Here is a 57,671-nt window from a genome sequence, read left to right as displayed (position 1 = left end):
GTGCCCAACTTCGGCATCCAGGAAGGCCGCATCTTCTCGCAGGCCGAGCAGGACGTCTTCCCCGGCTGTCCCGAACTGATCGACGGCTCCTTCCGGCCGATCGATCGCCCCGGCCTCGGCGTCGACCTCGACGAATCCCTCGCCGCCCGCTTCCCCATTGGCGACGATCCCCCCTTCGACATGCACTGGGGCAACCTCCGCCTCGATGACGGCACCGTCATCCGCCCCTGACCTCGCTTCCCCCGCGCCGCCCGGCTCGACGCCTCGATCGCCTCCAGGTTAGAATCGAGCCGGCGGCTGATCCGCCGGGAGATCCCCTCATGAGCACCGCGTCCCCCAGCCTGTCCCCGTCTGCCCGTGGCGGCCGTCCCTTGCCGATCACGGCCGAGACCTACTTCCGCATGATCGAGATCGGAGCGATCCCCGACGCCCGCCACGTCGAACTCTGGGAGGGGCAACTCGTCGAGAAGATGGGGAAGAACCAGCCACACATTGTCGCCCAGGGGTTATGCATGGATGCGCTAACCGCCACCAGAATGATCGGTTGGCATATCGTGGTCGAAGGCTCCCTGAGACTCTCGCTCCTCCACGTGCCTGAGCCAGACCTGATGGTGATCCGGGGGGCTCGCAACGATTATACAAATCGCCCCCCGACCCCCGCCGACGTCGGCCTCGTCGTAGAGGTCGCCGATTCGAGCGTTCCGAAGGACCTCGGCCGCATGCGATCCGCCTATGCCGCCGGCGGCGTGTGGAACTACTGGGTCCTCAACCTCCGCACCCGCCGCGTCGAGACCCACGCCGAGCCGCTCGGCGGAGACTCCCCGGCCTACCTCCAGATCCGCTCCTACGGCCCGGGCGAATCCGTCCCCCTCGACCTCGACGGCCAGCCCATCGCCGAGCTGCCCGTCTCCTCGTTGCTGCCTGCGGCTCCGGCGGGGTGAGGCGACCTCCACGGTCATCCCAGTTGAACGGCATCAGAGTTCGTATGAGAACGTCTCAATGTGATTTCCGGTAACGTGGCCGTCGTGATCATAGAAAAGCATGATTTTAATCTCAGAGTTCCAGCATGAGCCGATGTCGGCGTCGGGGATTGTGCCGAACAGCATGCCGCTAAGTTGGTCCTCGTCAAGGCCTGCCAGGTCGGCGGCGTTTCGGACGCGGTCGGGATACCTCCGGGCATACCCATCGACCCCGGTGAAGAACGCACGGATCTCGTGCCGATCGAACCAGGCCTCGCCTTGCTCGCGGGTCCAGCCGACGCGGACCTCCTCGTCGATCAACCGCTCGACCCGCTCAAGGGTCCAGTCGGAGGTTGGCTGATGGCAGATGAGAAACGCCAGGAAACGCTCCAGGGCGAACCCGCCAAGCACGATCCAGACGCTGACGATCGCGACGCGACGCACAGTTAGGGGGTTCATGAAATTGGCCTTGTCAGGTGGAAGGGCTGACCCTGGTTGGGGGCTGCTCTGATGCTGACTGGGCCAGGATCGCCCGCTGGCCGAGGAAGATGACGCGGGACATGGCCTCGTCGGGGATGAACTGGCAACGCCCTTCGAGGTCAAGGCACGCCAGGGCCGAGCGGTAGAAGGATCGCAGGGGCTCGGGGGCGGCGACGACGATCGGGAGGTCCGCGACGGAGTCCGAGGCGAGCCCCCCCAGCTCGGTGCCGATCAAGAGGCCGCTGAGCCGCGCGGCGTTCTCCTCGGGAGGGGTGCCGTGGAGGACGGAACCGGCCCGCAGGGCGAACAGCTCACCGAGGAGGTTGGCGGAGGAGGCGTCGCGGACGCCTCGCTCGAACGCCTCGCCGGGCGTCGGGCTGGGGGCGAGCGAGGGGCGGAGGACGCTATGGTCGCGGACAAGGGCAAACAGTTCGCCAGTCAAATAGGTGTGAAAGTGTTCGAGAATTCCGTTTCGGACAACGGCGTGCTTGGAGTGGGTGCCGGGCAGGATCACGAGGGCGTCGGTCAGGCCGTCGGCGGCGAGGCCGAGGAGGATGGTCTCCTCGCCTCGCATGATGTCTTCGTCGGTCCGAACGCCGGTGACGAGCAGGGTTTCGCAGGGGAGGATGCCCGGCGCGATCCGCGCCGTCGGCAATCCTTCGCCCGAGAGCGGGAGCGGAGCAGGGGCGTAAGGAAGCTCCCGCATCCCGATCGTGGCCGAGGCCATCCCCGAGAGGACGAGAGTCAGGCTCGTCAAATCAACATCCGAACTTTCGCGGAATCGATCGACGAGCGGGGCGAGCACGCGGAGGTAGAACCCTTCGCGATCGCCCGGCGAGCCCGCCTCCTGCCAGGCGCGGAAGGTCGGGCCGATGCCGTCGTCGGAGTCGGCTTCGGTGATCGTGGTCAGGGTTTCCGACTCCACAAGCCGCACGCGGAGGCGCGAGGTGCCCCAGTCGCCGCTCAGGAATCGGGTCGGTCGGTCAGACATCGTCGTCCCTTCACATCACCAATCGACAACAGATCCGTCGAAGACGTCGTAGGATTCGGGGTTCGTCCACTCGTGCCCGATCTTGTCGGCCATCGCATCCTCGTCCAGCTCGATGCCAAGTCCGGGCCCTTTCGGCAGGTCGACGTAGCCGTCGACAACGCGGAAGGGTTCCGTAATATAACCATCCCCCAGGCTCACCTGCTCCTGGCAGAGGAAGTTGGGGATCGAAGCGGCCAGTTGCAGCCCTGCGGCCAGCGAGATCGGCCCAAGCGGGTTGTGTGGGGCAATGCCGGCGTAGTACGCCTCGGCCATTCCGGCAATCAGGCGGGTCTCGGTGATGCCGCCGGCGTGGCAGAGGTCGGGCTGGAGGATCGAGGCGGCCTGTTTCTCCAGGATTTCCCGGAAGCCCCACTTGGTGAAGATGCGCTCGCCGGTGGCGATGGGCAGGTGGGTGCTGCGGGCGATGTCGGCCATTGCATCAACGTTCTGGCAGGCGACGGGCTCCTCAATGAACATGGGCTGATAAGGCTCAAGTGCCTTGATGAGCAATTTCGCGGTCTGCGGAGGGACGGCGCCGTGGAAGTCGATGCCGATGTCGCACTCGTCCCCCACAACCTCGCGGAGTGAGGCGAAACCGTCGGCCACCTTGCGGACGAAGGCCAGATTCTCGACGATCCGAGGGGGGCGGCTCTTGCTCGGGCCGGTCTTGAAGGCGGTGAAACCCTCCTCTCGGGCCCGCCGGATGGCCTCGGGGGATCGTGCGTGGGCGTAGACCCGGATCCGGGTCCGGGTCGGCCCGCCGAGCAGCTCGTACACGGGAACGCCGAGGGCCTTCCCTTTGATATCCCAGAGGGCCATGTCGATGCCGCTGATCGCGCTGGTTAGGACCGGGCCGCCTCGGTAGAAGGCATGCCGATACATGGCCTGCCAGTGGTGGGCGACCGGCCTCGGGTCCTTGCCGATCAGGTACGCTTCCAGCTCCTTGACGGCGGCGATGCAGGTCTCGGCCCGGCCCTCGACGATCGGCTCGCCCAGGCCGACGATCCCGGCGTCGGTGTGGATCTTCAGGAACAGCCAGCGGGGTTTGACGAGGATCGTCTCCAATCGGGTAATCGTCAGTTTTTCACCCGAGCCGACGATCTGAGCGGCCCGTTGCTTGCCCCGGACGACCCCCCTCGGGTCATCGACCTCGCGTTGGGGATCGTACGGATCTTGCGCGGTGATCGCCCCCAGGGCCGCGGCCCCTCCGGCAGCACTGAGCATCGCGAGCAAGGCAGAGCGACGGTGAGGAAAGTTCGGGCCGATCGGTTTCATCAGGATCACCGGGATTCAGGGTCGAGCGGGGAGAGGTTCGTGCGATTGATTGGCTCGGTTGGTTCAGGAGTCTCGGTTGGGCCTGCTTGCGGGCTGCCCTGGTCAGGGAAGATTCGTCATTCAAATCAGTGAATGTGATTTTGAGTGTTCTTTGTGCTCGGGAAGGCGAGAACGCCAGACGATCGCAATGATCACGAGACCTCCGACGAATCCCGAGGCATAGCTTGCCAGGTGGGCCCAGAGGACGGCGAGGTATCGGTCGTGCCGTTCCGAGGGGACCTTCTTGGCGATCGGTTCGACGAGCGAGATGACATCGAGTCGGGCAAGCACGAAGCCGATCCCCCCGCTTATCACGGCCACGACTGCCATCGCGCCGAGCAATCGGCCGATCGGCCGGGCCAGAGATCGGACCGACCGTTTCGGCCGATTGCCCAGCCGAGCAGCCACCGCCATCGGAACGCCGAGGATCAGGCCGACCCACCAGGTGGCGATGATTCCCCAGATCAAGCCTTGCCAGGTCGGAGAGTCAAAGAGCTCGGGAGGGAGGATCGCCGGGTGGCCGACCGTGAAGTATTCCAAGCACACACGCGCAGTGATCTGATCATGAACGATTCCGTAGGCGATCGCAGCCAGGATGCAAAGCAGAACGATCGCCAGGAATCGCATCATCATTCTCTTGTGCTGCTCACATTACTTGCTCGCCCTGAGGAACTTGACCAGGTCGGCCAGTTCCTGAGGGGAGAGCTGTTCGTCGAGGCCGGCGGGCATGATGGAGGTGGTGCCGGGCTGCATCTCCTCGATCGCGTCGCGGGCGATCTGAATGGATTCGTCGGCGTTGAGGACGAGGGTGATGGAGTCGGGGCCCTCGTTGGCGATCAGGCCGCTGAAGACCTGGCCGTCGACCGTGGCGACGACGATCGTTTCGTAGCTGCGGACGAAGCTGGCACTCGGGTAGGCGATGGCCTCAAGCAGGTCGCGCTCGGTGCGGATGCCGCCGATCCGGCTGAGGTCGGGGCCGATCTTGCCGCCGACGTATCCCATCGCGTGGCAGGTCCGGCAGGCGGCCTTTTCGCTGTTGAAGACGGCCTGGCCGCGGTAGACATCCCCTTGCTCGACCAGGGGGAGCAGGCCCTCGATCCGAGCGAGCTTCTCAGCGGCGTCGGCGTCGAGGGCGGCCAGCAGGGTCGAGGCTTTCGCGGCCACGGTCGGGCCGAAGCGGTCGAGCAGGGTGCGGACGTCGCCCGGGGCGAGGCTCCCTCGGCTCGGCGAGGCGTCGATCGCGGTCACAAGCCGGAGGCCGAGCGCCTCGTCGTCCTGGCTGTCGAAGGCGGGGAGCAGGCGGGGGACGGAGAGCGGGCCGGCCTCGGCGATCTGGTCCGCAAGGATGAGCAAGCGATCATCACTCAGGGTCGAGGCCACCAGCAGGTCGGCCGCTCGGGTCTGCTCGGCGGCAGGGGAGTCGGGGTCGAGGCGATTGATCAAGAAGGTGAACAGGTCCTCATCCAGGCGTCCGACACCTCCAGGCAGGGCCGACAGGGCGTCGAGCCGGGCGGTGGGTTCGGCGTCGGCATCCCGGGCGATGCGGAGCAAGGGGTCGCGAAGCGTGTCGGCCTCAGCCCCCGTCACCCTGAGCGCCCGAGCCGCCGAGACGGCGAGCGGGCGGAGGGTGTCGGAGTCGATCGCCTTGGCCACGGCGGCCACCCAGGACGAGGGAGCCGGGTCGAGAGTGGCTCGGGCCATCGCGGCCAGGGCGGCCTGTCGGGAGGATGCGGGGGCCTTCGGATCGTCCAGGGTCTCGGCGATCACCCGCTGGATCTCGGGAGACGAGGCGAGCCCAGCAAGCTGATCGACGATCGCGTCCCGGTCATCCTCCGTCGCGTCGCGGAGCTGCCGCTCGAAGTGCTGGGCGAGGTCGGCCCCCCACTCGGGCTTCCGGCCGGCGATCCAGGCGGCGGCCTCGCGCAGCTCAGGATCGTCGGAGGAGAGCAGGGGGGCCACGTCGGCCGGTTCCAGGTGGTCGCCGGGCATCTGGTCCAGCGCGATGAGGGCGGCCCGGATCACGGTGTCGTGCGGGGCGCTGAGGCCGAATCGGGTGGCCTCAGGGGCGTTCAGCTCGATCAAGGCGGCGATGATCGAGTGCTGCACGGCCCAGTGCGGGGCGTCGGGCACGTCGGCCATCGCCTGGAGCAGGAAAGAGACAATTGAGGAATCGCCGATGCGTCCGGTCGCCTCGGCGGCAGCCCGGCGGTTCTGGGGGGAGCCGGTGTGCAGGAGGTTCACCACGCGGTCGAGCGCCTCGGTGTCCCGATGCACGCTGATGACGTGCAGGGCGGCCTGAACAACGGTTTCGTCGTCATCCTTCAGGGCGATCCGGGCGACCTCGCGGGCTTCGGGAACGTCGATCCGGCTGCTCGCCCAAACGGCATTGAGGCGGGCCTCGGGGGTGTCGGACTGCTGGACGATCGCGGTGAGGGCGGGCACGGCCTCGGCCCCGAGATGACCGAGAGTGGCCACGGCCCGTTCGCGGACCATCGGGCGAGAGTCGGAGAGCAGGGGGGTGAGGTCGTCGGCCTTGGCATTATCCCAGGAAATGGTCATGCCTCGTGGATCATCATGTGATTGTGTGCCAGCTTTTCGGATGCGATAGATCGCCCCGAGGACGTCGGGCTTGTGCAGTTGCGAGGTGGGGCAGCAGAGCTTGTACCAGCCGCCGGTATCGACCACCAGGACGGAGCCATCGGCATCTTCGAGGACGTCGGTCGGGTGGAAGTCGGAGTTGTCCGACTGGATGAGGATGCCATCGGTCGTGGTGAAGGAGCCGCCTTCGGGTTCAAGCTGGTGTCGGCTGACGGCGCGGAGGTTGAACTGGCAGGCGAGCAGGTTGTTCTGGAAGTCGTCGCCCAGGCCGGTACCTCGGAGTCGTTCCAGTCCGGCCGGGGCGGCGGGGCCGAGGTGCGTGAGGACAGGCAAGACTCCGGGACGGGTGCGGGGGTGGCCTTCGATGACGTTGTGGACCTTGCCGTAAACGCCGCCGTAGAGGGCGTGAATCAGACCGTCGCGGAAGCCGCCGGCGGGGTACTGGAAGAAGGTGGTGGTGAAGATGCGCTCGCCGCCGGGGGTGAAGACGACATCGACCGGGTTATCCATGCCGCCGGTCATCACCGATTCGATCGGCCCCTGGCGATCGGCCCGCCATCGAAAGAGGTGAGCGGCCCGGGTGACGAAGGGGGGGGCGTTGTCGCGTTCGTAGGTCTGCTCGGCGAAGGCCCCTTTGGCCCAGTAGACCCAGCCGTCGGGGCCAAGATAAGGGCCGTGCAGGTCGTTGGCGCAGCCGGTGAGGGTCTTGGCGTCGAGCCAGATCTCGCGATCGTCGGCCACACCGTCGCCGGTCGTATCCGTCAGCTTCCAGATGTGGGGCGGGGCGGAGACGTAGAGGGAGCCGTCGAGCAACATCGTGCCTTCGGGGAACATCATGCGGTCGGCGAAGACGGTGCGATGGTCGAAGGTGCCGTCGCCGTCGGTGTCTTCCAGGCGGAGGATGCGGTGCGGCTTCTGTTCGAGCTGGACCTGGACCGGATCGTTCGAGCCGGACGACTCGGCCACGTAGAGCCGCCCCTGTTCGTCAAAGGCGGCGGTGATCGGCCGATCGACCAGGGGAGGCCCCGCAGCGACCTCGACAGTGAAGCCGTCGGGGATCGTGAAGCGGTGGTCTCCCAGTTCGACGGCCTCATCGGCCCGGAGCGAAAGGGGAGCAACCGTCAGGGCGAGGAGCAGGAGCAGGGACAGGGGCAGGAACGGAGCCGGGGCGGTTCTCGCGAGCGATCGCATCATGGCGGGGGTCCCTGGGTCGGAGTCCGTCGGGCAACGCAACGGGCGGGGCCAGTCTCCCCGGTCGAGCGGGGAGGCCGAGCGCCGGGAATCCTGATGGCCCCATTCTGCCCGACCCGGCCAGCCCAGACAACGACCGGCCGCGATGGGGCCTCGGTGCGCGGCCCCGGTGCGCCTCGGTGCGCCGGGGGGTGGCGATGCAACTCCTTTTCGAGAAAGAGGATCGGCCCGATGCGGTCATTCGTTTCGGCAACTCGGCCGTGCACTGGACGGGCGAGCCGTCTGCCGTCGAAGGTGCGTACTTCGGTGCGCGGCCCGGGGGCTCACGGTGCGCTTCGGGTAATCGCGATAACTCATTCTCTCGAAATTGGTTGCGGCGATGAAATCGGTTCGTTTCGGTGAATCAACCGCGCAACGAACGGGCGGAGAGCCGCCGACGGGGGGATGCTCCTCGGAGACAGATGAGACGGATCGGCCGAGGAGGCTCAGGTCCAGGGCGTGCGCCGGGAGGTGCGCGGCTGGTGCGCCAAGGAGGAGCTGCGCAACTGATTCAATTGAAAGGGAATGTGTCGAACCGTGTTGTTCGTTTCGGGAAAAAGACGCGCAGCCGGAGGGGGCAGGGATCGTCGGAATTCGGATTGAGAAGGAGCGAGGGGCAACGGGCACCCAGCGGAGGCGGGCCACCCCTCGATAAGATCGGGAATTGGGGCGTCGGCAGTCACATCGGGCGGGAAAAAAACGGGGGCAAGCCTCCAGGAGGCGCGCGGTTGTCCTCGTCGTGGAGGGGCCGGGAATGCATCGGGACCGCGGTGCGGGTGGCTCCCCGGTGCCCGAGGTCCGCTCCCCGGTGGGGGCATCGTTCACCAAGGGGCGACCCGGGGGATGACCACGTCGCGGAACGACCTCTCCTGGCAGACTGAGGACGCGGTACCCGGCTTGGGGGCCATCCATTTCGTTCCGGTCCGCGCGCGTGAGGGTCGACCTCCGCCTTGCGATCGAACGGCGGGAGGGGCAGGGGTGTCATCGGATCGGATCGGATCGGATCGGATCGGATCGGAGCCGATGACACCCGATCGGATCAGAACTGATCGGCGCTGATGACCTCGCCGCCCTTTCGGGTCGAGAGGCTCTGGTAGACGCCGACGAAGGCGCCGGGCTGCAGCTGCCAGCTCTGGATGGAACCGATCCAGGCGGTCCCGACGGGGTCGCCGGAGTTGTTCAGGTCATTCTGCCACGACTGGACGGTTTCCTTGATGAAGCGGACCGAGCCGTCGGCGAAGGCGAAGTTGCAGCCGCCGGGATGGAAGCTGGAGGCGGCCTGCACGGGGATGAACCAGAGCCCGTCCTCGATTCCCTCGCGGAGCCGTCGGTGGGCGTTCATCGGGAACATGGTGTCGAAGGTGCCGTCGCCCCAGTAGCCGGAGTTCCACCAGCCGTAGCCGGCAGCCTCGGCGGGGTCGAGGATGCCGTGGGCCTTCTCGCCGAAGAGTAGGGTGTTGCTCGTACCGTCGCGGATGCCGGCGAGGCTCATGGCGCTGTGGTGATAGACGAGGCCGGTCGCATTGCCGATGTGACTCCGGAAGCGCGAGTCGGTTGAGCTGAGGAAGATTGGCCAGGTGCCGGAGTTGCCGGCGTAGCTCAGGTGGTGCTGAGTTGAGGGGTTGCCGGGGGTCGGGGTGCCGTAGAATCCGGTCTGCAGGGGAGTGGGTTCTACCGTGTCGCTCGGGCACCAAAGGGTGTTCAGGCCGATCGCGGCGACGGTCCAGTGCACCGGGCCCCCGCCGGCCCCGACGCCGAAGGCCGGCAAATTGTAGTTGACCGCGTTGGCGATGGTGCCCTGTTCCAGGAAGGGCAGCATCGAGGAGAAGACGCTGTGGCCGTAGTAAACAGCGGCCGGGTTGCTGGCGTTGCGCTGCCAGAAGCCGTGCGAGGGGAGCACGCCGTTGGAATCGACGTAGTTCTGCGCGGCCAGGGCGAGCTGCTTGAGGTTATTGGTGCACTGGGCGCGTCGGGCGGCCTCGCGGGCGGATTGGACCGCGGGCAAGAGCAGTGCGATCAGGACGCCGATGATGGCGATGACGACGAGTAATTCGATCAAGGTGAAGCCGAGACGGGCCGGACGGGTCGCAAAGGGAGGTTTCATGGAGTCAGATCCTCATCATTAAAAAAAACGAATAGGCGCCGCCTCCGAGGAGACCGCGTCTGGGGTGATTCGGTCATTCGGACTCTGCGAGCGATGCCGTCGATCGAGGGCACCTAGGGTTCTTTGGGGCCTCAACGGCCTCAACGGCCTCCTCGGCCTCCGGCGGCCTCGCGGCCTCCGGCGACCTCGCCACCTCCGGCGACCTCACCGCCTCCGCCGTCCCGTTCTCCGGGACCGGCGATGCCGTTTTCGGCGGCGGCCTGCTTCGACCTGGAGATGCTGATGGAGCCGACATCGCGCTGCGGGTTGTCGCAGCCGGAAGTGGCCAGGACCACGCAGACCGACGACAGGCCGACGGCGAAGGCCGTGCCGAGTCGGATGGAGAGCAGAGTGATCTTCATGAAGGAACGTCCGGTCGAAAGGAAGAAAAAAAGGAACGAAGGGCCTTGGCGGATCATTGGCGAGAGGGGGCCGAACGGGGCGCGGCACACTGAGAAATGAAGGCTACGCAATGGTTCGGGAGCCGCGACTCGGTGTGTCGTTCGCTTGCGATGAGGCGAATCTAAGGGGAACCCGTCGGCTGGGACGAAGGCGACGCCACGAGACTGAGGGAGAGGAAGGGAAGGGTTCAGTCTTCGAGCGTGGATTCAATATATCTCCGAAAAAATTAGGTCGTCAACTCTCATACCAAGCATGTTGGCCCATTTTTCTCATGACGGAGGATGGTGATGCAAGTTGAAGGATGACTGGCTGATGGGGCGAGCCTCGTGTCCGTGGAGATGCCCTGGGACGAACCGGAGGTGAGGAAAAAGGGATGGGAGAGAGACACCCACCGGCCGTGGGTGAATTGCCGCAAAATGATGAGGGAACGGTGCTGTGATTGCATGAGGGGGCGGTATGGTCGAGTTGTCCGCCGGGGGCGTCGGATTGTGAGGGAAGCGGATGTGACTTAAGATGTGTGACGAACGGCGGTACCTCGGCAGAGTCGGCTCGCGGTCAGACGACCAGGCGAGCCGGTCGCGGGCCGCGCCGGGCCTTCGGGGGTGCCCAAACGGTGATCGGTACGACGTTAAAGCGACGGTTTTCGATCGATCGCGAACTGGGACGCGGGGGCATGGGAGCGGTCTTTCGCGCCCTCGACCTGACGCTTCAACGCCCCGTCGCCATCAAGATCCTTCGGGAACTGGGCGGGCCGGAGGTCAACGATCGGCTCGGCCTCGAAGCCCGCATCCTTGCCCGCTTACAGCACGACGGGATCGTCCGCCTGTATGACTTCGACCAGGAAGACGGCATCACCTACTTCATCATGGAGGAGGTGGACGGGCCGAGCTATCACCTGCGCTGGAAGGAGCTGAGCATCCCCGAACGCCTGACCATCCTGGCCTCGGTGGCCGATGCGCTCGACTACGCTCATCATCAGGGGATCATCCACCGTGACTTGAAGCCCGGCAACGTGTTGCTGACCCGAGACGACCGGCCGAAGCTGTCGGATTTCGGCCTCTCGGTGTTGATGGAGCAGGAGCAGGAGACGGGCGTTGCGCGCGGCACGCCGGTCTACATGAGCCCCGAACAGGCGAGGGGCCGGAAGCTCGACCCGCGATCGGACCTGTACTCGCTCGGGGTCTTGCTTTACGAGGCGGCGACGGGTGAGCCCCCCTTTCGGGGGAACCCGATGGCGATCATGGCGCAGCACGTGAACTCCGAGCCGCCAGCTCCCCGGTCGATCAACCCCGAGATTTCCGAGGCACTCAACGCCTTGATCCTCCGATTGATGGCCAAGGCCCCGGCCGATCGCCTGGCCACCGGGGCCGAGGCCGCCGCAGCGATCCGGCACCTGATCGAAGGGGACCGCTGGCGAGCCGGGGCCGCACCGGAGGCGGCCGAGGCCGTGGCGGAAACGGTCGAGGTTGCCGCCGCACCGGCTCCGCCATCGGAGGCCGCCGCGACCTCGGTCCGCCGATCGGTCAAACGTCGGCAAGAGGCCGAGCAGATGATCGCCGAGGTGGAGCGGGTGCCCATCGCCCTTTCGGCCGAGGAGCGGTATCTCAGCGGGCATTACCTGGCGTACCTGCTTGGCGGTTCGCGGCGTCGCGGGATTTTCCTGATGCGGCCGCTTGACCCGAGGAACGCCGACCGGGCCCGCTTGATGCTGGCGATGACCTGGCTGATGACCCTGCGCAAGGTGACCGAGGAGGACATCGCCCGAGCCGCCCGGTTGCTCGACGAGCAGGTCGACATCCGCCCGATGCTCAGCCCGATCGTCGTGATCAAATACCTGCGGGGCCGCTCCGACGCCGCCCGACGCAAGCGGTTCCGCAAGATTCGCCAGGCATTGCAACAGGCCAGCAAGCGGGCCCAGTCGCACCTGACCGACGAGAACGGGCTGCTCAATCCCGGCCTGATGCCCCAGAATCTCGACGACCTGAAGAAGATCGCCCCGCAACGGACCGAGGTGGATGACCACCTGGTCGATCGCTGGAACCGCCTCACCGACGCCTGGCGGTCGCGTCCCGACTTCCGTCGCGCGATTCTGCGCTACGCCACCCTGCGAGCCGCCGACGATCCGGCCAGCGAGCGGCTCTGGCCGGAGGTGGTGCACCCGCTGATTGAACGGGCCCTCTGGCAGCGCCGGTTGCGATCGAAGGCCGAAGGGTTCTGGGACGCCGCCAGCCGGGTCGTACCGGCCTCGGCAGCTCCCGGCCGGATGATGGATCGGGCAATTGAAACGTCGGTTCCTGTGGATGATGTGGACGATCTGGATGAGTCGCTGGAGCAGTTCGAGCCTGATCCCGAATATCTTGAGGCCGTGCTCGACGACGAGGAATTCGTCAACGAACCGGAGCCGGTGTCGAGCCTGACCGTCAGCCGGGCGTCGCTCCGGGCGATCACGGCCGAAGACGGCCCCTCGTCACGCGACTTCATCACGCTGGTCGATCCTGATCCCGAGCGTTTCACGCTGGGAGAGCTGCGCGCGCTTCGCCTTGAGGCGCTGAACGCCCTGAAAAACCGATCGGCGACGCAAGGGCACCGGATCGTCCCCGTCGGCCCCTATCGGCTGGCCGTGGTGCCCTCGGTCCGTGCGAACAAGGCTGGTACGGTGGCGATTCAGGGGATGCCGAACAAACAGATTGAGATGCTTGTGCCTTCGTTCGCCGGGGGAGGGTCGAACGCGAAGCCGATTCTGGCGGTCTGGCATTACACGAATAAGAGCATGGTGATTGGGTATCTCGACCAGCGCAGCTCCCCTCGCTTCATTCTGTGGAACGCCGCGGTCAACCAGCAATCGAACCACCCCGACCCCGCCGACCTGAACAGCGAGCTGTTGAAGCTCAACATGGAAGCGCCCGATCGACCGGATAAGGCATTGGTCAAGAGCTTCTGGTCGTCGGGGAGCCAGTGATCGACCGATCGCAGCGAAACGCTCCAGGGAACAGAGGGGATGGAAAGCCACGGATGAAACACGGATCAATTCAGAAAGCGGAAATCGGAAAGAGAAAGAGAACAAATCGAATCGACAGAGCAAAGAACGAACGTCTTAGAAATCTTCTCTCTGTGTTCCGTCTGTTGCTTAGAATCACTTCGTTCCTTCCCCGTGTCCGGGAATCGCTCCGAGGACTGTTCGACCACGAATCCCGACCGCTTCCCCCCTCTGAACGAGACGAATCATCATGGCTGCACCTTCGCTCCGCATCGCCGGGGGGACGATTTACGACCCGATTCACGACGTGGACGGCGAGAGGGGGGACCTCTGGATTGCCGACGGCCGTATCGTGCCCCCGCCAGACGATCCAGGCGCGTTTCGAGGACGAACGATCGACGCGACGGGATATGTCGTGATGCCCGGCGGGATCGACATGCACTGCCATGTGGCCGGACCGAAGGTCAACGCGGGGCGGTTGATGACCCCCGACGCCTTTCGAGAAGGACGGGCGCTGCCTCGGACGGAGCGAACCCGGTCGGGCCTCGTTGGGCGGGTGCCGACGACCGCGGCGACCGGGCACTTGTTCGCCGGAATCGGCTACACGACGGCGATGGACGCGGCCATTCCTCCCTTGCACGCCAGGGCCGCCCACGACGAGCTGCGCGATACGCCGATCCTGGATAACGGGTTTTATACCTTGCTGGGCAATGCTCATCGCGTGCTCGACTGCGCGGCCTCGGGCGACATGGAGGCGCTTGACGCGTATTGCGCCTGGGCGCTTGATGCGAGCAAGGGGTATGCGATCAAGGTCGTCAACCCGGGGGACGTGGAAGATTACAAGCATGTCAGTCGCAAAGGCATGCGAGAACTGGATGAGGATGTGACCGGCTTCGGCGCGTCGCCGAGGCAGGTCGTGCAGGCACTGGCCGGGGCGGCCGATCGCCTGGGGTTGCCGCATCCGGTGCATGTGCACTGCAACAACCTGGGGGTGCCCGGCAACTGGCGGACGACGCGGGCGACGATGGAGGCGATCGACGGCTTCCGGGGGCATTTTGCTCATATTCAGTTTCATAGTTACGATGGTGATCCGAGCGACCCGCGCAGCTTTGCCTCGGCCGTGCCGAAGTTGCTGGAATACGTTCGCCGGCACAAGGAGATCACCGTAGATGTCGGCCACGTCAGCCCCGGCCCGGCGATGATCTTGACCGGTGACCCCCGCGCCGGCGATCGCCTGCACCGGCAACTGGGCGGCAAGTGGTTCAACGCCGATCTGGAGCAGGAAAGCAGTTGCGGCGTGATTCCGATTGAGTACTTGCCTGAGAAAAACCTGATCACGGCGGTGCAGTGGGCCATCGCGCTGGAGTGGTATCTGTTGATGGAAGACCCCTGGCGGATTGCCCTGACCAGCGACCACCCGAACGGCGGGGCCTTCTATCGTTATCCGGAAATGATTTATCTCTTGATGGATCGTGCCTTCCGGACCGAGGCGTTGGCCTCGATGCCGAAAGGGCTTCGTGAGCGATCAGTCATCCACGAACTTGATCGTGAGTACTCGTTGTTCGAGATCGCGATTCTCACCCGAGCCGCTCCGGCGCGGATGCTGGGTCTCAACGCGCGCAAGGGGCACCTCGGCCCCGGGGCCGATGCCGACATCGCCATCTATTCGCCCAATTCGGACCGTCGCGCCATGTTCGAGCGGCCCCGCTGGGTATTCAAAGGGGGGGAGCTGGTCGTGGACGACGGCATGGTGGTCGCCGAGACGAATGGCCGGACCTTTGTCCTCTCTCCTGAGTTCGACCCCGACCGTTTGCCCGGCATCCGCGACTGGTTCGAGCGTTCCTACTCGGTCCAGTTCGCCAACTACGCCCTCGCTCCCGAGGAGCTTCCGACGGCCGAGGTGGTACCAAGCGGTTCAGCGTGAACGTTGGTCCGTCAGGCTTCTGCGAGATTCCCGAATACTTCGGTGATCTCGGCTTTCTCAATCTTCCCCGATGCGACCCCGTCGGTCAGGTCATACAGCGCCATCGTGGGCTGGTCGATCGGATGTCCGTTGAGATCGAGAACGACCAGGGCCGCGGCCAGCCCGGCTCGCTTATTCCCATCAACGAAGGGATGATTTTTGACAATGTGGAAGTGGTAGGCCGCAGCCATCTGGAAGAGGTCTTCGTGCAGATAGGCTTCGCCAAAGGTGGCTCGCGGCTGAGAAACTGCCGAGTCGAGTAGTTTCGGCTCACGAACTCCGTCAGAACCACCGAATCGGTCAAGTCCTCGTCGATGGATGGCCAGCACGTCTCCAACGTCAAGGAAGACCGGATCGAGGATCATTGGGCGAGTTTCCGAAATACCTCTTCGTGGGTGTCCATGACCCGATCGGCCGATTCGAGGACTCGGCGCCCGTGATCCGCATCGCGAACGGGACGAATTTCGATCCCCTGGCCGTCGGGAGAGAGCTTGAGCTCCAGCAATGTTTCACGATCGATTTGCAGCGCACTCAGAATCGAGTCATCGATGACGAGCCCGAGCCCACCGTCGATCGGTGTGAGTGTCCTGGCTATTGCAGACCTCCTCGTCCTCTAAGCGGTCCGGATCGGGCGGTGTGTTGAATTTCGATGTGACCTCGCGATGCTTTGATGCTAGATCGCGACCCTCTCCCTTGACAAGAGACCGATTCGGCCCAGAGGGTTCGCGAACAATCAGCGCGAGAGCTTGGTAGGAGGCGTGGCGACCCCGGCCTGTTCCCTGGACACGGCCGCGCGATCGGGGGAAAATGGGCTGCGGGAGCGGCGATTGGCCGCATACCGCAAGGGGTCCATCGAGGCCGACGCCGACCTAACCCGATCCGCCCGTTCCGGGTCGGCGCAAGCCCAGACGAGTCGAGCATCGCCAGGAGTCGCTGATGTCGCACGAGCGCCTTGGATCGTACCGCCTCGGGATGGCCGCCGCGGCGGCCGTGATTGCGGGAGGACTCGCCCTCCCGATCGCTCCGAAGGCAAGGGCCCAGGTCGGGCCGGAGGAATCCGCCGCCCAGGTGAAGTTGGCCGACGGCCTGCAAGCCACGCTCTGGGCCGCCGAGCCGATGGTCGTGAACCCGACGACGATCGACGTCGATTCCCGAGGACGTGTCTGGGTGACCGAAGGGCTGAACTATCGGCCGACCCGCAACCCGAAATTTGAGCGGATCGACAGCGCCGATGCCATCAAGATCCTGGAAGACACCGATGGGGACGGCAAGGCTGATAAGATGACGGTCTTCGCCGATTCGATCTTCCCGGTACCGATGGGGATTGCTGTTGAGGAGAAGTACGACGAGGCCGGAAATTACACAGGATGTCGTGTGTATGTCGGCAACAGTCCGAACCTGCTCGTGCTGGAAGATACCGATGGCGACGACAAGGCCGACGTGCGCTATCCGCTGCTGACGGGCTTCGGCGGTATCGACAGCGACCACGGCGTGCATGGGATGGTGCTCGGGCTCGATGGTAAGCTCTACTTTACCCACGGTGACGGCTGCTGCTCGGTTCAGCCCGATGGCCAGGCGAAGACTGAGAACTTCGACGTGACCGACGCATCCGGGCGGCGCGTCTCGACCGATCAACTGGCGACCACCCTCCGCGTTAACCGAGACGGATCGCAGTTCGAGGTGATTGCCGATCGTCAGCGGAACAATTACGAAACCAGCTTGAACTCGTTTGGAAATATCTTTACCTCTGATAACGATGACGACGGCCAACGCGGCTCCCGCGTGTTGTGGATCATGGACGGCGGTACCTACGGCTACCGGACCCCCGGCAGCCCTCGGCACTGGGGCGAGGAAGTGCCCGGCAACGTACCGAAGCTTGTCGGCACGGGGAACGGCAGCCCGTGCGGGATCACGGTGTACGAAGGGCGGCTCCTGGGCGAACCGTACTTCGGCGCGATCTTCGAGGCGGATGCCGGCACCCGGCAAATCAACCACTTTCCCCTGACCCGCGAGGGGGCCGCTTTCCGGACCGAATATGAAGTGCTCATGTCGTCGGATGACCCCTGGTTCCGTCCTGTGGACATGACCGCCGCGCCCGACGGCTCGCTGTTCGTGGCCGACTGGTACGATGCCGGGGTCGGCGGGCACGCCTTCAGCGATCAGACGACCGGCCGCATCTACCGGGTCGTGCCGAACGGGGCCAAGCCCGAACGGCCGGTGTATAATTTCGGGTCGGTCGAAGGGCTGATCGAGGCCCTGAAATCGCCCGTCGTCGCCACCCAGGACGCTGCCCGTCGCGGCTTGATCGCGCGGGGGGATGAGGCGGTCGAAGCCCTGAACACCCTGTTCCAGTCGGACGAGCTGATCCACCGTGCCCGTGCCCTCTGGACCTTGTATGCGATCGAGGGGGACGAGGCCGCCGTGCGAGCGCTCAAGGACGCGGAGCCGCGCATCCGCGAGCAAGCCGTCCGCATCCTCGGACGGGATGTGAGTCGAGGAGGCACCATTGAATATGTGGGGGATGCCACGCCATCGACCCCTGCGGCGATGGCCCATCTCGACGCCCTGCTACCCCTGGCGATCGACCCCGATGCTGGCGTCCGACGCGAGCTGATCCTCGCTCTGCGTTTGCTGCCGACCGATCAGGTGGGGGAGGCACTCCGCGAGCTGGCGGCGTCGTGGGACGGCCGCGACCGGTGGTATCTGGAAGCGTTGGGCGTGGCTCTCTGGGATCGGGAATCGGACTACCTGGCATCACTCTTTGATGGGTCGCTCTATGGCGATCTGAACCTCGATCAGACCGGCGCGACCACGGCCGCGGCCTTGCCGCCGTACTTCCCGGTCGACCGGAACGAGGCGTTTCTCGCCGCGAGCGACACAATGCCGCCGGCCAACGCCCTGAGCAAGACGCTCGGCCTGATGTGGCAGGTCCACTCGCCCGAGGTCTTGCCGCTGCTCTCCCGGCTGATGCCGAGGCTGGCCTCGCCCGACTTGCAGCAGGCGGCCGATGATGTGCTCGCCCAGTTGAAGGACCCGAGCGGCGCGGTGGCGCTGGCGAACCTGGTGTTCGACCTCGACGACCCGGTCCGCGAACGTCAGATCCTCGCCACGCTGGCCCGTCGCCTGGCCGGCGACTGGCGATCGGCGGCCAACGAGCCCCGGGTGCGCGAGGCCATCCGCGCCGCCCTCGAACTGCCCGAGTCCCGCGCCGAGGGAATCGCCGCCGCGGCCTCGACCGGCGATTCCTCGTATGCGGAAGCGATCATGAACTTCGTCAAGCAGGACGACGCCTCGCCCCCGGTCCGGATCGCGGCGGTTGAGGCGCTCGGCCGGCTCAAGGCGTCGGGAGCGCGGCCGATGCTGGAGGCGATGATCGAGCGATCACGGCAAGCCGGCTCGTCCGACCCGGTGGCCGAGGCGGCCTTGCGGACCCTGCCCGAGTTGGGGATGGAGCGCGAGCAACTGGTCACGATCGTGGCGAACACGAATTATCCGCTTGGTCTGCGACGCGAGGCCCTGCGGGCCGCGACGATGCAGTCGGAGAGCGCTCGGAGCTTGCTTGGCCTCGCCGAGCAAGGGCAGCTGCCCGACGACCTGAAGTCGGAAGCCACGATGTTGCTCAACGCTCACCCCGACTATTACGGCGTTCGCCGTCGGGCCGCCGAGGTCTTGCCGCTGGCCGGGATCGGCGGGGGGCGGGAACTGCCGCCGCTGGAGGAATTGCTCTCCCGATCGGGCGACCCCGAGCGAGGGCGCGAGGTGTTTGCCTCGGCCGGTCAGACCCAGTGTTCCAGTTGCCACCGCGTACAGGGGCGCGGGCAGTGGGTCGGCCCCGATCTGTCGACGATCGGCACGAAGTACGGGAAGGACGCGTTGTTGACCTCGATTCTCAGCCCTAGCGCCGCCATCGGCTACAACTATCGCAGTTATGTGCTGGGGTTGGTGGATGGCCGGATCGTCACCGGCTTGCCCGTGGAAGAAACCGCGGATCGCTTGGTCTTGAAAACGGCCGAGGGGCAACGGCTCGAACTCGACCCGGCCGACATCGACGAGAAGCTCGTCAGCGATGTCTCCCTCATGCCCGAAGGGCTGGCGCAGCAGATGACCGACGAGCAGATCGTCGACCTGCTCGCCTTCCTCGAAACGCTTCGGCAGCCGGTGAGTATCGTCGGCGAGTTCCAGGCGGTCGGCCCGCTGGCCGAGGTCGATGCCGAGCCGGCGGTCGATCCGGAGCAAGCAATTGACACGTCCTTGCCCGTCCGAGGAGCCGATGGCCGCTCGCAATCGTGGCGGCGCCTGCGGGCGGATGCCGAGGGGCGAATTGATCTGTCGGCACTGGCCACCGCCGACCCGAACCAGGCGATTTATCTGCATGTTCCCGTGGTTTCGCCGGCCGACCTGTCGGCCACGCTCGTCATCGAATCGCCCGAGGCCGGGCTCCGCGCCTGGCTCAACGGCCGGCCGCTCGACTTGCCGGACCCCTCCGGCGACGACCCGACCCGCTCCGTCTCGGTCGATCTGACCCGAGGCGCGCACGACCTGATCCTCCGGCTCCCTGGCGGCTCGGCCGATCCGGGCATTATCGCCACCTTCGTGGCCGATGCGGCCTTGGAGTTCCGCGCGGTCGAGGGGCGCAAGGTGTCCAGCCGCTAGCGCGGTTTCCGCGTGTGCGTCGCTCATCACCGGGAAATGGGGACAGGCACCTCGCGGACTCGGAGCCAGTCCCCATTTCCCTGACCCTCCACAGGTAATCGGAAACGGACCTCGTCCAGGATCACGCAGAAGCGGTCGGGCGTTCGCAAGCGTTGGGACCGAGCGGCAAGCCCGGTTGCCACGCCTGCGACGCCTCGACCGCTTCTTCATGCGCGAGCGAGCATCGTGGACGGGCTCATTCGCGCGTTCATTCTTGCAGCATTTGCTGGTACGTTTGTCGAGCGCGATCGTAGGCCGCGCGCGCCTCATCGCGCTCAGCCGGGGCAATCCATTGACCGCGACGACGCCAGAGTTGTTCGAGCGCTTCGAGGCACCATTGCGCACTCTGCCGTGAAGCCCGGATCGGCTGCCCGCTGACGATCACCTCAACGGGATTGGTGTGTAGCTGAGGGAATTGCCTGAGGGCGACCCAGCTACTGCGGTCGATCGGAACGTCGAACTCCAGCGCGTGGATTTCCCCATCGGCCGGGACCTCTCGGGACGCAACGACCTGGCCGTTGACCACTAATTCGACGATCCGGGGCTCGCCCGGCTCGGTGAACTGGTCGTCGAGGCGGGGGCCATGAAGGTCAACCGTGTCTCCCACGAGCCGGGGGCCGCCGGCAGGGACCAGACTCCCGTACGCCACCGCCCGGGGGAGCTCGGGGGCGAAGGCGACCTTGGCGTGAATGGCCAGGGTCGAGGCCCCGTCCCGCTCAACCTGAGCGCCCGGCGAGGCACCTCCCACGGTGAACTCCAGGGCGTGGGCGTATCCGTCGGAGACGTAGGAACGGCCGCAGGCCAGCCCCTCGCACCAGGCGTCGAAGTCGATCGCCTCGACGGCGCCGAGTTGCACGTACACGCGCCCCTGGCCGACTCGCATGCCGCTCATGCAGGGGAAATCGGTTTCGCCGCTCACCTTCATCGGGAACCCGCAGTTGAGCAGGTGGTACCACATGTTCCATTCGGCGATTCGGGGGGTGTCCATCGCGCTGATGAAGTCGCAGAGTTCCAGCGGCGCCGCGACCACAATTTCCATCGCGCCGACGCCATCCATCTCGGGGACGGCAAGGTTGGGCAGCGTGTCGGCGACCCGGTCGTGGCTGACCCGCAGCTCGGCGGGAATGAGCACTCCATCACGGTCGGCATCGACCGTCTCGAAGTCCTCCGGCAAGAGGCCTGCCCGGGCCTCCGCCGGGGAGAGCACCCCGTCGGCATCGGCGTCGAGCGTTTCCATCAGGTGGCCGGAGGCGCGCTCGGGGTCGATCTGGAGGCCGGAGGCGGAGTGGGCGTAGCCGGTGATCGCTCCCTGGTTCTTCGCCCAGCGGAGCACGGGGATCGTCCAGCTTGGCCATCCGGTCGTCGCGGTGTTTTCGGAGCCGGGGTAGGTCTGATCGCGGAGATTCAAGAGGCAGACGTGCCCCAGAGCCTGCGAGCCGAACCCGCTGACCTCGACATCGTACTTGAGCAGCGTGAACGGCTCGCTCAGCCCGTGGACGGTTGGCTCGAAGAACCCGCGCTGATAGTCGTAACAGGGCCCCCAGGTGAGCACGCATCCCACGTTCAAGCCCTCGCCTTGAACCTGGAGAAAGACGTCCTCCGGCACGATTCCCTGGGTCGGGTCGGTGTAATGGGCGCAGCCGGCGGCGTGGATGTGGTGGTCGCCGCTGAAGAAGCCGAATCGGGCGGGGTCGATCCATCGTTCGAGCGGCACCTCAAGGGTCACGTCACCTTGCTCGGGAAGGATCACCTCCCGAGACAGCTCGCGGTATTCCGGCCCCCGGGTGGAGATCATCGTCAGGCGTCCCGGAGGGAGGAGGACCACGTCGCCGTCCTTGCGATAAATCTGACGCTGGAAGAACAGATCGGGGGCCACGCGCTTCGCCTGAGGTGGGTAGACCTGGCCCGAGCGATCGAGGAAGGTCAGCCGGGCGGTGGTGGGAGAACCGTCGACATCTCGGATGCGCAGGGTGACCGGGATGGCCGGGCGGACCTGGAAGAGGATGGGGACCTCGCCCCGGAACCCCAGGTCCTGGGTGCCCGGGCCGATTGCGAAGCCGAGGGTCGCCTCGCGGACGCCGGCCTCGGCGCTGTAAATCAAGGCCACCGCGTATTCGACCCCCAGGCCGCTGAGGTTCGGCGTCATGGGAGGGTCGTCGAACAGCTCGACCTGAAGGAATCGGCCGGGGGCCCCACCGGGGACTTCCCCCTCTTTCAGGTGGAGCTGGTCTTGCCGGGTCATGCTGAGCATGGCCGCCCCGGCCGTTACCGGACCCGATTGCGGGCTCGAAATCGTCATCCTGCGGCTGGCCGTGCTCTCGTTGAGGACCTTGACCAGGACCGGCGTGAAACCGCCTTGCTGCAGGAGGGCCGGGGCCGGTCCGCGAGCAACCTTGACCCGCTCCTCCGGGTTGATGGAGACTACTGCCAGGACGTGAGCATCAAGCAATTCCTGGATCGATAGCGCGTCGCGGGTCTCAAGGGCGAGCCCCAGAGGCTCGGCGGTCGACGCAGGGAGCGGAGCGCCGAGCAGCTCCAGGGCCTGGAGCACCCGGCCGACGTTCGCCGCCAGGGGCTGGCCCTCCACCGCAGTTGGCCTCAGTTCCTGGGCGACTGCGGGAGAGGCGACCGCGACGCTTGCGAGTAAGATGAGCCAGGAGATCCCTCGGCGAAGGATCTTGCAATCACAGTGCCTCGGAACGATCATCGGGACTCACTCCTTCGGAACGCGGCGTGACGACGACCCATCCTCGGGAGCACGCTCCGGGGCGAGCCATTTCCTTTACTATCCCGGCAGACGGCCGGCGCCGCAACGCCCCGCACGTTCGGGCCTCCGATCGACCTCCAGATCCACCCCAGGGAGCAAGTCATGTCGGGCACCCTGCACCTGTTTGTGTCTCGCGGCTTGCTGGGCCTGAGCCTGCTGTGCGTGACGGTTCTGACGCGGGCCGAGGCGCCTGGGGCCGAGGTCGGATCGGTGCGGCTCCAGATCGTCGGGCCGGGCGAGTCGGGAGCGGCCGAACCCATGCCCGCCAGGGTGTCGCTCAGCGGCCCCGACGGCGAGCCGGTGCTCCCTCCCGGCCTGCCGAACTGGCGCGACCACTTCAACTGCGACGGAACGGTCGAGCTCGACCTGGACCCCGGCTCGTATGCGTACGTCGTCGAGCGGGGGCCGGAATTCACCCGATCGGCAGGGAAATTCATGATAGAGGCCGGGAAACGCGTGGACCTGACCGTGCCGCTGGAACGGCTGGTTGACCTGCCGGCGCTCGGCTGGTATTCGGGCGAAACCCATGTCCATCGTCCGCCAAGCGACCTGCCGCTGTTGCTCCGGTCGGAGGATCTGCATCTGGCCCCGGTCCTCACCGTCTGGAATCGAACGAGTTACTGGCGCGATCGTCCCTTGCCGGATCAACGGCTCCTTGAGCTCGAACCGGGGCGGGCGTACCACCTGATGGCCTGCGAGGACGAACGCCGGGGCGGGGCGTTGCTGTACTTCAACCTGGAGCGGCCCCTCGACCTGGATGCGGACGGTCCCGAGGCCCCCTCTCCGGTCGTCCACCTCCGCGAGGCCGTGGCGGAGCAGGGGGCGTGGGTCGACGTGGAGAAGCCGTTCTGGTGGGACATGCCGACCTGGGTGGCGACCGGCCACGTCCGGTCGATCGGGATCGCTCACAATCACATGTGGCGTCTCGGCGTTCTGGACAACGAGGCGTGGGGGCGACCGAGGGACCGCGACCAGTATCCCCCGCCTCGCGGCAACGGCCTCTACACTCAGGACATCTACTACCGGCTGCTCAACTGCGGCCTCCGGATTCCCCCGTCGGCCGGTTCCGCCTCGGGTGTCTTGCCCAACCCGGTCGGATACAACCGGGTGTTCGTCCACCTCGATGCTCCGTTCTCGTACGAGGCCTGGTGGCAGGGGCTCGCCGAGGGCAGGTCGTTCGTGACCAACGGCCCGCTCCTGGTCGTCAGCGCCAACGGCGAGCATCCCGGCAGCGTCTTGCAATCGCCCGAGGGTGAGCCGGTCCAGCTCGAGTTCGACGTGCAACTCTGGTCGAATGACCCGATCGAGGCCATTGAGGTCGTCCGAGACGGCCAGGTCGTTCATCGGATTGACGATCCGGACCTCGGCGAGCCGATCCGGCTCGATGCGCTCCACTTCGATCAGAGCGGTTGGTGTCTCGTTCGGGCGATCGCCGACGTGCCGGAGACGTTTCGATTCGCCAGCACCGCCCCGTTCTCCATCGAGGTTGGGGAGCCACGTCGGCCCGTCCACAGGCCGGACGTGGAGTATTTTCTCCGCTGGATCGACGCTCGGATCGAGGCGATCGAGGCGGACCCCGAAGGCCTCCTGACCGATCCGTCGGTCAGGCAAAGCGTTCTGGAACCGCATCGGGAGGCTCGGCAGTTCTTTGAGCGGCTTCTGGGCCAGGCGGAGTGACGGTTGGGCGATCCCGCGGGCCTTCCACACCACAGCGCCGCCAATCAAAAAACCCGCCCGGCTCGTCGATGGACGAAGCCGGACGGGATTATTTGCGTTTGCTTCCCCGCCGATCCGTGGCCGAGTTGCAATGCGGGGAGGTTCCGTCCCTCCCGACCGATGGCCGCCTTACTCTGCGGCCCAGTTTCTGTGTGATTGGGTTTCGGTCGTGACGGGGATGACTTCAAACGTGCCGTCGCTGGGCACGATGGGAACCTCGGCCGTGAACCAGCCGGGGGGCAGGTCGGCCTCGGTCCAGTCGCCCGGAATCAGGCGGATGTTCGGGGGCATGCCCCAGGTCAGGCGGATCAGGCCCATCGGCTCGACCCCCTCGGCCACGGTAAAGGTGTCATCCCGGAAGACGGGTTTGGGATTGGTTCCCATGGTTTCGGGAGGTACGAGGACCGCGCCGGTGCTCGTCTCCTGCACGAGCAAACCGATGACCGGCTGCGAGCAGGCCGACACCATCACCGAGGCCCTTGGGGCCACGATTTGCCAGCCTTCGCCATCGATGCGGCCCATCATTTCGGGTTCAAACACCGCGACCCGCAAGATGCTGTCGGTCTGGTTGACGATGCGGTAGTCGGCCCGAGCGGTTCCGGCAAACAGGGCGACAATGCCCAGCGCCAGCAAGACGGAAATCAGGTATTCATCCAGGCGTCGTGTGGTAAAGAGAAACATGGCAGCCTCCTCCCCGCGTTGAAACGGGAAATGGGGTCATCCGACCCGGAGGCAGCCGATCCTCGGCTGTCTTCGGCCATCACTGAATCCTACGTCAAGCACCCGAGCCGTTGCAACGAAAATCCCGGAGATTTTGATCTATCGATGCAGCCGATACTTTGACGTGCCATGATCGATCCAGCCAATGGTGATTTCGCAGAGCGAGGAGGCAGTAGGCAGTAGGTAGGAGGCAGTAGGGAGAAGACTCACTTTTGCTTGCGAGCGTGGGGGAAGGATCAAGCTGTCTCCCTCTCCCCGCTGAGCGGGCGGGGGGAGGGCTGGGGAGAGGGGTGCTCATCCGGCTCGCCAGGTATCGCGATCGAGTCGCGCAGTCCCCTCACCCGGCCTTGCGGCCACCCTCTCCCCCGCAAGCGAGGGCGAGGGTTCAGGGCCGGCTTTCTCGCCCTGCATGCGGGGCGAGAGTTGAGAGGATAACGATGCGTCTCGAAAGGCGATGCCGAGGCCTCACGAGCTGCCCCGAGACGTATCGGGGTCGATCCGGGGCAGGGGAAGGAAGGGAACGGACGTGCCGGCGTCGTAGTCGCGGTCGCCGGCCTCGAAGGCAGCGAAGCCATCGGCCAGGGCCACGGTGCGGAGGTCGGCCGAGCCGGCCCAGTTCAAGGGCTCGACAACCGCTCCCTCGCTCAGGCGGGCGGGGAAGAAGGTAGGCCGATCCCCCCGGTGGGCGAACGGTTTGGCCAGTCGGGCGGTGAGGGTCGCGGCCGGGCCTCCTTCAAGCCCGCGAAGGACTCGCAAGGCCGGGGCGACGAACAGGAGGAAGCCCACGACGCCGCTCACCGGGTTCCCCGGCAAGCCGAAGACGAGGGTTCCGGGCAATCCACCGGGGCGTTCCGGCCCGATTCCGAACAGCAAAGGCTTGCCCGGCTTGAGCCGGATCTTGTGGAAGACGGCGGTCATGCCGAGCCCTTCCAGCGTGCCCGGCACCAGGTCGAGCTTCCCGGCCGAAACGCCTCCGGTGATGAGCATGACGTCTCGGGTCAGGCCCTCGGCCAGGATTGCTCGCAACCGTGTCGGTTCGTCCGGCGCGATGGGAGCCACGGCACTCTCTGCGGCCGAGGCCCGCACCAGGGCATCGAGCATCGTGGCGTTGCTGTTGCGAATCTGCCCCGGCCCCGGGGTCTGATCGGGCGGCACGATCTCGTCGCCGGTTGAGACGATGGAGACGACCGGCCGGGGCACGACCATCGGCGAGGCCCAGCCGACCGACGCCAGCAGACCGAGCGTCACCGGGTCGAGCCGATCGCCGGGGCCAAGCAGGGTTTCCCCCTCCCGCATCTCGCGGCCTTTCGTCAGGCGGCCGGCGTCTCGGGTGACCGGTTTGCGGGGAGTGAGGGTGACACGGTCGCCGGTTCGTGTGCTGTCCTCGACCATCACGACGGCGTCGGCTCCGTCGGGCATCGGGGCGCCGGTCATGATCGCCGAGCACTGGCCGGGGCCAATTGCCTTGGTCGGCACCCGGCCGGCGGTGATCTCCTCGATCACGTCCAGGTCGAACGGGCCATCCCCCTGAAGGTCGGCCGATCGCACGGCGAAGCCGTCGAGCAGGGCCTTGTCGAACGGTGGGAGATCCCGATCGGCCGTCACCGATTCGGCCAGAACGGTCCCAAGGGCATCGGCCAGGGGCACCTGGCGAGGGGGAAGGGCCTGGGCATGATCGAGCACGGCGCGGAGGGCTTCGGCGACGGAGAGCATCGGCCAGGATCTCGCTGCGAGTCGAGGGGAGGGATGGGACATTGCGCCGATGAGTCACTTGCCGATGAAGTTCCGCAGCAAGTCGGTGCCGGCGTCGGTCAGGAAGCTCTCGGGGTGGTACTGCACGCCTTCCAGCGGCCAGACGTGATGGCGGATGCCCATGATCTCCTGTTGATCGGTCCAGGCGACGACCTCGAAGTCGGGCGGGACGGTGTCGGGCTTGAGAATCAGGCTGTGGTAGCGGGTGGCCTCGAACGGGTTCGGCAGGCCGCGGTAGACCCCTTTGCCGTCGTGGAAGATCAGCGACGTCTTGCCGTGCATGATCCGATCGGCGCGGACGATCGAGCCGCCGAAGACCTGCCCGATGCACTGGTGCCCGAGGCAAACCCCCAGCAAGGGGACCTTGCCCGCGAACTGCTCGACCACGGCCATCGAGATGCCCGCCTCGTTCGGCGAGCAGGGGCCGGGGGAGATGATCACGTGCGTCGGCGCTTTCGAGGCGATTTCCTCGGGAGTCGTCTGATCGTTCCGGACGACCCAGAGATCGAGCGTCGGGTCAATTTCGCCGAGGCGCTGAACAAGGTTGTACGTGAACGAGTCGTAGTTGTCGATCAGAGCGATCATGCCGATTCTGCCGGAGGGCTGACGGTCGGAGGCAACGGGGTTCTGTTGCATCATATCCGGCAACCGGCACAACCGGAAGCGATCGCGGGACAGTCGGGGGGATCGGGAGGGTCGGACCGGGTCGAGGTGTCGATGAGAGAGGATGAACGGGAAAGAGGCGTCGTCGGAGTCCGGAGGACGATCCACCGACCGCCTTTGAGAACCATCTCACAGAGGAGGGAGTCCCGATGCTCGCCGGCCTGACGATTGCTCTGGGTCTGACCGTGTTCGGTGGTCACCCGATTGTGGGGCAAACCCTGAGCCCGCCGCCGATTCCCGCCCATCCGGTCCACGGCATGCGCGTGCCGGCTCATGGACCAGGCGCCCCGGCGGTTCCGCACGAGGGGGACGGCCACGGACACGGGCTCGGTCATCATCACGCGCATGGCGGCTCGGGAGGATTCATCCTGCCGAACCCCGGACCCGGAGACGGCTGGGGCTTCCCGAACGATTCGCCCGACGGCTACGGCTGGTACGATCCGGGCATCACCTTGCCGATCCGGGAAGACCGGACCACCGCCTACTACTTCCGCCGCTACATGGCCGTCCCTCCTGAAACCATGTTCCTGCCGAACTATTACAACCCGTTCGTCACCCGAGGCCAGCGGTATCTGCCTTATTCCGGGCTCGGCGGCATGCACGCTGCCGGAGGAGCCCCGAGCGGATCGGCCGCCACCCCGGTCACTCCCTACAGCGACCTGACCCGAGAGGTCCCCTCGGCCGACATCCCCACCTTCTCCGGAGAAGTGCAGGCCCCGCCGATCAACTCCAGCCGGATTGATAGCATGATTGATAATTGACCTCGGCGCCGATCCCGACGGCTCCCTCGCCCGGCCCGATGCTCCCTCTCGTTCCCTCCTGGTGTGAGGGGAGCGGGCTTGAAGGCCGGGGCTGCTCCTTTGAGCGAGCGTTGCGGGGGGAATCGACGTCAGCGGGTGTGATCCTCAGACGTGCCTCAGGTCGTGTTTCGAACGAAAAAAAAGAGGGCCCTCGCTCGGGTGAATCTGTTCTTCCTCCGATCCGCAATCGTCCCCGGGCGCAGGGCCCTTCTCCGATCGAGCTTTGGCGCCAATGGTTCCCGACCCTGAACGACTGCCCCGAGCATCGTCGCCTCGTTACACTGTCGGCGACACCGTTCAGGAACGAGCGTTCCTTGCGACTTACACCCTTGGATTGAGGCTGCCATGCGTCCGCGCGTTTCGCTCCCGACATTCCTCGCCAGGATGATGCGAGCTGTTCCTGCCTGGATTGCCGCCGTCGCCGTGTCGGCCGGGCTGACTCCCCCGGCCGGGGCTGATGAGCCGGTGCGCCTCCGCGTGCTGAGCTACAACATCCACCACGCCCGAGGGCTTGACGACGAGGTGGACCTGGAGCGGATCGCCCGCGCCATCAACGCGGTCGAGCCTGATGTCGTCGCCCTGCAAGAAGTCGATCGCAACGTGGCACGCTCCGGTTCCGTCGACCAGCCCGCCGAGCTGGCTCGCCTGACCGGCACCGAGGCCGTCTTCGACCGCAACATCCCCCTGCAAGGGGGCGAGTACGGCAATGCCCTGCTGACGCGATTGCCGATCCTCGATCGCCGTAACGTCCACCTGCCCAGCTTTTATGAAGGCGAACAGCGCGGCTGCCTGGTCGTCGATGTGCAAGGCCCCGGCAACGTGGGACCGATCCGGGTGCTCGCCACCCACCTCGACTACCGAGGCCCGAACGACGAGCGCCTCGCCTCGGCCGACCTCATCGCCGAGATCGCCAGCGAGCATCCCGACCGCCCGACGATCCTCATGGGAGACCTCAACGCCCTGCCCGACAGCCCGACCCTTCAGCGCTTCGATGCCAACTGGACCCGAACCAACACCGAACCCCTGCCGACCTACCCCTCCGAAGGCCCAACCCGGCAGATCGACTACATCCTCGTCCGTCCGGAAGGCCACTGGCGCGTGGTCGAGATCCGCGTGCTCGAAGAGCCGGTCGCCTCGGACCACAGCCCGATCTTCGCCGTCCTCGAATGGGTTGGCAACGCCGACTGATCCTCGACCTTCGCGAGCAAGCCTTGAGCGTGAGCCATGACGGTGATCGGACCTTCCCTCACCCTCTCCCCGCCCGTGGGGAGAGGACCGAGGTGTTGGGTCATCGTTCGGATCGCCTCGCCTCGCTTGGCGTTCTTTTGCTCGGCCCCCTCACCTTGCCTGGCGGCCACCCACTCCCCCGCTCGGAGAGGCAGGGGTGGAGAATCGAGCGACGTGGCTCGACTGCTCGGAAAATCGGCTCAGTGCGCTCAGTGATGGCGTGGTTGGGGGCTTCTCAGTGAATCGCCTGGCACGCGGCGTGCCTGTTGTGGATGCTCTCCCTCGGGGCCTCCCCCGGACATCGGGCCGGAACGGGTCGAGCACAAATGCGATAACCTGTGGTGTGACAGGTGGTTATTGCTGCCATTCGATCGTCTGCAACGGTTCCAATCGCCCGATGCCTCCCCCCCACCTTTGCCTCCTTCGACCCCCAAAATGCCCATGATTCGCGCACGATCGCTTCCGTTTTTGGCACTCACGGTTCTGGCACTGGTCGCGCTTTTTGCGACGGGATGGTCGTCGGGCGTGCCCGTCGGCGAGGAGATCAGCCCCGGCGACACGGCCTGGATGCTCACGGCGGCGGCGCTGGTGTTGTTGATGACGCCGGGCCTGTCGTTCTTCTATGGCGGCATGGTCGGCTTCAAGAATGTCGTGTCGACGATGCTGCAAAGCGTCATCGCGCTGGGGGTGATCAGCCTGCTCTGGGTGGCCGTCGGCTTCAGCCTGGCCTTTGGCGACAGCATCGGCGGGATCATCGGCAACCCCTTGACGTTCCTGATGTTCGACGGCGTCGGCGGTGAGACGAGCGAGGCGCTTTCGCCGACGATCCCGCTGGTGCTGTTCGCGATGTTCCAGCTCAAGTTTGCGATCATCGCTCCGGCCCTGATCACCGGATCGTTCGCCGAGCGGGTGAAGTTCTCGGCCTACCTGCTGTTCATGGTCCTGTTCAGCCTGGTGATCTACTCCCCTCTGGCGCACATGACCTGGCATCCGGACGGCCTCTTGCGCAACTGGGGGGTGCTCGACTTCGCCGGCGGCACGGTGGTGCACATGTCGGCCGGTTTTGCGGCCCTGGCCGGGGCCTTGCTGCTCGGCCAGCGGCACAGCCACAAGAACCGCGAGAGCCACGTACCGGCCAATATTCCCTTCGTCTTGCTGGGCACGGGAATGCTCTGGTTCGGCTGGTTCGGCTTCAACGCCGGATCGGCGCTGGGGGCCAATGGGGACGCGGCCCTGGCCTTTGCCACCACGAATACGGCGTCGGCCGCGGCCATGCTCGCCTGGATCTTCTGGGACTGGATGCTCGGCAAGAAGCCGTCGGCCCTGGGGGCCTGCATCGGGGCGGTGGTCGGCCTGGTGGCGATCACCCCGGCGGCCGGGTTTGTCACGATCCGGGAGAGCATCGTCATCGGCCTGGTGGCGAGCGTCGTGAGCAACATCGCCGTCCACCTCAAGACGAAATCCACGCTCGACGACACGCTCGACGTCTTCCCCTGCCACGGCATCGGCGGCATCGTGGGGATGATCCTCACCGCGGTTTTTGCCGACGGCGGCCTGGCCGAAGGGGAGTTCAGCCTGTTCGGCTATCACATGCTGGCGTTGGTGATCGTCTCGGCCTTCACCTTCTTCGGGGCCCTGGCTCTGTACAAGGTGGTCGATTTCATCATCCCGCTCCGCGTGACCGAGGAGCAGGAACGGATCGGGCTCGACCTCAGCCAGCATGGCGAGTCGGCCGTCGGCTATCTGCTCGCCGCCACCGTCTCCAGCAACGGCAATGGCAACGGCCACACCAACGGCCACTCCGAGACGCCGAAGCCCGAGTCTCAAGCAGTCGGCAGTCGGTAGTCCCTCGCGAGGATCACGCTCGATCACGCGGCGAGGGTTGACGATCTTCCTCCCTCTCCCCGCTGGGCGGGGAGAGGGGTCCTCATCCGGCTCGCCAGGGGAGGCGTTCTTCCGCTCGGCCCCCTCTCCCGGCCTTGCGGCCACCCGCTGCCCCGCGAGCGGGGGCGAGGGTGGACGATTTTCCTGCCTTACCCGATGGGAAGGGAGGACCGGACCCACGCGGAGAGGCTCACGCTCGCACCCTGTCGAGCCGAGACGCGAGGGCTTCCATCACCCGTCGGTCCGGGCTTCGCTCAGGGTTCCTCCCGAGGCGTCCGCCACCGTCCGACCCTTGCCGAGACCCGGCAGGTGCGGCCCCTTTCCGGCCCGACCGGCGCGGATGGTGGCAATCAGTTCGAAGTAGCGGTCGAGGTGGGCGGCCTCGGACCATTCGTTGATCCGCCTCGAAAATCCGGCGTGCGACAGTTCCTCGCGCAGCTCGTCGTCATGCACGAGCCGCCGGATCGACCAGAGCAATTCGGCATCGGTCCGGTAGCCGAGTCCGCCGCCGCTGCCCACCGCGTTCTCATACAGGGCGCCGCCTTCGACATCGACGATCACCGGCGTTCGGACCGAGAACGCCTCCAGCACCACATAGCCGAACGTCTCGGGAAAGAGTGACGGCACCACCACCGCTCTTGCCCCGTGAAAGAGCCGGGCCAGCCCCTCGCGACCGAGCAGCCCGTCGAACTTCACGTTCGGCAGATCCCTGGCCAGGTGCCGCAGGCGAGCCTCGTACGGCCCGGTGCCCGCGATCCGTAGATCGACCTCGGGCAGATAACGCATCAGCGGAATCAGGCGCTGAAATCCTTTCATGCGAACCAATCGCCCGGCCGCCGCCACGTAGGGGCGCTTGGTCTGGCCCGGCTCCTCGTCCTCAATCCCTCCCGACCAGTCATCGGGCAGGAAGTACGGCAGGTGGACCAGCGGAGCGCCGATCCCTCGGGCCCGGTGTTCCTCCAGCGCGTGACGGCTGGGAAATACCAGAGCATCGAGCTGCCGGAGCGATCGGTCGATCAGGCCCGTCGAACGCCATGCCTGCGGCGGCCGCTTGCCGACGAGGCTGCATTTGATGCATTCCTGCTTCTCGCATCGCCTGCGGTCGTATTTCCAAAGCAGGTGCATGGGGCAGATGAGCCAGTGCTCATGTGCCGTCATGATGCGAACCGCGTGCGATCCCATCTCCAGAACCGCGGGCCCGCCGATGAGCGAAATGTTGTGAAAGTGGACGACATCGGTCTTCACGTCGTCCAGCAGGTCCTTCAGCGCCTCAGCCTTGAAATAGGGGCGGCCGGTCACCTGGGTGGCGATCGGGGAGAGGATCCCCGCCTTGCTCTTGAGCGGGTGGACCGTCACCCCTGGCGGCGGCTCGAATGGGCGGAGCGGATGTGAGCCCCGGACCGACTCGAACGCATCGACGCAGTGGGCGACGTGGACCTCGTGCCCCCTCCTCGCCAGCGCTCCGGCCAGCCGCTCGACGTACGCCGCGTCGCCGCCGAAGCTGTGGGCGCCGAAGAAGGTGGTGACCATGCAGATCCTCATCGGCGTCCTCCCTGCCACCGGCTCAAGCCCAGACCCTCCCTGGCCCGGATCAGATCGAACCGTTGGTGTACCACGGATTGCTCGATCGGGCTAGAGCGGTTTCCGCGTGGGAGGAGCGTCGGGACACCACCCTCATCGGAGTCTTGCTCCTCGTGAAAACGAGAGAAATCCCGGGTTCTCGACCCTTGCCCCCGCGAGCGGGGGCAAGGGTGACCGAAGGCCGGGTGAGGGGGCTCCCGGTTCGAACGCCTCGCCTGGCGAGCCGGATGAGGACTCCTCTCCCCGCCCAGCGGGGAGAGGGAGACAGAGTGATCTTCGGCCAACGCTCGCGAGTAAGTTGCCTCCAGCCTCACGCCTCCTCCTCCGGTGGCCCCAGGCCGGATGACATTGATGCGAAAGGGGATCTCACGCTACCCCGATGGCCTTGCCCGTTGGGGCGGGCCGAGCGCCCGTCGCAAGTCGGCCACGTCGGCCTCGGTCGTCCCGCAACAACCGCCGAAATACCGGACCCCACAATCGAGCAACCGAGGAATCTCCCCCTCCCAGCCGCCCCCCGAGGGACGCATCACCAACGGCAGGCCGACCGGCCGTCGCAGGCGATCGGGCAACGTGACCGCCCGATCGGGCGGAATGCAGTTCCAGCCGATCGCCTGAAGGCCGACCTCGTCCGGATCGAAGTCGAATGCGGGCAGCGGATCATCATCGGCCACCAGCGCGTAAGTGACGATCATCGGCAGGCCGACGACTTTGTGAAGCCGTTGCAGGCGGTCGCCGATCGGCTCGGTCGTCCTGTTCGTTTCCAGCAAGAGGGCATCGACCCCTTCGTCGGCGAGCAGCCGGGCCTGTTCCGCCTCGTCCTCGCTGCCGGGGGCGGTCGGGCCAAGACAGCCGAGCACGAGCCGATCGGGGCCAGCCGCCTCGCGGGCGAGGGTCGCGGCCTGTCGGTTGATCGCCACCACGTCGGCGGCCCGACCGTAGCGGGCGAGCCACAATCGGTTTGCGCCGAAGGTGTTGGTCGTCACGGCATCGGCTCCGGCCTCGATGTCGAGCCGGTGGATCGCGGCAACGCTCTCGGGCCGGTCAAGGTTCCAGAGGCTCGGGTCGTCTCGGGTCAGGTCGAGCCCTCGGGCGATCAGGCGGGTGCCCATCGCGGCGTCGAGCAAGATCGGGCCGATCATCGCCGATCACCCCTTCGAACGGGGCCGCTTGCGGTACTTCGTACTGACTCGGGTGAGGAAGCGTTGTTCCTCAGGGGTCAGAGCATCGCGCCCCTGCTCGTGGATCTTGGCGAGGATCTCGTCCATCCGGCGCTCCTCGGCGGCCTCCTTGCTCGACTGCCGCTGCCGACGCGCCTCGGACCGCCGCCGACGCCATCGGGCCAGGGCGTTCTCGCGGTACGGGCGGACCACCGGACCGCTCCCTTCGAGGCTCGTGTAGCCTTCCGAGAAGTCGTAGCCGAAGAGGTTGTCCTCGTAGAAGCCTCCTTCTTCGAGCATCCGCATCTCGAAGCGGACCATCAGCTCGATCAGGATCGCCAGGCCGATCAGCTCGAACCCCCCCGTGCTTCCGGAGAAGAACAGCAGGCGGATCACGCCGATGATCGCCAGCAAGACGGCGAACGACCGGGCCATCCACGGGGCGATCAGGCCGTCTCGCGACGACGTCAACGACGGCCCAGCCAGATACGCCCGCAAGACCCGTCCCCCATCGAGCGGCAAGGCCGGAATCAGGTTCGCCAGGAACAGGACCCAGTTGAGGTAGGCGAACCAGCCGACCATCCAGATCGCCCCGAGGGCCTCGGCCGGCTCGCCGGCGATGGTCGGCGCTCCGCTGCCCGATCCGCCCGAGCCGAACGGGTTGAGCGTCATCCGGGCATCGGCAAAGAGCAGGCCGACTCCGAGAATCGCCGCCAGGCTGAGGCTCGTGAGCGGGCCGGCCAGCGCCACGGCCATCGACTCTCGGGCGCGGGCGACCGACACCGGTTGCGGCCCCTGAAAATTTCCCAGGGGCCAGAGCCTGATCTCGTCCGGCTCCATGTCGAGCCGATAGCTGGCCGCCACATGTCCCAGCTCATGCACGCCGAGCGCCAGGGCCAGCAAACCCAGCCAGGCGAGCGTTTCCAGGAGATCAACGTCCCCCTCGCCGTTCAGCAGGGTCGCCCCCAGCAGCTTCACGACCACGAAGACAATCAGCAGAAAATGGACCCGGACCGGGACACCCGCCCATCGGCCCAGGTTGATCGACCAGGAGAACGGATCGGACATGGCGGTCCACTCGCGGGGGGGAACCGGGCGGGACTTGGTCGATTTGATCGCCACTGTCGCTATTCGCGCAGCGTTCAGTCTAGCAGGTCTTCCCTCGCCCTCGCAACGAGGCCCGTTGATTCCTGTTTTTTTTGCAAGGAACGATTGCGACGCCTTGCGATTGTCCGTGTTCGACACCAGAGAGACGTTGCTCATCGGTCTGGTGAGGCCGATCGGGGCTCGTTCGTCGCAAAGGCCCTCTCCCGGCCGTCTATCCAGGGATCTGGGCCCTTGGGCTCGCTAGAATGAGGAGCACGACCGGCCCCCGTCCTTCGGACAGCAGGGGAGCGGCCTTGCCCGATCCCGAACCCTTCGATCTCCGGAGACGGCCCCGCATGATCGTCCCCTGGCTCCTCCTGTTGCTTTCGCTGCCGACGGCCGGCGCGGCCGATCCGATCGACGACGACCTGCGCCTGAATCAGGTGCAGGTCATCGGCACGCACAACTCGTATCACCTTGCCCCCAGCCCCGGCGTGATGGGCATGATCGCCCAGCTCAGCCCGAGGCAGGCCGAGGCGATCGACTACTCGCATCGTCCCCTGGCCGAGCAGTTCGGCACTCTGCTCATCCGGCAGATCGAGCTCGACGTCTTCGCCGACCCCGACGGCGGCCGCTATGCCCGGCCAATGGCCCGCGAGGCCCTCATTGGCCGCGGCGAAGATCCCGGCCCCGACCCGAACCGCGACGGCGTGCTCAACCCCCCCGGTCCGAAGGTCCTTCACGTTCAGGATATCGACTATTTGACCACTGCGGCGACCCTGGCCGACGCCCTGGCCCAGGTCCGCGACTGGTCGAAGGCGAATCCGCAACACGTACCGATCCTCATCCTCATCGAGCTGAAAGACCGCGCCGTCCCCGGTCTTTCTCAGCCGGCGCCGATCGGCGCCGAGGCCCTCGCCGAAATCGAGCGGACGCTCCGATCGGCCTTCGAACCCGATCACCTGCTCACCCCCGACGACGTTCGAGGCGACTTCGACACCCTTCCCGAGGCCCTCAACGCCCGAGGCTGGCCCCGATTGGCCGAGGTTCGTGGTCGGGTCGTCTTCGCGCTTGACAATACCGACCGCATTCGAGACCTCTACCTCGACGGGCACCCGAACCTCGCCGGTCGCGTCATGTTCGCCGATGCCGGGAGCACCGATCACCCCGCGGCCTCCTGGTTCAAACGCAATGATCCGATCGGGCAGTTCGACGAGATCCAGCGTCTTGTCCGCGCCGGTTTCCTCGTCCGGACCCGAGCCGATGCCGACACTCGCCAGGCCCGATCGGGCGACACAACCCAGCGCGATCGGGCCTTTGCCAGCGGTGCCCAGTTCGTCAGCACCGATTACCCCGAGCCCGACCCCCGGTTCACCGAGTACCGCGTCACCTTGCCCGACCAGGCCGAGGCGATCCCCAATCCGGTCGCCCTCGGGAGCGACACCGGGGGTCAGGCCATTCCCTGAACTCGGCCGGGCCGCGTTGGGTCCCTTGCCTCGCCACCGCTTTCTCTCCGTTCCTGTGCCTCGTTCCGGAGCCGTTCATGTCCGAGCCCAGCAGCACGCACCCCGAACCTTTGCGGATTGCCGTGCTCGGCAATGGCACCAAGCCCGACGTAATCACCGCGTCGGAAGCGCTCGCGGCGGAGATCCAGGAGCAGCCGGGCCTGGAGCTGACCGTCGTCGATCTGGGGAGCGACTCCGACCTCTCCGGGCTGGAGGCCGAGATCGCCCTGGTCCTCGGCGGTGACGGGACCGTCCTGCACACGGCTCGACGCATGAAGGACCACCCGACCCCGGTCCTCGGAGTCAATCTCGGACGGCTCGGCTTCCTGGCTGATCTGACCCCTCCTGGCCTCCGCGACCGCCTGGCCGACCTCGCCGCTCGACGCTTCACGGTCGAGAACCTCATGACGCTCGACTGCACCATCCGTCGCCCCGATGGTCAGACCTTCGTCTTCCGGGGGCTCAACGATGTCGTCCTCCGGGCCGCTCCGCCGTTTCATCTGATCGAGCTGGGCCTTCGGATCGACGGCGAGAGCGTCATCAGCTATCGAGGCGACGGCCTGATCCTGGCCACCCCGGTCGGCTCGACCGGCCATAGCCTCTCGGCCGGCGGCCCAATTTTGCCGCCGAACGCCCAGATGTTCGTCATCACGCCGATCTGTGCCCACACGCTCACCCAGCGCCCCCTGGTCGATGCCTCGCACAAGTGGTACGAGGTCATCCCGAGGCTGACCGAAGGCCAGGCCGTCACCGCGGTCATCGACGGTCAGGTGCAGCAACCGCTTACGCCTGGCGACCGCCTCGCCGTCCGTCGCGGCGAAACCCCGTTCCCGATGGTTCGCCTCTCCGGCCATCTGTTTTACCGGACCCTCCGCGACAAACTCGGCTGGGGAACCGATCCCGCCCTCGATCGCCGCTCGGGTACTGGTGGCGTCTAAGTCTGCTGAATGGCTAACTCCTTCACGCGTAAATTCGCAATTCTGTTTGCAATTTCACAAATCCATGCGCTCGATCCTTCTCTTGGTAGCGTTGGTGGTCCTCTCCTTCCTGGCCTTTGCCTGGCCGGGGCTGTTCGGATCGGACGCAATGGACCCGTTCCTTGCCAGCCGAGGGGCCTTGTGGGCCTTGATCGCGCTGGCGATGTTCGCGATCGGCTGGCGGTTGCCGGGCGAGGAGGTGGCCCGGGTCGCCTTGCGCTGGCCGAGCGTCCTCGGCGGTACGGCGATTCAGTATGCCAGCATGCCGATGCTCGCCGTGGCCACGGCGAGCATCGCCCGGCTCGATGCCGATGCCACGGTCGGCCTGATGCTTGTCGGTTGCGTGCCGGGGGCGATGGCCTCGAACGTCCTGACCCTGATGGCCCGAGGCAACGTCAGTTACTCCGTCGGCCTGACGACGGCCGCGACCCTCGCCTCGCCTTTGGTCGTCCCTTTGGTCCTGCGCTGGTCGCTCGGCGGCGTTTCGGTCGACTTCCCGGCGATCGAGGCGATGCGGCAACTGGCCCTCTTTGTCGTCCTGCCGGTCGGCCTCGGTCACGGCATCGGCCGATCGTTGCCGCGTCGGCATCGGCTCGATGGCCCGATCGCCTCGCTCGTCGCCAATCTTGTCATTTTGTGGATTATCGCCGTCGTCGTGGCCAGCAACCGCGATCGCCTGGCCGGGCCGAGCCCTCGGTTGCTGACGGCCCTGCTGGCGGTGAATCTGCTCGGCTATCTCGCCGGGAACCTCGGCGGCCGGTTGCTCCGGATCGACCCGCCCATGCGACGCGCCCTGACCCTCGAAGTCGGCATGCAAAACGCCGGCCTGGGCACGACGATGGCCCTGACCCTCTTTCCCGACCGCCCTGCCGCTGCCATCCCGTGCGCCCTGTACACCTTCGGCTGCATGCTGACCGGCACGGCGCTGGCCTCCTGGTGGTCGCTCCGCGCCGACCAATTCCCGACCCACCCGCGCCAGAATTCTGCCGAGCGGGTATGATCGTCACCCGACCGGCATCGGTGCCGGTCGTTCGTTGATCGGGCCTCGACAGGATGAGCGAGGAGATCGTGCGACCGTCGCCGACCTTCCTTTGCCTGGTCTGTCGTTTTTCTCTCACCAAGGACCTTCTCGATGATCGCTCGGCTGCTGCTTCCCGGCCTGGTGGCCATGCTCCTCGCTCCGGGTCTTGCCGGTGCGCAAGACCCCTTCGGAACCTACTCGTACGTCAGAGGTCAGCGTGGCGACCAGAAGATCGCCGAGGCCGAACTGAAGGACAACACCGTCAAGATCGAAGACGGCAAGCTCTCCCTGATCGGCGCCGACGGCACCGTTCAGTTCGAGATCCGCTACGTCATCGACGACGAACCCGAAGAAGGCACCTACAAGGCCACGATGGAAATCGTCAAATCGACGATTATGGAAGACGCCGTCGGCGCGAAGGCCAAGGCCCTGGGCAAGGCCGAGGGCACCGAAATCCTGCTCATCTACGAGTTCGGCGGCACCGACTACCCCGAATCCTTCGAGCCGAAATCCCCGTCGCAGCACCTCTTTGTCCTGAAGAAAGTCCCCGCCGGGACGCAATGAGAGCCCTGGCTCAGCCCCCCTTTTGTTTCTCTCGCCCGAGGCAAATCCGCCTCGGGTTTTGCTTCTCTCGCAACGGCTCTCAGCGTCGCACCGGTGCCGATGCCGTCGCATCGGGGCGGGCCACGATCGGCTCCCGAGGCTCGTAGCGCACCAACCGCCAGAACTCGTTCTCGACGCGATCCGTCGCAACGTGGGTCTGGTCCAGCGCCTGGTAAAACCACGGGAGCAGTTGCCTGGCGTCGGTCTTCTTCGATTCGATCAGCCAGCCGCCGAGCTGCGATCGCCGGGCGAACCGCTCCATGTACAACGCCGGTCGGTCATTCGCCAGGGGAGAGAAATTCAGGACGGGCAGGGCGGGTGTCCACGACCGGTTCCGCCAGCGAATCTCGCTCAATCGGGTCCGGTCGGCCGGGGGCCAGACCCCCAGGGGACCGAACTCCCACGGGCCGTTCCGGTTGTCGAGGTAGGTGATCGGATCGTCCGGCCCGAGATTCGCCCGCGCCAGCAGTTGCGCCAGGTCGGGATTCATCGTCGGCATGAGTCGATCGACCGAGGCAATGTACCCTCTCCGCAAGGCGGGGCCCCAGGGTCGAAGGCACTCGGCATTGCCAAAGCCAATGAGCATCAGCATCGTCAACACCGGGATCACGCTCGCCCGGGCCGGATCGACCGCGCCTCGGCGGCGGCCCCGATCGCGGCTCGGCAGCCCCCAAAGCACGGCCAGGCCCACGCAGACGATCGGAACCAGGCAGTGCAGGAACAGCGGATTGACCCGGATGACGTAGTAGCTGCTCGCTCCCCAGACCATCCCCCAGACCCCAAGCGCCGGCGCCATCGTCGCGCACGAGGCCCCGCGACCCACCCTCGCAACCACCGTGGCTGAGATCGCGCAGAACAGCACCAGCATCACCCAGATCGGCCCATCAAGCCGATGCGGATCGTCCATCACCACCCCATCGACCGTGAAGGCCATCACGTAATCAAGGAACCGGGGCCAGTCGGGCAGATGACCAAGCCCCACCTGATACCAGAGCGAGACAATTCCAACGGCCGCCGACACGACCAGCGGAACGGTCAACAGCCAGCCGATCAGCCTGAGGGCAATCACCGACCCTCGAAGGGGCTTCCCATTCGACGACCCCGCCACCGCCCGTCTCCAGGCCATCACCGCGAAGCCCGGCAGCCACATCACCGAGCAATAGAACGCACTCTCCGGGGCCCAGAGCACCCCCAGCATCCACGTCAACTGGCCCACCGCCGGAATTCCCCACCACCGCCACCCCGTCACCTCGGCCCGAGACTCCCAAACCAACACCCCGAGCAAGGCATAACACCAGACATAGCGGTAGGCGCTCAGCGGCGGGTGAACCGACGGCCCCGTCAGGTAAAAGGCGATGCCCGGCATCAGGAAGGCGGCCATCAGGGTTGTCAGCAAGGCAAAGGGATAATTCGTCGAGCCGGTCCGAAGCGATCGGAGCAGACCATAAAGCATCACCGCGGTCGCCGCCGTCAGCATGGCATGAACGAGATAGTACGCCTGCCAGGGGCTGGCCACCGGCATCCACGCCACCAACAGAACACTGAGAAACCCATACGTCGATGGCACGTCCCAGAGCAGCCAACCCCCCTGACGAACCAGCTCGGCCGGACCCACCGCCGCCGCCCAGTGGGCGAACCTCAGCAGACCAATCCCGTCGACATCATACGCGCTCGCTCCCCCGAGCGAGTCGACCCGGAAACTGGCCAGCACGATCAGGACCAGCGCCGCCAGATCCGCCCACCTCGCCCAGCGCCGCCGCCTCGGACGGATGGCCCTTGCCCCTCGTGGTCGGCCCACGTTCGCCAGGTTCAGCGAGAGCAGGACCATCGCTCCCATCAGCACCAATTTCGGGTAGAGCGAAACGGCGAGGAACTCTTGCAGCGATCCCCAGTACAGCAATCGTGCCGCAAAAAACCAGGAAGCGACCACCACCACCGCCCGGACCAGGCCTCCCGGCAACCGAAGCCAGAACTTCCGCGCCGATGGGAGCCAAACACACCACTCCCAGACCACCCGTCTCTCCTCGGTTCGCACCTGCACCGCGGATGCCAGGGCCAGCAGCGCTGCATTCAACAAACCCAGCGCCAGCAACGTCGGGTCAAAGTGCAAGACAAGAAACCAACCGATTCCGCCCACGGCCACCATCGCCAGGGCGATCAGGACCACGCCTCGCACCCCTTGACCCACCGGACCGGCCCGACGACGGACCCCCGCGCCCAGCAGCAGCACGATCGGAAACAGTGATCCCATCAGGATTTGGATCGCGATCTTCGTCTGGTTTCCGTCCCATCCCGGTTGTGCGATCACACCCCCAATCACTAGCAGCGCCAGCCCCGCAATGCTCAGCAAGCGGACCTCATCACCGAGCCAGGCAAGCATTCGAGACCAACCCACGAGCCCCCGAGACGCCTTCCTTGGCATCGCTCGTCCTTTCTTCAGATCAACCGGCGTTGGCCGGCGTGTCACCCCCTCAACATGTTTTTACGCGTAACGACTTTACAGAACGAATGAATATGAAGACTTTCGTTCGATCGGTCAAGATCAGTCCCTTGCCCCCCGGTCAAGCGGACCACGCCTCGCCCGTCGTCGCAAGACCTCCCTCGATCCCTTGGGATTACACTCAAGCCCTCACCTTGATCACTTTTTTCTGTAAACGTATCGACAGTTTCCCGAATTTTGAGTGTACGCCTGTTGACAAACAGCCGATCGTATGAGAGAACTCCACGAGCCTCGCTGAGATCTGTTCGCGTGAACAGGTTGCGCCAGGCCCGCGTGACCAGACGTCGTGCTGGAATCCGTTGAACGAAGGAGGGGTTGATGCAATCGGAACCGACCCGTGAACACCGCTGGCTCGATGCACTGATCGGGGAATGGTCGTATGAGATGGAGTGTCTGATGGGGCCGGATCAGCCGCCGATGACCTCGACCGGGACCGAGGTCGTCCGGTCGCTCGGCGGGCTCTGGACGGTCGCCGAGATTCACGGAGAGGGCCCCAACGGCCAGCCGTCGATCTCGCTCATGACCCTCGGCTTCAACCCGACGATCGGCCGATTCACCGGCACCTTCGTGGCCTCGATGATGACCCACCTTTGGACCTACGAGGGCTCGCTCGACGCCGACGCTCGCATCCTGACCCTCGACGCTGAAGGCCCCAGCTTTTCCAGCGAGGGTGTTTCGAAGTATCAGGATATCATTGAGCTCGTCGACGACGACCACCGGATCATGCGCTCGCAGCTCCTCTCCGACGACGGCAACTGGATTTCCTTCATGACCATGCGCTACCGCCGTCGTTCCGCGGCACCGGGCGCCGCTCACGAGCGTCTCTCCGCCTGATCCTGAAGGCCAGCTCCGCCCCAGACCCTCAGCCCGCCTTGAAAATCGAACAAAACGGCTCGGGAGCGGTCGGCCGCCCCGAGCCGTTTTTCACCCCATTTGATTCTCACAACACGTCACACGAGCACATTCGTTCTTGAGGAAGGTTTCCGCCGGAAGCACACGCTAAGGCCTTTGCCCTCGCTCTGGCGGAAACCTTGAGGCACCGGCGGCGAGCATCGTTAGCGCCGCCGAGGCCAGTTCTCGACCATGGTCTAGTCCAGTTTCCGTTTGCCTGTGAAGGGTCAGGGAAATGGGGACTGGCTCCGAGTCTTCGAGGTGCCTGTCCCCCATTTCCCGGCGAGCCGCTCCGCTCAATCGAAAACCACACTAGTCCATCAATCGTGCTTCGCCCGACGGTGTCGTCGCCGCCGATGCAGGCCGAAGCCCGCCAGGGCCACCGAGCTGATGCCGGCCATCGCCAGCGTCGACGGTTCCGGCACGACGGTCGCCGAGACCTGCTGGAAGCCCACGTTGAAGCGGACCGTTTCATCACCGCCGGTCAACAGCTTCGTTCCCGTCAGGGTTCCCGTCAGGGTCCAGTTGAAATCCGCTAGGTTCACATTCGAATAAAGGCGCTGGTTGATGAAGCCCAGCGGATCGCCCGTGCTCGGCGTCACCGTGCCCGACAGAAAGCTGCCGTCGGCAAGCGACAGACCGGCCCCGGAAAAGTTCAGGTCATCAAACGCGAACGACGATCCCGCCTGTGTCGCCCGTGCGCTGAGCACCAGCGAGTTGAACGCCGAAGGGGGCAGCTTGCCGTTCAGGTTCGCCTTGTTCGATCCGGACGGAGTGGTGGTGAAGGTCCCCCACGAGACCGTCCGATCGAGCGATCCCGGCCCGTCGAGGCTGAAGATGATCCCCTCGCCGGCGCGGTGTTCCAGCATGAATTCAAACACCTTGCCGCTGGTCGTCGCCACGTTACCCAAGGTGGCCGTCACCTGATCGGCCGGGGTGACGGTGCTGGGAGCGTTGTCGAGGCTCACATCAAACCCGGTGTTCGACAGGCGATACTTCGCATTGGCCACGGTGCCGCCGACCGAGTCGATCGTCACCAGGGGAGAGTTGACATAAATTTGCCCCGCCTGGGCTGGAATGGCCACCCCCAACAAGGCCAAGATTCCAAAAACGCGCGATCGAAGTTCCATCAACGTTCGTTTCCTCATCAAAAACCACGTGGCCATTTGGAACCTTTCCCAGGGCCGCTCGATCAATCTGCGGACGGCGATCCCTCCCCCGTCGTCGTCCCAAGAAGACGCGTCTGGGGTCTTTCGCCGCTTGCCTTTCGATCGGGCAATCCCAAAGGGGCCCCAACACTGACCTGCCATTGCCCGCGAGAACGGACCCTGCCCTCACGTGCCGAGGTTCCGGGCTCCTCGGCTCCCAGTCACCGACCGGTCGCCCGAGTTCCCCCGGATCAACTCCTTGTCTGAGGAAAGGGACCCGGCCAAGGTGCTGAACCTTTGCCCCCCTCCCTCGTACTCGTTCTACACCTCCCCCCGCGATTCTGTGTCGCTCCATGCATGAAATCGGCGCGAACTGTTGAATGGTGGCAACATCCCTTGTCGATCCCGACCCTCCCCACCCCGCGTTCGACCCCCTCGATGGTCCTGGTGCTCCCCAATTTCCGGCAAGAAAAAGTGACTCCCGCCCCCCTCAATTCAGAGATTCTTAGAGAGGCTCGCTCGCTCCTGTCCCTGAACGCTCGCATTCTCAATCCGGCTCGATTCCTCCCTCCGTGACGTTCCGCTGACATGCCTTCTCGGTGATTCATGCGTGGTTGCATGATTGCTCTTTTTCCTCGACCTTCTGGCACAGGATCGTGTTCGATCGCCCGCTCGGTCGAGGCGCGAAACGAACCCATTCCTCCATCCCCCGATTCCCGAAACGAACCAGGTGATTCGAGGCAACGCATTTCCCGAAAACGACTTGCGAAGCGAGCCGTCAGCGCACCAGATCGCGCACGGAAGGCGCACCGGGGCTCCCGAGGAGACGCCTCGATCCCGCTCGATGCCTCCCGCCCTTCCGTGCGGGTCGCGGGAGCCGGTTCGGCCGGAGCGACCGCGCTCATTCCCGAAACGAATTGCCCCAGGCTTCAGGCAAATCCCTCAGCCAAAACAAGATGCGTCAATCGGCTCCTGCCGTGTTCTGGCCCACCGCGCCGCGCATCGGAGGCGCACCGACCGCCTGGCTTACTGGCCCGAGGCGGTCGGATCGCTCAGGATCGGCAGGACGCGGGTCTGAAGTCCTCCAGTGACGTGGACCTCCCCGTCGGCGTCGATGAAGACGTCCACCTCCGAGCGCACCCCGAACTCGGGCAGATAGATCCCCGGCTCGATCGAGAAGCAGGTGCGGGGCAGCACCAGGCGGGTCTCGTGGGTTTCAAGGTTGTCCATGTTCGCGCCGTTGCCGTGCGTTTCCTCGCCGATACTGTGGCCGGTCCGGTGGATAAACGCCTCGCCGTAGCCGGCGGCCTCGATCTCGTGGCGACAGGCGTCATCGACCTCGAAGCCTCGCAACGGGGTGCGGGTCTGAAAGGCGTTTCGAACGCGGGCAATCGCGGCGTCTCGGGCTCGGGCGACGATCTGGAAGATGGCTTCAAACCGCTCCGGGACCTCGGTTCCGACGAAGCCGACGCGGGTCAGGTCGCTGTACACGCCTCCCGGCCGATCGCACTTGGCCCAGAGGTCGATCAGGACGAAATCCCCTTCGCGGATCTCGGCGTCCTGCCCCGCCTTCGGCTCATAATGCGGGTCGCCGCTGTGCGGACCGACCCCCACGATCGGCGGCGAGTAGGTCGTCAGGTCGTGACGCTCGAAGTGGTCGAGAATGACCTGTTGCACCTCGGTCTCTCGGATCGAGCCGCCCCCGCTCGTCCGTTCGGCGATCAGGCCGAAGGCGATGTTGAACGCCTCGGTCGTCACGCCGGTCGCCTCCAGGTGCATCGCCCATTGCTCGTCGGTCCACGAGGCTTCGAACTGCTGGATCAGGTCGCCCGAGGCTGCGACCTCGACCCCGAACGACCGGACCAGCTCGATCACCCCGGCATCAATCCGGGCGATGTACGGGTTCGAGACCCGAGGGGCGTATTCCATCGCCACCCGCTTCGCCCCGCCGAGCATTGCCTGGACCCCGGCTTCCAGCTCCTGCCATTTAAGATAGACCGTCGCTTCTCCCGGCAGGTGGTCGAGGGCCCCCGGCTCGATTCGGTGGACGACCTTCCTCGGCTCCCCTTGCTTCGGAATGAAGTAGAAGAACCGCCGCGACCCGGTCGGCCGATGCGCCAGGTCGAGGACTCTCCTCGCCAGCACGTTGTTTCCCCGAAAGTCGTACAGGAGCCAGCCGTCGAAGCCGAACTGGCAGAGCGATTCCTGAATGGCGGGCAGGTCGAACATCGGTCCGGCTCCTCCGGAGGTGGAAACAGTCATCGACGATCAGAGGCTCACACGTTCCTGCCGGTCCTCGGCTCAAAGGCCCGGCGGCTTCCGTTCGGTCCAGTGGGTGGCCGACTCGTATGCGACGCCGACCCGCAGCAAGGTCGCCTCGTCCCACGGTCGGCCGACCAGTTGCAGACCAATCGGCAATCCCGAGGCCGAAAACCCGCAAGGCACCGACAGGGCCGGCTGGCCGGTCAGGTTCAAGGGCAAGGTATGGTCGAGATACAGTTGCACCAACGGTGTCCGCTGTCCTCCGGCCTCGACCTCCTGCACGCCGATCGGCGTGGCGACGATCGGGCTCGTCGGCAGGGCGAGCACGTCGAACGATCGCCAGAGTTGGCGGTACTGCTCGATCACCAGGCGTCGGAGGCGCTGCGCGTCGAGGTACCGATCGCCCGTCAGGAACAGCCCTGCGAGCAAGAGGTTGCGGATCTCGTCGCTCAGGCCATTGTTCCTTTGTCTGGCGGTTGCTTCGTGGGCCGCGGTGGCCTCGGTGAAGATGATTGCTCGGTGGGCGGCCCTCGGCAATTCAGGACCGGGGAACGCCACCTCGACGACGTTCGCCCCCAGCCCCCGCAAGACCTCGATCGCGTCCCGGACCGAGGCGGCTACCTCGGGCTCGGCCACGTCAAAGGAATGGCCGGTTGGCACGCCGATGCGAAGCCCTTGCAGCCCTCCCGCTCCCGCTCTCAACAGCGGATCGGCCAGGGCAGGGGCCGAGACCGTGGCCGGGTCCTTCGGATCGGGGCCGGCCATGACGGCGAGCATCAGGGCCGCGTCCCCGACCGTCCGGGCCATCGGACCGACGGTGTCCATCGACCAGCTCAGCGGGATCCCGCCGTGTCGGCTGACCCGGCCGTAGGTCACCTTCAACCCGACCACCCCGCAGAGCGCCGACGGTTGCCGGACCGACCCTCCCGTATCGCCTCCCACGCTTGCGAGCGCCATTCCGGCGGCCAGGGCGACCGCTCCTCCTCCCGTGCTCCCGCCGGGCACGCGATCGGGAGCCCAGGGGTTCCGCGCGTTGCCGAAGTGCGGGTTCTCACTGGTGAACCCATAGGCATATTCGTGCATCAACGACTTGCCCACCAGCACGCAGCCGGCCTTGCGCAGGCGGGCGACCGCCTCGGCGTCGGCCTCGGGCACGAAGTCGAGCAGGGCCTTCGAGCCGTTGGTCGTCGGAACCCCTTTGGTCCAGAAGCCATCCTTCACAGCCAGAGGAACGCCGGCCAGAGGGAAGGATTGGCCGGTGTCGACCGCCCGATCGACGGCCTCGGCCTCGGCCATCGCCTGATCGGCCGTCACGGTGATGAAGGCGCGGAGGCGGTCGTTGTGGGCCTCGATCCGGTCGAGCGCCGCTCGGACCACCTCGACGGCCTTCAACTCCCCGGTGTTGACCCGCTGGGCGATGGCCTGGGCGTTGGTCTGGGTCAGGTCGAGGTCGATCATCGCGGCCAGCCTTCCGGATCGAGGGCGAAGGCGATGTCTGGCTCGACGCCGTCCAGATCCACCTGGTCCATCAGCTCCATCTCGGCGATCAGGCTGTTGACCAGCCCGCGAAGGGCCTCAAGCTGCTGGTCCTCCAGTTCCAGCCGGAGGACTTCTTTGGCGTACAGCCGGAAGGGTTCCGGGCCGAACCGGTCGGGGCGTTCCTGGGGAGAGGGAGGGCGCATGGTCGGTCGCTCCAGTCCGGTCGATCGGGCCGAGGGGTCGAGCCTTCGGGCCGATTGTGCAATGCCCCGCCCTGGTTGCACAATAGGCCGGTCAACCCAGGGGCTCCCTCTCCCGACTCGAAGGACGATCGCACCCATGACCGACACTCCGACCGCCCGCATCGGCATCGTCACCGTCTCCGACCGCGCCAGCCGGGGGGAATACGAAGACCGCGGCGGCCCGGCCATCCACCAGTACTTCACCGAGGTTCTCACCTCGGCCTGGGAGCCGGTTCCCCGCTTGGTCTCCGACGATCGCGAGCAGATTGCCGCCACCTTGATCGAGTTGGCCGACCGCGAAAGGTGCCCCCTGATCGTCACCACCGGAGGCACCGGGCCCGCTCCCCGAGACGTGACCCCCGAGGCCACGCTCGACGTGGCCGAGAAGCCGATGCCCGGCTTCGGAGAGCTGATGCGGCAGGTCTCGTTGACCAAGGTACCGACGGCCATCCTCTCGCGCCAGACGGCCGTCATCCGGGGCAAGTCCCTCATCATCAACCTGCCAGGACAGCCGAGGGCCATTGCCGAGTGCCTCGATGCCGTCATGCCCGCCGTCCCCTACTGCATCGACCTCATCGGCGGCCCCCGACTGGAGACGAACCCCGACCGCATCGCCGCCTTCCGGCCCAGGAAATGACAGCCTCGACCGATCGACCGCTCAATAGCCCTTCACCAACGAGTACGAAGACCATGCCCTCCGACAGGCTCAACGCCGATCGCCAGGGATCTGCACCAACAGCCTGTCTGTGGATCTGGGGATTTTTGTCGATTGTGCCGGTTTTTCTGATCGTCGGAGCGAGTCCTGCCGATGACCTTCAGAACGGTTGAATGTTCAAGCCGAGGGGACCAGAAGCTCCTTCCGCTCGTGCGATTCGACCGAGCCGCGTTGGCTCCGCTGCCTGTTGCGAGGCCGGATGCCTCGGCTCGCCGAACCCGAGGTGGGGGCGACTCCGGACGCTGGGCTTGCCGTTTCCCTGGCCTCGCCATGCTGGTCTGATCGACACACGTTCAGAAAGGACGCGATTCCCATGGTCCGAGCGAGCGGCCTTCGGTGGGTGACCATTCTCGTGCTGTGTGTCGTCTCGGCGAGCGAGGTCAGGGCTCAAGGAGTGGTTGCCCCGGGGGCGGGGCCGATCAACCGGGCGATGGCGGGAGCCTCGACAGCGGCCCCTGTTGACTTCGGTGCCAGCTACTGGAACCCGGCGACGCTAAGCTTTCTGGAACGGGACGAGGTCCTGCTCGGCTCGGAGCTGCTCATCCCGAGCATCCACTACTCAGGGGCCCTGCCGGCCGGATCGATCAACGGAGTCTTCCCCACGACCAGCCGCTTCGGGACCTCTCGAAGCGATAGCGGAGTGGCCAGCAATATCGCGGTCGGCGGCTCGTTTCAGCTCCGTCCTGAGTCTCCGTTCACGATGGGCCTCGGGATCTTCGGCCTGGTGGGTGGGAACGTGAACTTCGCGGGGAGTTACTCGACCCCGCCCCTAGGCCCGCGTCAGCCTCCCGAGTTCTTCGGCCTGGGGCCGATCTACGCGAACACGGCCTTGCTTTCGATCAAGCCGATGGCGTCGTACCGGGCGAGCGACCGCCTTGCGGTCGCCGTGGCTCCCGTGATCACGACCGGCACCGTCCAGTTCAGCCCCGCCTTCTTTGCTCCCGGCCCGCCGGACGAGTTCGGTGTCTCGACCTTTCCCCCCGCCACCAATGCCCGACCCTTCTGGGGAGCCGGCTTCGAGATCGGCCTGTTCTATGAGCTGACCCCCTCGTGGAACGTCGGCTTCTCGTACAAGAGCCCGATCTGGCAGGAGAAATGGTCGTACAATACCTTCAACCCCGACCTGTCTCCCCGTCGAATCGGCATTCAAGCGGAAGTCCCGGCGATCTACTCATGGGGTGTCGCCTACAAGGGGATCGATCGGCTCCTGATCGATGTCGACCTTCGCTATTTCGACTACCGCAACGCCGCCCTCTGGGGGGATTCGATCGAGAGCGGCGGCCTGAACTGGAAGAGCATCTTCGCCGTCGCCGTCGGCGGGCAGTATCAACTGACCGAGCGCCTCACCCTCCGAGGGGGCTACCTGTTCAACGAGAACCCGATCAACGAGGTCCAGACCCTGTTCAACGTCCAGGCGCCGGGGTTCCTCCAGCACTCGCTTTCGCTGGGGGCCTCCCTCCGCCTGAACGAGAACATCGTCTTCTCGGCCGGATGGGTCCATGCCTTCCGTAACGACATCGAGGGGCCGATCGCCCAGATTCCCGGCTCCAGCGCCCGGATGGATGGGCAGGTCGACTCGATCTTCGGCGGCCTGACGATCCAGTACGGAGCGCCGAAGAACCCGGCCCGCCTTGCGTCAGGAGGGGAGGCCGGGGCGCCTGTCGCCGCCTCGTACTGACACGGTCAGCGGTCGGGGGTGGTCAGATCGGCCAGGACGGCGATCAGATCGGCCTCGGTCGGGGCGTCGGTCAGCTCGACCTGGCCGAGCGACCGGGGAAGGACGTATCGGATACGGCCGGCGCGGTTCTTCTTGTCGAGGGTCATGGCGTCTCGGAGGGCCGAGGGGTCGAGCCCCGGAGCCCTCGTCGGCAGGCCGAGATGATGCAAGAGCCGGGTAAGCCGATCGGTCAGGTGGTGGTCGATCCATCCGAGTCGTTCGGCCAGCCTTGCCTCGGCCACCATGCCTGCGGCGACGGCCTCGCCGTGCTGGAACCCCTGGCCGTATCCGGCGACGGCCTCGATCGCGTGCCCGATCGTGTGGCCGAAGTTGAGCACGGCCCGCAGGCCGGTTTCCTCCCGCTCGTCCTGAGAGACGACCTCGGCCTTCAGCTCGCAGCAGCGGGCGACGACCCGCCGGACGGCCTCGGGCTCCAGGGTCAAGAGGGCCGTGGCATCGCGTTCGATCAGGTCGAAGAAGGGTGCGTCGAGGATCACTCCGTACTTGACCACCTCGGCCATCCCGCAGCGAAGCTCTCGGGGGGGCAGGCTGATGAGCGTCTCGGTGTCGATCCAGACGCCGATCGGCTGGTGGAAGCTGCCGACGATGTTCTTCGCCGCCGGTCGGTTTACGGCCACCTTGCCGCCGACGGAGCTATCGACCTGCGCCAGGAGGGTCGTCGGCACCATGAGCAAGGGAATCCCTCGGGCATAGGTCGCCGCGACGAACCCGGCCAGGTCGCCGACGACCCCGCCGCCGATCGCCACAACCGCCGCGTGCCGGTCGGCCCGCAGGGCAATAAGACGGTCAAGCAGGGCGGCGGCCTGGTCGAGCGACTTGCTCGCTTCTCCCGGAGGGATCACGGCCGTCTCGATGGCGATTCCCTCGGACGTCAAGGCCCGGGCGAAGGGCTCGGCGATCGGCTCGACGTTCGCGTCGGTGATGACCAGGGCAACGCGGCACCCTCGGCCGGCTCGGGTCGCCTCCAGAGCCGATCGGGCGAAGGGGCCGAAACCCTCGGGAGCGCCGGAGACGATCCGGATGTCGTACGACCGCTCTCCCAATGGGACGTGGACGGTCCGGGGCTTGAAGTCGGGGTCGAGCGGTGCAGGAGCGGGGGCATCGGTCACGTCGGGGCCTCGCAGCGTTGCGGATCGCGGCGTCGAACCGATCCCGCCGCCCGTTTGCCTGACTGTAGCGATCGGCTCTTGGGGTGGTCAAGCAACTCACTCGTGGGGGATTGCGGCCCTTCCCGGCGGTCTTGATCCGGAGGTGTGCCGGCCCAAGGACGCGAATCCAAGACGAGTTTGCCGGTTGGGCCGAGGCTCCGGCCTTCTGGGAAGGCTGGGGGGGATCGGTCGGGAAAGATTCCTCCGGGGCGGGTGCCGCTGGCGGGTGGACAATCGAGGCACGAATGCCAACAATGTCCGGAAGCCCGCCGAAGCGCGATCCCGATGGGAAGTCGATTCGCAACAGGCACAAGACCCAAGGGCCGGTCGACCGGCGGGTCGTTCCCCTCTCGCTTCAGAACCTTCCGCCCATGAGTAGCCCGAGCACCGCCGTTGACCTCGCCGCGTTCCTCGGGGATGCCCGGCGGCGAGTGGACGAGGCATTGGACCGCTACCTGCCCGACGACCGTCTGTCCGACGCCGAATGCCCCTCTCGGCTCCTGCTGGCCATGCGGTACAGCCTGCTTGGAGGCGGCAAGCGGTTGCGCCCCATTCTCGCCTTGATGGCCGCCGAGGCCGTTGGGGGGGAACCCGATCAGGCGATGCCCGTGGCCTGTGCCCTGGAGATGGTGCATACGTATTCCTTGATCCACGATGACCTGCCCGCGATGGATGACGACGACCTCCGCCGAGGCCGCCCGACCTGCCATCGCGCCTTTGACGAAGCCACCGCGATCCTCGCCGGAGACGCCCTGCAGGCGCTCGCCTTCGAGGTCATCGCCCGAGACATCCAGCCCGGCGAGGCCGCGGCCCGCTGCTGCCTGGAACTGGCCGAAGCCTGCGGACCGAGCGGCATGGTGGGTGGCCAGATGGCCGACCTGGAGGCCGAAGGGCGCTCTGATGCCACCGTCGAGGCGCTGGAAGCCATTCACCGCCGCAAGACCGGCGCCTTGCTCCGGGCGAGCCTTCGCATGGGGGCCATTGCCATCGGAGCCGATGAGGAGGAGTTGCTCGCGCTCGACCGCTACGGTCGAGGGGTCGGCCTGGCCTTCCAGATCATCGACGATCTGCTCGACGTGCAAGGCGACGAGGCCAAGCTGGGCAAACGTGTCGGCAAAGACTCTGGCCTGGGTAAGTGGACTTACCCCGGCCTGCTCGGCATTGAGGGCAGCCGCCGCCGAGCCCGCCAGGTTGCCGAGGACGCCGTCGCGGCACTGGAGCCGCTGGGCGACCGCGGCACCCGACTGAGGGCCCTGGCCCTGGACCTGCTGGAAAGGGACCGTTGACGATGAGCACCCCCCCGAGTCCGATCCTCCCCCGCATCCAATCGCCGGCCGACCTGCACAGGCTCTCGGAGGACGACCTCGAGCGCCTGGCCTCCGAGATGCGCGAGGAGCTCATCGGCGTCGTCGGACGCCGCTCGGCCCACTTCGCCAGCAATCTCGGTGTTGTCGAACTGTGCCTTGCCCTGCACCTGGCCTTCGACTTTACCCGGGACCGGCTCATCTGGGACACCGGCCATCAGATCTACCCCCACAAGCTCATCACCGGACGCGCCGATCAGATCCACTCGATTCGGACCAAAGGCGGCCTGATGGGCTACCCCAACCCGAGTGAGAGCCCCTACGACCTGTTCATGACCGGCCACGCCGGCTGCGCCCCGTCGACGGCCCTGGGCTTGCACGCCGGCGACATCGTGACCGGCCACCCCGATCGTTACAGCGTGGCGGTGATCGGCGACGGCGCTTTCCCCTCGGGAGTCGTCTACGAGGCCCTGAACAACGCCGCAGGCCACAGCCACGGCAAGCGTTATCTTGTGATTTTGAATGATAACAAGATGTCGATTTGTCCGCGAGTGGGGGGCATTGCCTACTACCTCGACAAGGCCCGCATGACCCCTGAGTACAACCGGGCCAACAAGCTGGTCCGCAAGCTCCTGCCCAGCATTCCGCTGGTTGGCGACCAGGCCGATCGGATGCTCCAGCAGTTCAAGGACGCGGTGAAAGCGAGCTTCCACGGCGGCATGATCTTCGAGGAACTGGGCTTTACCTATCTTGGCCCCGTCGATGGGCACGATCTGAAGACACTTCAGTCGTACCTGGAAAAGGTCAAGGCGATGGAGGGGCCGATCCTCCTGCACGTGTTGACCGACAAGGGCCGCGGGTTCGAACCGGCGGAGAAGGACCCCGTCTCCTTCCACGCTCCCGCTCCCTTCCAGCGCTGCGAGGAGGGGATCATTCCCTTGAAAACCTCCTCGACCAAGGCGTACACGAACGCCGTGGCCGACGCGCTCTACACGGCCCTCGGCCGTGATCCGAAGGTTGCCGTGTTGACCGCCGCCATGTGCGAGGGGAACAAGCTCCAGAAGATTCGCGAGACGTTCCCCGACCGCTTCTTCGACGTCGGCATCTGCGAGGCGCACGCCGTCACCTTCGCCGCCGGCATGGCCAAGGCCGGCGCCCGGCCGGTGGTGGACATTTACAGCACCTTCCTCCAGCGCGGATATGACCATATCTTCCAGGAGGTCGCCCTTCAGGACTTGCCGGTCGTCTTCTGCATGGACCGCGCGGGCCTGGTCGGCTCGGACGGCCCGACGCACCACGGATCGTATGATCTTGCCTACATGCGTCCTTTCCCGAACATGGTTGTGATGGCCCCCGGCGATGCCCGAGACGTGGCCCCGATGATCGACTGGGCCCTGGCACACGATCACCCCGTCTCAATCCGCTATCCGAAGGCCAACCTCGAAGAAGTCGAGCGCGACCCGCAGCCGATCGAGCTGGGCCAGGCCGAGGTCCTCGAATGGGAAACCGATGGGATGTTGCTCGCCCTCGGTGCCCAGGTCCCCGACTGCCTCCGCGCGGCCGAACGACTTCGCAACGAGCACGGCCTTCGGATCGGCGTCATCAACGCCCGCTTTGCCAAGCCGCTCGACACGGCGACCGTTTTCAAGGCCCTGGATGAATGCGGCTTCGTCCTCACGGTTGAGGAAGGCTGCCTGATGGGCGGCTTCGGCTCGGCGGTGCTGGAAGCCGCCAACGAGGCCGGTCGGAACACCTCGCACGTCCGCCGGCTCGGCTTGCCCGATCGATTTGTCATGCACGCCGAGCGCGACGAGCAGCTTGCCGAGGTCGGCCTCGACGTCGATGGCATCGTCCGGGCCTGCCTGGACCTTGTCCAGCATCTGGGCATCACCGGCGAGGCCGACGAATCGACCGCCGCCTCAGGCCGCTCGGCCGGCTGATGGATCGGGCCGGGCCGTTGCAGGTCTCTCGCCCGCCCGGAGGCGTCTTCGCCCCGACGCCCTCGGGCCGGTACAATTGCGCCGGAGAATCTGCGTTCACGAAGGACGACCGTCCGGGGGAGCCGCGATCATGGCCTCCGCATCGAGCACAACCGCCAGCCATCGCCAGACCGGGGCATCGGTCCGACCACTCCCTCCCCTCGAGAATGGTGACCGGCTCACTCGCGCCGAGTTCGAGCGCCGCTACGATGCGATGCCCGAACTGAAGAAGGCCGAACTGATTGAGGGAGTCGTTTACATGGGATCCCCCGTCCGTCTCCGAAACCATGGGCGCCCCCACTCCCACCTTGTTACCTGGCTAGGGACTTACGAAGCCGCGACGCAGGGCGTCTTCGTCGCTGATAACGCCACCGTCCGGCTTGACCTCGACAACGAGCCCCAGCCCGATATCCTCTTGATGATCGACCCCGCCCGAGGGGGCCAGGCCCGGATCTCGGACGACGATTACATCGAAGGCGCTCCGGAACTGGTTGTCGAGATCGCCTCCAGCAGTGTCAGCCTTGATCTGAACGCCAAGCTCAATGTTTATCGTCGCAGCAACGTCCGGGAGTACCTCACCTGGCGCGTGCTTGACGGTGCGATTGACTGGCGAGTCCTTCAGGACGACCGCTACGAGCTGATCTCGGCCGACGAGCAGGGCCGACTCCGAAGCGCGGTTTTCCCTGGCCTCTGGCTGGATCCCTCGGCGTTGCTGCGGGGAGACCTGAACGCCGTGCTTGCGGCGCTCGGAGCCGGCCTGGCCAGCCCTGAGCACGCGGCGTTCGTCGATCGCCTCCGAGGCTGACCGGAATACTTCTCAGCCCACCGTCTCGCCCGGTTCGGGAGCAAAGACTTCGGTCGAAAGGCCGAGGTGGTCGATCTGGGCCCGCAACTGCTCGGGGGTGCCGATCAGGGGGGGGAAGGTGCCGTAGTGGCAGGGGATCACCGCCTTGACGCCGAGCAAACGGCAGGCGAAGGCGGCGGCGCGGGGGTCCATGGTGAAGTGGTCGCCGATGGGAAGGATGGCGAGGTCGGGGGCGTAAAGTTCCCGGATCAACGACATATCGCCGAAGAGGCACGTGTCGCCGGCGATGTAGAGCTTGAAGCCGTTGGAAAAGGTGGCCACGTAGCCGGCCGCCTCGCCGAGGTAGACGATCGTGCCGTCCTGCTCGGTCCACGAGGAGGAGTGGCGTGCGTCGGTCATCGTCAGGGCAATGTTCGGCGAGCCGAGGCAGACGGAGCCCCCTTTGTTCATGCCGAGCAGCTTTGATTGATCAATTCCTTTGGAGCCGAGCCAGCCGGTCAGATCGTACATGCCGACGATCTTGCCCGAGCAGCGTTTGGCTGCCGAGAACACATCGGCCAGGTGGTCGGCGTGGCCGTGGGTGATGGCGATCGCGTCGCAACTGACGTCGTGCAGCGTTTTCGGGCATTTCGGGTTGTTGGCCAGAAACGGGTCAACCAGCAGGGTCTGGCCCTCGGGCGAGGTGATGAGAAAGGTCGAGTGGCCGAGCCAGGTGATGCGGACGTTCTGAAAATCCATTGCTCGATGAGCTCCCGGGGGTTGCCTGTGGCGGCCTCGCCGAGGTTCGGTTCGGTTCGGTTCGGGGCAGGGCGAGGGCGGCTGAGGAATCGAACGGATCGGGGTGGCAGATTCGTCGGTCGGTAGAGATGTCTGCATTCTGACGGCCGCGAGTCGTCTGGGCAACCTGATGCACCCGGCGACGGGTTTGATCAAGAGGCCTTGCACGATCGAGAACCGTTTCGAACCTCTTCGAGAAAACCAACAGATTGGGATGCCGTTTGCGTACAGGAGAGAGAAGAGTGTGGAGTCGGTCTCCCCGACTTGAGACGCTTACGACCGCCTAGAGTGGTTATCGATTGAGCGGAGCGGCTCGCCGGGAAATGGGGGACAGGCACCTCGAAGACTCGGAGCCAGTCCCCATTTCCCTGACCCTTCACAGGCAATCAAAAAACGCTCTAAGGCCCGGCTGGTTCCGGGATTCGCGGTGGTCGATCCTTCGTTGAGCATTCAAACCAGGAGCTGCAACACGATGTCCGCATTGAAGACTCGACTTGCCTGGATGACCGGTTTCGCCCTGTGCGGCGCTTTGCTCGTGACCGGCTGCGATGCCGGCCCTGGCGATGATCCTGCAATGACGCCCGTTGAGCCCGCCGCTCCGGCAATGCCCGGCGACGACATGGGTGGAATGGACCGCTCCGGCCTGATGCGCGGTATGCCCGGCGACGCGGTCGCGACCCCTGGCGGAGAGTCGACCGCTCCTGCCGACGAGCCGGTTCCTGCCGACGAGCCGACCACGATTGAGCCTCCGGCCGATGAACCGGCCCCGATCGAGACCGAGCCGGCGGATCCCGGTCTCGAAGAGCCGAATTCCTGAGCGGATCGCTCGCTTCCAGATCGTCTGGAATCGCGTTGAGAACGCTGCGTCCGGTGGATCATTGGTTCATGCCGCCGGATGGGAACTTCATTCGGAGTCTTCCCTGAAACGCCAGTCCAGTATTGGATGCCGGCTCCGTGACCGATGGCGATTCGGCAGCGGGGCTGAACTCAGACGGCGTTTCAGGGCGTCGCGCAGGGATTGAAAGCGATGGCGGCCATGATTCACTCGGACTCGATCGAGGTTGTGACGAGGGGGCGGGGCACGGTTGAACTGACCGACCAGATCCAGGCAATTGTGGCCGAGTCTGGCATCGATCAGGGGCTCTGCACGGTGTTTGTGCATCATACGAGCGCCTCGCTGATCATTTGCGAGAACGCCGATCCGAGTGTCCGCTCTGACCTGGAGCGCTACACGGCCCGCCTGGTGCCCGATGGCGATCCGATTTTTCGGCATACGCTTGAAGGCCCGGACGACATGCCGGCTCATGTCCGATCGATTCTGACGCAGACGTCGCTCTCTGTTCCGATCGCCCGAGGCCGCTGCGACCTGGGGACCTGGCAGGGAATCTTTCTCTGGGAGCATCGGACCCATCCCCATCGTCGTCGCGTGACGGTGA

The 57,671-nt window shown here is 65.9% G+C and carries 43 protein-coding genes (2 of these 43 running past the window's edge); 21 read left to right on the top strand and 22 right to left on the bottom strand.

Going from position 1 to position 57,671, the window contains the following annotated elements; translation table 11 throughout:
• Both HG800_RS15500 and HG800_RS15495 read left to right on the top strand, forming a co-directional pair.
• Positions 1-231 carry the final stretch of an enolase C-terminal domain-like protein gene (locus HG800_RS15500; RefSeq protein WP_169977544.1) on the top strand. 1,119 nt of this gene lie to the left of the window's left edge, so the window shows 231 of its 1,350 coding nt (coding positions 1,120-1,350); its start codon lies beyond the left edge, outside the window; its stop codon occupies positions 229-231.
• A gap of 89 nt (positions 232-320) precedes the next feature.
• Positions 321-941 (top strand): Uma2 family endonuclease, encoded by a 621-nt coding sequence (locus HG800_RS15495; protein WP_169977543.1) that lies wholly within the window; start codon positions 321-323, stop codon positions 939-941.
• 33 nt (positions 942-974) lie between these two features.
• Here the strand turns inward: HG800_RS15495 and HG800_RS15490 are convergent, their stop codons facing one another.
• The 7 genes from HG800_RS15490 to HG800_RS15460 all read right to left on the bottom strand — a co-directional run bounded on the left by HG800_RS15490 (position 975) and on the right by HG800_RS15460 (position 10,116).
• On the bottom strand, positions 975-1,418 hold the full coding sequence (locus HG800_RS15490) for a hypothetical protein (RefSeq protein WP_169977542.1): 444 nt from the start codon (positions 1,416-1,418) through the stop codon (positions 975-977).
• Between the two features lie 13 nt (positions 1,419-1,431).
• Positions 1,432-2,430, bottom strand: a complete 999-nt coding sequence (locus HG800_RS15485) for a 2-dehydro-3-deoxygalactonokinase (protein ID WP_169977541.1) — start codon at positions 2,428-2,430, stop codon at positions 1,432-1,434.
• 15 nt (positions 2,431-2,445) lie between these two features.
• Entirely contained in the window at positions 2,446-3,744 is a 1,299-nt protein-coding gene (gene dgoD / locus HG800_RS15480) for a galactonate dehydratase (protein WP_220487819.1), read from the bottom strand.
• 120 nt (positions 3,745-3,864) lie between these two features.
• Entirely contained in the window at positions 3,865-4,416 is a 552-nt protein-coding gene (locus HG800_RS15475; protein ID WP_206352288.1) for a hypothetical protein, read from the bottom strand.
• Between the two features lie 18 nt (positions 4,417-4,434).
• Positions 4,435-7,575, bottom strand: coding sequence for a PVC-type heme-binding CxxCH protein (locus HG800_RS15470; protein WP_169977540.1), 3,141 nt, complete (start codon positions 7,573-7,575; stop codon positions 4,435-4,437).
• Between the two features lie 1,075 nt (positions 7,576-8,650).
• Positions 8,651-9,715 (bottom strand): DUF1559 domain-containing protein, encoded by a 1,065-nt coding sequence (locus HG800_RS15465; RefSeq protein WP_169977539.1) that lies wholly within the window; start codon positions 9,713-9,715, stop codon positions 8,651-8,653.
• Between the two features lie 140 nt (positions 9,716-9,855).
• The gene (locus HG800_RS15460; protein ID WP_169977538.1) at positions 9,856-10,116 is read right to left on the bottom strand and encodes a hypothetical protein; all 261 of its coding nucleotides are present in this window, start codon (positions 10,114-10,116) and stop codon (positions 9,856-9,858) included.
• A gap of 557 nt (positions 10,117-10,673) precedes the next feature.
• On the opposite strand from HG800_RS15460, the gene HG800_RS15455 reads away from it, so the two are divergent.
• Together HG800_RS15455 and HG800_RS15450 are read left to right on the top strand one after the other, a co-directional pair.
• Positions 10,674-13,115 carry a serine/threonine-protein kinase gene (locus HG800_RS15455; RefSeq protein ID WP_315852047.1) on the top strand — a complete coding sequence of 814 codons (2,442 nt, stop codon included), beginning with the start codon at positions 10,674-10,676 and terminating at the stop codon, positions 13,113-13,115.
• Positions 13,116-13,383: 268 nt separating this feature from the next.
• Positions 13,384-15,057, top strand: coding sequence for a formylmethanofuran dehydrogenase subunit A (locus HG800_RS15450; RefSeq protein WP_169977536.1), 1,674 nt, complete (start codon positions 13,384-13,386; stop codon positions 15,055-15,057).
• A gap of 11 nt (positions 15,058-15,068) precedes the next feature.
• Here HG800_RS15450 and HG800_RS15445 read toward each other — a convergent pair whose 3' ends face one another.
• Entirely contained in the window at positions 15,069-15,461 is a 393-nt protein-coding gene (locus tag HG800_RS15445) for a type II toxin-antitoxin system death-on-curing family toxin (RefSeq protein WP_206352287.1), read from the bottom strand.
• A 571-nt stretch (positions 15,462-16,032) separates the two neighbouring features.
• Here HG800_RS15445 and HG800_RS15440 point away from each other — a divergent pair.
• Entirely contained in the window at positions 16,033-19,749 is a 3,717-nt protein-coding gene (locus tag HG800_RS15440; RefSeq protein WP_235963720.1) for a PVC-type heme-binding CxxCH protein, read from the top strand.
• Between the two features lie 247 nt (positions 19,750-19,996).
• Here the strand turns inward: HG800_RS15440 and HG800_RS15435 are convergent, their stop codons facing one another.
• Positions 19,997-22,495 (bottom strand): CehA/McbA family metallohydrolase, encoded by a 2,499-nt coding sequence (locus HG800_RS15435; protein WP_169977535.1) that lies wholly within the window; start codon positions 22,493-22,495, stop codon positions 19,997-19,999.
• A gap of 162 nt (positions 22,496-22,657) precedes the next feature.
• Between HG800_RS15435 and HG800_RS15430 the strand changes: the two genes are divergently transcribed.
• Entirely contained in the window at positions 22,658-24,232 is a 1,575-nt protein-coding gene (locus HG800_RS15430; RefSeq protein WP_169977534.1) for a CehA/McbA family metallohydrolase, read from the top strand.
• A 168-nt stretch (positions 24,233-24,400) separates the two neighbouring features.
• Here HG800_RS15430 and HG800_RS15425 read toward each other — a convergent pair whose 3' ends face one another.
• From HG800_RS15425 to HG800_RS15415, 3 genes are all read right to left on the bottom strand, one after another.
• Entirely contained in the window at positions 24,401-24,952 is a 552-nt protein-coding gene (locus HG800_RS15425; RefSeq protein ID WP_169977533.1) for a hypothetical protein, read from the bottom strand.
• A 504-nt stretch (positions 24,953-25,456) separates the two neighbouring features.
• Complete coding sequence (locus HG800_RS15420; protein ID WP_169977532.1) at positions 25,457-26,704, bottom strand: molybdopterin molybdotransferase MoeA; 1,248 nt, start codon at positions 26,702-26,704, stop codon at positions 25,457-25,459.
• Between the two features lie 54 nt (positions 26,705-26,758).
• A complete protein-coding gene (locus HG800_RS15415) occupies positions 26,759-27,328 on the bottom strand; it encodes an anthranilate synthase component II (RefSeq protein WP_169977756.1) in 570 nt (189 codons plus the stop codon).
• Between the two features lie 227 nt (positions 27,329-27,555).
• On the opposite strand from HG800_RS15415, the gene HG800_RS15410 reads away from it, so the two are divergent.
• The 3 genes from HG800_RS15410 to HG800_RS15400 all read left to right on the top strand — a co-directional run bounded on the left by HG800_RS15410 (position 27,556) and on the right by HG800_RS15400 (position 31,278).
• Entirely contained in the window at positions 27,556-28,167 is a 612-nt protein-coding gene (locus tag HG800_RS15410; protein WP_169977531.1) for a hypothetical protein, read from the top strand.
• A 384-nt stretch (positions 28,168-28,551) separates the two neighbouring features.
• On the top strand, positions 28,552-29,394 hold the full coding sequence (locus HG800_RS15405) for an endonuclease/exonuclease/phosphatase family protein (protein ID WP_235963718.1): 843 nt from the start codon (positions 28,552-28,554) through the stop codon (positions 29,392-29,394).
• Positions 29,395-29,874: 480 nt separating this feature from the next.
• Entirely contained in the window at positions 29,875-31,278 is a 1,404-nt protein-coding gene (locus HG800_RS15400) for an ammonium transporter (protein ID WP_169977754.1), read from the top strand.
• A 270-nt stretch (positions 31,279-31,548) separates the two neighbouring features.
• Here the strand turns inward: HG800_RS15400 and HG800_RS15395 are convergent, their stop codons facing one another.
• The 3 genes from HG800_RS15395 to HG800_RS15385 form a co-directional block, all read right to left on the bottom strand.
• On the bottom strand, positions 31,549-32,859 hold the full coding sequence (locus HG800_RS15395; protein ID WP_169977530.1) for a glycosyltransferase family 4 protein: 1,311 nt from the start codon (positions 32,857-32,859) through the stop codon (positions 31,549-31,551).
• A 410-nt stretch (positions 32,860-33,269) separates the two neighbouring features.
• Positions 33,270-34,037: a homocysteine S-methyltransferase family protein gene (locus HG800_RS15390; protein WP_169977529.1), complete on the bottom strand. Its 768-nt coding sequence runs from the start codon at positions 34,035-34,037 to the stop codon at positions 33,270-33,272.
• Between the two features lie 6 nt (positions 34,038-34,043).
• Positions 34,044-35,123, bottom strand: coding sequence for a site-2 protease family protein (locus tag HG800_RS15385; protein ID WP_169977528.1), 1,080 nt, complete (start codon positions 35,121-35,123; stop codon positions 34,044-34,046).
• A gap of 374 nt (positions 35,124-35,497) precedes the next feature.
• On the opposite strand from HG800_RS15385, the gene HG800_RS15380 reads away from it, so the two are divergent.
• The 4 genes from HG800_RS15380 to HG800_RS15365 all read left to right on the top strand — a co-directional run bounded on the left by HG800_RS15380 (position 35,498) and on the right by HG800_RS15365 (position 39,208).
• The gene (locus HG800_RS15380) at positions 35,498-36,607 is read left to right on the top strand and encodes a Ca2+-dependent phosphoinositide-specific phospholipase C (RefSeq protein ID WP_169977527.1); all 1,110 of its coding nucleotides are present in this window, start codon (positions 35,498-35,500) and stop codon (positions 36,605-36,607) included.
• 77 nt (positions 36,608-36,684) lie between these two features.
• Positions 36,685-37,584, top strand: coding sequence for an NAD(+)/NADH kinase (locus HG800_RS15375; RefSeq protein ID WP_169977526.1), 900 nt, complete (start codon positions 36,685-36,687; stop codon positions 37,582-37,584).
• 64 nt (positions 37,585-37,648) lie between these two features.
• Complete coding sequence (locus tag HG800_RS15370; RefSeq protein ID WP_169977525.1) at positions 37,649-38,623, top strand: bile acid:sodium symporter family protein; 975 nt, start codon at positions 37,649-37,651, stop codon at positions 38,621-38,623.
• A 132-nt stretch (positions 38,624-38,755) separates the two neighbouring features.
• A complete protein-coding gene (locus tag HG800_RS15365) occupies positions 38,756-39,208 on the top strand; it encodes a hypothetical protein (RefSeq protein ID WP_169977524.1) in 453 nt (150 codons plus the stop codon).
• Positions 39,209-39,287: 79 nt separating this feature from the next.
• Here the strand turns inward: HG800_RS15365 and HG800_RS15360 are convergent, their stop codons facing one another.
• Positions 39,288-41,669: a hypothetical protein gene (locus HG800_RS15360; RefSeq protein WP_169977523.1), complete on the bottom strand. Its 2,382-nt coding sequence runs from the start codon at positions 41,667-41,669 to the stop codon at positions 39,288-39,290.
• Between the two features lie 396 nt (positions 41,670-42,065).
• Here HG800_RS15360 and HG800_RS15355 point away from each other — a divergent pair, with 396 nt between their 5' ends.
• Positions 42,066-42,581: a DUF1579 domain-containing protein gene (locus tag HG800_RS15355; protein ID WP_169977522.1), complete on the top strand. Its 516-nt coding sequence runs from the start codon at positions 42,066-42,068 to the stop codon at positions 42,579-42,581.
• A gap of 377 nt (positions 42,582-42,958) precedes the next feature.
• On the opposite strand, the gene HG800_RS15350 is transcribed toward HG800_RS15355, so the two are convergent.
• The 4 genes from HG800_RS15350 to HG800_RS15335 form a co-directional block, all read right to left on the bottom strand.
• Positions 42,959-43,768, bottom strand: coding sequence for a PEP-CTERM sorting domain-containing protein (locus HG800_RS15350; RefSeq protein ID WP_169977521.1), 810 nt, complete (start codon positions 43,766-43,768; stop codon positions 42,959-42,961).
• A gap of 1,044 nt (positions 43,769-44,812) precedes the next feature.
• On the bottom strand, positions 44,813-46,015 hold the full coding sequence (locus HG800_RS15345; RefSeq protein WP_169977520.1) for a M24 family metallopeptidase: 1,203 nt from the start codon (positions 46,013-46,015) through the stop codon (positions 44,813-44,815).
• 72 nt (positions 46,016-46,087) lie between these two features.
• Positions 46,088-47,506: an amidase gene (locus HG800_RS15340; RefSeq protein ID WP_169977519.1), complete on the bottom strand. Its 1,419-nt coding sequence runs from the start codon at positions 47,504-47,506 to the stop codon at positions 46,088-46,090.
• Positions 47,503-47,868: a hypothetical protein gene (locus HG800_RS15335; RefSeq protein WP_169977518.1), complete on the bottom strand. Its 366-nt coding sequence runs from the start codon at positions 47,866-47,868 to the stop codon at positions 47,503-47,505. The genes HG800_RS15340 and HG800_RS15335 overlap by 4 nt, the downstream gene beginning before the upstream one ends.
• On the opposite strand from HG800_RS15335, the gene mog reads away from it, so the two are divergent.
• Both mog and HG800_RS15325 read left to right on the top strand, forming a co-directional pair.
• Positions 47,867-48,406: a molybdopterin adenylyltransferase gene (gene mog, locus HG800_RS15330; protein WP_169977517.1), complete on the top strand. Its 540-nt coding sequence runs from the start codon at positions 47,867-47,869 to the stop codon at positions 48,404-48,406. The two genes, HG800_RS15335 and mog, sit on opposite strands and share 2 nt — an antisense overlap.
• A gap of 391 nt (positions 48,407-48,797) precedes the next feature.
• Entirely contained in the window at positions 48,798-50,162 is a 1,365-nt protein-coding gene (locus tag HG800_RS15325; protein WP_169977516.1) for an OmpP1/FadL family transporter, read from the top strand.
• A 5-nt stretch (positions 50,163-50,167) separates the two neighbouring features.
• Here HG800_RS15325 and aroB read toward each other — a convergent pair whose 3' ends face one another.
• On the bottom strand, positions 50,168-51,331 hold the full coding sequence (gene aroB, locus HG800_RS15320) for a 3-dehydroquinate synthase (protein ID WP_169977515.1): 1,164 nt from the start codon (positions 51,329-51,331) through the stop codon (positions 50,168-50,170).
• Positions 51,332-51,741: 410 nt separating this feature from the next.
• On the opposite strand from aroB, the gene HG800_RS15315 reads away from it, so the two are divergent.
• From HG800_RS15315 to HG800_RS15305, 3 genes are all read left to right on the top strand, one after another.
• The gene (locus HG800_RS15315; RefSeq protein ID WP_169977753.1) at positions 51,742-52,656 is read left to right on the top strand and encodes a polyprenyl synthetase family protein; all 915 of its coding nucleotides are present in this window, start codon (positions 51,742-51,744) and stop codon (positions 52,654-52,656) included.
• A gap of 2 nt (positions 52,657-52,658) precedes the next feature.
• Entirely contained in the window at positions 52,659-54,614 is a 1,956-nt protein-coding gene (gene dxs / locus HG800_RS15310) for a 1-deoxy-D-xylulose-5-phosphate synthase (RefSeq protein WP_169977514.1), read from the top strand.
• Between the two features lie 130 nt (positions 54,615-54,744).
• Complete coding sequence (locus tag HG800_RS15305; RefSeq protein ID WP_169977513.1) at positions 54,745-55,458, top strand: Uma2 family endonuclease; 714 nt, start codon at positions 54,745-54,747, stop codon at positions 55,456-55,458.
• Between the two features lie 12 nt (positions 55,459-55,470).
• On the opposite strand, the gene HG800_RS15300 is transcribed toward HG800_RS15305, so the two are convergent.
• Entirely contained in the window at positions 55,471-56,196 is a 726-nt protein-coding gene (locus HG800_RS15300; RefSeq protein ID WP_169977512.1) for a metal-dependent hydrolase, read from the bottom strand.
• Positions 56,197-56,707: 511 nt separating this feature from the next.
• Here HG800_RS15300 and HG800_RS15295 point away from each other — a divergent pair.
• On the top strand, positions 56,708-57,052 hold the full coding sequence (locus HG800_RS15295) for a hypothetical protein (protein ID WP_169977511.1): 345 nt from the start codon (positions 56,708-56,710) through the stop codon (positions 57,050-57,052).
• Between the two features lie 219 nt (positions 57,053-57,271).
• On the top strand, positions 57,272-57,671 hold the 5' portion of the coding sequence (locus HG800_RS15290) for a secondary thiamine-phosphate synthase enzyme YjbQ (protein WP_169977752.1). 23 nt of this gene lie beyond the right edge of the window; 400 of the gene's 423 nt are visible here — the first part of the coding sequence; the start codon lies at positions 57,272-57,274; its stop codon lies beyond the right edge, outside the window.

Source organism: Tautonia rosea, from assembly GCF_012958305.1.
GTDB classification, from domain to species: domain Bacteria; phylum Planctomycetota; class Planctomycetia; order Isosphaerales; family Isosphaeraceae; genus Tautonia; species Tautonia rosea.
Note: the sequence above shows the minus strand (reverse complement) of the source record. Positions and strands in the feature narration are given on the sequence as shown.

Bases quoted from the DNA above. Each gene is read 5' to 3' on its own strand.
- HG800_RS15495 (WP_169977543.1), top strand. From the start codon at position 321: ATGAGCACCGCGTCCCCCAGCCTGTCCCCGTCTGCCCGTGGCGGCCGT.
- HG800_RS15490 (WP_169977542.1), bottom strand. From the start codon at position 1,418: ATGAACCCCCTAACTGTGCGTCGCGTCGCGATCGTCAGCGTCTGGATC.
- HG800_RS15485 (WP_169977541.1), bottom strand. From the start codon at position 2,430: ATGTCTGACCGACCGACCCGATTCCTGAGCGGCGACTGGGGCACCTCG.
- dgoD (WP_220487819.1), bottom strand. From the start codon at position 3,744: ATGAAACCGATCGGCCCGAACTTTCCTCACCGTCGCTCTGCCTTGCTC.
- HG800_RS15475 (WP_206352288.1), bottom strand. From the start codon at position 4,416: ATGATGATGCGATTCCTGGCGATCGTTCTGCTTTGCATCCTGGCTGCG.
- HG800_RS15470 (WP_169977540.1), bottom strand. From the start codon at position 7,575: ATGATGCGATCGCTCGCGAGAACCGCCCCGGCTCCGTTCCTGCCCCTG.
- HG800_RS15465 (WP_169977539.1), bottom strand. From the start codon at position 9,715: ATGAAACCTCCCTTTGCGACCCGTCCGGCCCGTCTCGGCTTCACCTTG.
- HG800_RS15460 (WP_169977538.1), bottom strand. From the start codon at position 10,116: ATGAAGATCACTCTGCTCTCCATCCGACTCGGCACGGCCTTCGCCGTC.
- HG800_RS15450 (WP_169977536.1), top strand. From the start codon at position 13,384: ATGGCTGCACCTTCGCTCCGCATCGCCGGGGGGACGATTTACGACCCG.
- HG800_RS15445 (WP_206352287.1), bottom strand. From the start codon at position 15,461: ATGATCCTCGATCCGGTCTTCCTTGACGTTGGAGACGTGCTGGCCATC.
- HG800_RS15440 (WP_235963720.1), top strand. From the start codon at position 16,033: ATGTCGCACGAGCGCCTTGGATCGTACCGCCTCGGGATGGCCGCCGCG.
- HG800_RS15435 (WP_169977535.1), bottom strand. From the start codon at position 22,495: ATGATCGTTCCGAGGCACTGTGATTGCAAGATCCTTCGCCGAGGGATC.
- HG800_RS15430 (WP_169977534.1), top strand. From the start codon at position 22,658: ATGTCGGGCACCCTGCACCTGTTTGTGTCTCGCGGCTTGCTGGGCCTG.
- HG800_RS15425 (WP_169977533.1), bottom strand. From the start codon at position 24,952: ATGTTTCTCTTTACCACACGACGCCTGGATGAATACCTGATTTCCGTC.
- HG800_RS15420 (WP_169977532.1), bottom strand. From the start codon at position 26,704: ATGCTCTCCGTCGCCGAAGCCCTCCGCGCCGTGCTCGATCATGCCCAG.
- HG800_RS15415 (WP_169977756.1), bottom strand. From the start codon at position 27,328: ATGATCGCTCTGATCGACAACTACGACTCGTTCACGTACAACCTTGTT.
- HG800_RS15410 (WP_169977531.1), top strand. From the start codon at position 27,556: ATGCTCGCCGGCCTGACGATTGCTCTGGGTCTGACCGTGTTCGGTGGT.
- HG800_RS15405 (WP_235963718.1), top strand. From the start codon at position 28,552: ATGCGTCCGCGCGTTTCGCTCCCGACATTCCTCGCCAGGATGATGCGA.
- HG800_RS15400 (WP_169977754.1), top strand. From the start codon at position 29,875: ATGATTCGCGCACGATCGCTTCCGTTTTTGGCACTCACGGTTCTGGCA.
- HG800_RS15395 (WP_169977530.1), bottom strand. From the start codon at position 32,859: ATGAGGATCTGCATGGTCACCACCTTCTTCGGCGCCCACAGCTTCGGC.
- HG800_RS15390 (WP_169977529.1), bottom strand. From the start codon at position 34,037: ATGATCGGCCCGATCTTGCTCGACGCCGCGATGGGCACCCGCCTGATC.
- HG800_RS15385 (WP_169977528.1), bottom strand. From the start codon at position 35,123: ATGTCCGATCCGTTCTCCTGGTCGATCAACCTGGGCCGATGGGCGGGT.
- HG800_RS15380 (WP_169977527.1), top strand. From the start codon at position 35,498: ATGATCGTCCCCTGGCTCCTCCTGTTGCTTTCGCTGCCGACGGCCGGC.
- HG800_RS15375 (WP_169977526.1), top strand. From the start codon at position 36,685: ATGTCCGAGCCCAGCAGCACGCACCCCGAACCTTTGCGGATTGCCGTG.
- HG800_RS15370 (WP_169977525.1), top strand. From the start codon at position 37,649: ATGCGCTCGATCCTTCTCTTGGTAGCGTTGGTGGTCCTCTCCTTCCTG.
- HG800_RS15365 (WP_169977524.1), top strand. From the start codon at position 38,756: ATGATCGCTCGGCTGCTGCTTCCCGGCCTGGTGGCCATGCTCCTCGCT.
- HG800_RS15360 (WP_169977523.1), bottom strand. From the start codon at position 41,669: ATGCCAAGGAAGGCGTCTCGGGGGCTCGTGGGTTGGTCTCGAATGCTT.
- HG800_RS15355 (WP_169977522.1), top strand. From the start codon at position 42,066: ATGCAATCGGAACCGACCCGTGAACACCGCTGGCTCGATGCACTGATC.
- HG800_RS15350 (WP_169977521.1), bottom strand. From the start codon at position 43,768: ATGGAACTTCGATCGCGCGTTTTTGGAATCTTGGCCTTGTTGGGGGTG.
- HG800_RS15345 (WP_169977520.1), bottom strand. From the start codon at position 46,015: ATGTTCGACCTGCCCGCCATTCAGGAATCGCTCTGCCAGTTCGGCTTC.
- HG800_RS15340 (WP_169977519.1), bottom strand. From the start codon at position 47,506: ATGATCGACCTCGACCTGACCCAGACCAACGCCCAGGCCATCGCCCAG.
- mog (WP_169977517.1), top strand. From the start codon at position 47,867: ATGACCGACACTCCGACCGCCCGCATCGGCATCGTCACCGTCTCCGAC.
- HG800_RS15335 (WP_169977518.1), bottom strand. From the start codon at position 47,868: ATGGGTGCGATCGTCCTTCGAGTCGGGAGAGGGAGCCCCTGGGTTGAC.
- HG800_RS15325 (WP_169977516.1), top strand. From the start codon at position 48,798: ATGGTCCGAGCGAGCGGCCTTCGGTGGGTGACCATTCTCGTGCTGTGT.
- HG800_RS15315 (WP_169977753.1), top strand. From the start codon at position 51,742: ATGAGTAGCCCGAGCACCGCCGTTGACCTCGCCGCGTTCCTCGGGGAT.
- dxs (WP_169977514.1), top strand. From the start codon at position 52,659: ATGAGCACCCCCCCGAGTCCGATCCTCCCCCGCATCCAATCGCCGGCC.
- HG800_RS15305 (WP_169977513.1), top strand. From the start codon at position 54,745: ATGGCCTCCGCATCGAGCACAACCGCCAGCCATCGCCAGACCGGGGCA.
- HG800_RS15300 (WP_169977512.1), bottom strand. From the start codon at position 56,196: ATGGATTTTCAGAACGTCCGCATCACCTGGCTCGGCCACTCGACCTTT.
- HG800_RS15295 (WP_169977511.1), top strand. From the start codon at position 56,708: ATGTCCGCATTGAAGACTCGACTTGCCTGGATGACCGGTTTCGCCCTG.